This window comes from Bdellovibrio sp. (genome assembly GCF_036384735.1).
GTDB lineage: Bacteria > Bdellovibrionota > Bdellovibrionia > Bdellovibrionales > Bdellovibrionaceae > Bdellovibrio.
Genome location: NZ_DASVLT010000011.1, coordinates 1 through 57,072 on the forward strand (window position 1 = coordinate 1; position 57,072 = coordinate 57,072).

At 44.6% G+C, this 57,072-nt stretch carries 57 protein-coding genes (1 of these 57 only partly in view); 32 read left to right on the forward strand and 25 right to left on the reverse strand.

What is annotated here, in order from left to right; genetic code table 11:
• The coding region (locus VF412_RS03860) for a YihY/virulence factor BrkB family protein (RefSeq protein ID WP_331337891.1) at positions 1-870 on the forward strand (870 nt) is incomplete at its 5' end.
• Here VF412_RS03860 and VF412_RS03865 read toward each other — a convergent pair.
• The 3 genes from VF412_RS03865 to VF412_RS03875 all read right to left on the reverse strand — a co-directional run bounded on the left by VF412_RS03865 (position 848) and on the right by VF412_RS03875 (position 2,953).
• Positions 848-1,225, reverse strand: coding sequence for a hypothetical protein (locus VF412_RS03865; RefSeq protein WP_331337892.1), 378 nt, complete (start codon positions 1,223-1,225; stop codon positions 848-850). The genes VF412_RS03860 and VF412_RS03865 overlap by 23 nt on opposite strands.
• Before the next feature lie 91 nt (positions 1,226-1,316).
• Complete coding sequence (locus VF412_RS03870) at positions 1,317-2,363, reverse strand: NAD(P)-dependent alcohol dehydrogenase (protein WP_331337893.1); 1,047 nt, start codon at positions 2,361-2,363, stop codon at positions 1,317-1,319.
• A 107-nt stretch (positions 2,364-2,470) separates the two neighbouring features.
• Positions 2,471-2,953, reverse strand: a complete 483-nt coding sequence (locus VF412_RS03875; RefSeq protein WP_331337894.1) for a hypothetical protein — start codon at positions 2,951-2,953, stop codon at positions 2,471-2,473.
• Positions 2,954-3,032: 79 nt separating this feature from the next.
• Between VF412_RS03875 and VF412_RS03880 the strand changes: the two genes are divergently transcribed.
• Positions 3,033-3,344 (forward strand): peptidylprolyl isomerase, encoded by a 312-nt coding sequence (locus tag VF412_RS03880; RefSeq protein WP_331337895.1) that lies wholly within the window; start codon positions 3,033-3,035, stop codon positions 3,342-3,344.
• A gap of 46 nt (positions 3,345-3,390) precedes the next feature.
• Here the strand turns inward: VF412_RS03880 and VF412_RS03885 are convergent, their stop codons facing one another.
• The 5 genes from VF412_RS03885 to VF412_RS03905 all read right to left on the reverse strand — a co-directional run bounded on the left by VF412_RS03885 (position 3,391) and on the right by VF412_RS03905 (position 8,876).
• Positions 3,391-4,263: a DMT family transporter gene (locus VF412_RS03885; protein WP_331337896.1), complete on the reverse strand. Its 873-nt coding sequence runs from the start codon at positions 4,261-4,263 to the stop codon at positions 3,391-3,393.
• 84 nt (positions 4,264-4,347) lie between these two features.
• The gene (locus VF412_RS03890; protein WP_331337897.1) at positions 4,348-6,420 is read right to left on the reverse strand and encodes an MGDG synthase family glycosyltransferase; all 2,073 of its coding nucleotides are present in this window, start codon (positions 6,418-6,420) and stop codon (positions 4,348-4,350) included.
• A 239-nt stretch (positions 6,421-6,659) separates the two neighbouring features.
• A complete protein-coding gene (locus VF412_RS03895) occupies positions 6,660-7,058 on the reverse strand; it encodes a glycine cleavage system protein H (RefSeq protein ID WP_331337898.1) in 399 nt (132 codons plus the stop codon).
• An 18-nt stretch (positions 7,059-7,076) separates the two neighbouring features.
• Entirely contained in the window at positions 7,077-8,492 is a 1,416-nt protein-coding gene (gene glnA, locus VF412_RS03900; RefSeq protein ID WP_331337899.1) for a type I glutamate--ammonia ligase, read from the reverse strand.
• 45 nt (positions 8,493-8,537) lie between these two features.
• Positions 8,538-8,876, reverse strand: coding sequence for a P-II family nitrogen regulator (locus VF412_RS03905; RefSeq protein ID WP_331337900.1), 339 nt, complete (start codon positions 8,874-8,876; stop codon positions 8,538-8,540).
• A 278-nt stretch (positions 8,877-9,154) separates the two neighbouring features.
• On the opposite strand from VF412_RS03905, the gene VF412_RS03910 reads away from it, so the two are divergent.
• Together VF412_RS03910 and VF412_RS03915 are read left to right on the forward strand one after the other, a co-directional pair.
• The gene (locus tag VF412_RS03910; RefSeq protein WP_331337901.1) at positions 9,155-9,757 is read left to right on the forward strand and encodes a gamma-glutamylcyclotransferase family protein; all 603 of its coding nucleotides are present in this window, start codon (positions 9,155-9,157) and stop codon (positions 9,755-9,757) included.
• Positions 9,750-10,229 carry a tRNA (cytidine(34)-2'-O)-methyltransferase gene (locus VF412_RS03915; protein ID WP_331337902.1) on the forward strand — a complete coding sequence of 160 codons (480 nt, stop codon included), beginning with the start codon at positions 9,750-9,752 and terminating at the stop codon, positions 10,227-10,229. The genes VF412_RS03910 and VF412_RS03915 overlap by 8 nt, the downstream gene beginning before the upstream one ends.
• Here VF412_RS03915 and lepB read toward each other — a convergent pair.
• Positions 10,226-10,894 (reverse strand): signal peptidase I, encoded by a 669-nt coding sequence (gene lepB, locus VF412_RS03920; RefSeq protein WP_331337903.1) that lies wholly within the window; start codon positions 10,892-10,894, stop codon positions 10,226-10,228. The two genes, VF412_RS03915 and lepB, sit on opposite strands and share 4 nt — an antisense overlap.
• A gap of 79 nt (positions 10,895-10,973) precedes the next feature.
• On the opposite strand from lepB, the gene VF412_RS03925 reads away from it, so the two are divergent.
• Positions 10,974-11,186, forward strand: coding sequence for a helix-turn-helix transcriptional regulator (locus VF412_RS03925; RefSeq protein ID WP_331337904.1), 213 nt, complete (start codon positions 10,974-10,976; stop codon positions 11,184-11,186).
• Positions 11,183-11,452, forward strand: a complete 270-nt coding sequence (locus VF412_RS03930) for a hypothetical protein (RefSeq protein WP_331337905.1) — start codon at positions 11,183-11,185, stop codon at positions 11,450-11,452. The genes VF412_RS03925 and VF412_RS03930 overlap by 4 nt, the downstream gene beginning before the upstream one ends.
• A 1-nt stretch (position 11,453) precedes the next feature.
• Here VF412_RS03930 and VF412_RS03935 read toward each other — a convergent pair whose 3' ends face one another.
• The gene (locus VF412_RS03935) at positions 11,454-12,587 is read right to left on the reverse strand and encodes a patatin-like phospholipase family protein (RefSeq protein ID WP_331337906.1); all 1,134 of its coding nucleotides are present in this window, start codon (positions 12,585-12,587) and stop codon (positions 11,454-11,456) included.
• A gap of 140 nt (positions 12,588-12,727) precedes the next feature.
• Between VF412_RS03935 and secA the strand changes: the two genes are divergently transcribed.
• The 4 genes from secA to bamE all read left to right on the forward strand — a co-directional run bounded on the left by secA (position 12,728) and on the right by bamE (position 17,459).
• A complete protein-coding gene (secA, locus tag VF412_RS03940) occupies positions 12,728-15,418 on the forward strand; it encodes a preprotein translocase subunit SecA (protein ID WP_331337907.1) in 2,691 nt (896 codons plus the stop codon).
• 120 nt (positions 15,419-15,538) lie between these two features.
• Positions 15,539-16,267: a hypothetical protein gene (locus VF412_RS03945; RefSeq protein WP_331337908.1), complete on the forward strand. Its 729-nt coding sequence runs from the start codon at positions 15,539-15,541 to the stop codon at positions 16,265-16,267.
• Positions 16,248-16,862, forward strand: coding sequence for a hypothetical protein (locus VF412_RS03950; RefSeq protein ID WP_331337909.1), 615 nt, complete (start codon positions 16,248-16,250; stop codon positions 16,860-16,862). Before VF412_RS03945 ends, VF412_RS03950 begins: the two co-directional genes overlap by 20 nt.
• A 150-nt stretch (positions 16,863-17,012) precedes the next feature.
• The gene (bamE, locus tag VF412_RS03955) at positions 17,013-17,459 is read left to right on the forward strand and encodes an outer membrane protein assembly factor BamE domain-containing protein (protein ID WP_331337910.1); all 447 of its coding nucleotides are present in this window, start codon (positions 17,013-17,015) and stop codon (positions 17,457-17,459) included.
• On the opposite strand, the gene VF412_RS03960 is transcribed toward bamE, so the two are convergent.
• A complete protein-coding gene (locus VF412_RS03960; protein ID WP_331337911.1) occupies positions 17,456-18,070 on the reverse strand; it encodes a hypothetical protein in 615 nt (204 codons plus the stop codon). The genes bamE and VF412_RS03960 overlap by 4 nt on opposite strands.
• Positions 18,071-18,253: 183 nt before the next feature.
• Here VF412_RS03960 and VF412_RS03965 point away from each other — a divergent pair, with 183 nt between their 5' ends.
• Positions 18,254-19,075, forward strand: a complete 822-nt coding sequence (locus VF412_RS03965; RefSeq protein WP_331337912.1) for a hypothetical protein — start codon at positions 18,254-18,256, stop codon at positions 19,073-19,075.
• Here VF412_RS03965 and VF412_RS03970 read toward each other — a convergent pair.
• Positions 19,072-20,574, reverse strand: a complete 1,503-nt coding sequence (locus VF412_RS03970) for a long-chain fatty acid--CoA ligase (protein ID WP_331337913.1) — start codon at positions 20,572-20,574, stop codon at positions 19,072-19,074. The two genes, VF412_RS03965 and VF412_RS03970, sit on opposite strands and share 4 nt — an antisense overlap.
• Positions 20,564-21,562: a ketoacyl-ACP synthase III gene (locus VF412_RS03975; protein WP_331337914.1), complete on the reverse strand. Its 999-nt coding sequence runs from the start codon at positions 21,560-21,562 to the stop codon at positions 20,564-20,566. The genes VF412_RS03970 and VF412_RS03975 overlap by 11 nt, the downstream gene beginning before the upstream one ends.
• A 183-nt stretch (positions 21,563-21,745) precedes the next feature.
• Between VF412_RS03975 and fabG the strand changes: the two genes are divergently transcribed.
• From fabG to cyoE, 10 genes are all read left to right on the forward strand, one after another.
• Complete coding sequence (gene fabG / locus VF412_RS03980; RefSeq protein WP_331337915.1) at positions 21,746-22,495, forward strand: 3-oxoacyl-ACP reductase FabG; 750 nt, start codon at positions 21,746-21,748, stop codon at positions 22,493-22,495.
• 68 nt (positions 22,496-22,563) lie between these two features.
• Entirely contained in the window at positions 22,564-23,553 is a 990-nt protein-coding gene (locus VF412_RS03985) for an alpha/beta hydrolase (RefSeq protein ID WP_331337916.1), read from the forward strand.
• On the forward strand, positions 23,553-24,329 hold the full coding sequence (locus VF412_RS03990) for an alpha/beta hydrolase (protein ID WP_331337917.1): 777 nt from the start codon (positions 23,553-23,555) through the stop codon (positions 24,327-24,329). Before VF412_RS03985 ends, VF412_RS03990 begins: the two co-directional genes overlap by 1 nt.
• Positions 24,330-24,474: 145 nt before the next feature.
• Positions 24,475-25,011 carry a cytochrome c gene (locus tag VF412_RS03995; protein ID WP_331337918.1) on the forward strand — a complete coding sequence of 179 codons (537 nt, stop codon included), beginning with the start codon at positions 24,475-24,477 and terminating at the stop codon, positions 25,009-25,011.
• Positions 25,012-25,025: 14 nt separating this feature from the next.
• The gene (locus VF412_RS04000; protein WP_331337919.1) at positions 25,026-25,904 is read left to right on the forward strand and encodes an SCO family protein; all 879 of its coding nucleotides are present in this window, start codon (positions 25,026-25,028) and stop codon (positions 25,902-25,904) included.
• 6 nt (positions 25,905-25,910) lie between these two features.
• Positions 25,911-26,873: a cytochrome c oxidase subunit II gene (gene coxB / locus VF412_RS04005; protein ID WP_331337920.1), complete on the forward strand. Its 963-nt coding sequence runs from the start codon at positions 25,911-25,913 to the stop codon at positions 26,871-26,873.
• A gap of 12 nt (positions 26,874-26,885) precedes the next feature.
• A complete protein-coding gene (gene ctaD, locus VF412_RS04010) occupies positions 26,886-28,496 on the forward strand; it encodes a cytochrome c oxidase subunit I (RefSeq protein ID WP_331337921.1) in 1,611 nt (536 codons plus the stop codon).
• Positions 28,483-29,148: a cytochrome c oxidase subunit 3 family protein gene (locus VF412_RS04015; RefSeq protein WP_331337922.1), complete on the forward strand. Its 666-nt coding sequence runs from the start codon at positions 28,483-28,485 to the stop codon at positions 29,146-29,148. Before ctaD ends, VF412_RS04015 begins: the two co-directional genes overlap by 14 nt.
• Positions 29,149-29,150: 2 nt before the next feature.
• Complete coding sequence (locus tag VF412_RS04020; protein ID WP_331337923.1) at positions 29,151-29,489, forward strand: cytochrome C oxidase subunit IV family protein; 339 nt, start codon at positions 29,151-29,153, stop codon at positions 29,487-29,489.
• 4 nt (positions 29,490-29,493) lie between these two features.
• Complete coding sequence (gene cyoE / locus VF412_RS04025) at positions 29,494-30,372, forward strand: heme o synthase (RefSeq protein ID WP_331337924.1); 879 nt, start codon at positions 29,494-29,496, stop codon at positions 30,370-30,372.
• Positions 30,373-30,389: 17 nt separating this feature from the next.
• Here cyoE and VF412_RS04030 read toward each other — a convergent pair whose 3' ends face one another.
• Both VF412_RS04030 and maiA read right to left on the reverse strand, forming a co-directional pair.
• The gene (locus VF412_RS04030; protein ID WP_331337925.1) at positions 30,390-30,545 is read right to left on the reverse strand and encodes a hypothetical protein; all 156 of its coding nucleotides are present in this window, start codon (positions 30,543-30,545) and stop codon (positions 30,390-30,392) included.
• 57 nt (positions 30,546-30,602) lie between these two features.
• Positions 30,603-31,265, reverse strand: a complete 663-nt coding sequence (gene maiA, locus VF412_RS04035; protein ID WP_331337926.1) for a maleylacetoacetate isomerase — start codon at positions 31,263-31,265, stop codon at positions 30,603-30,605.
• A gap of 153 nt (positions 31,266-31,418) precedes the next feature.
• On the opposite strand from maiA, the gene VF412_RS04040 reads away from it, so the two are divergent.
• The 3 genes from VF412_RS04040 to VF412_RS04050 are packed head-to-tail and all read left to right on the forward strand — an operon-like array spanning position 31,419 to position 33,664.
• Positions 31,419-32,057, forward strand: coding sequence for a hypothetical protein (locus tag VF412_RS04040; RefSeq protein ID WP_331337927.1), 639 nt, complete (start codon positions 31,419-31,421; stop codon positions 32,055-32,057).
• Positions 32,058-32,094: 37 nt separating this feature from the next.
• Positions 32,095-32,670, forward strand: a complete 576-nt coding sequence (locus tag VF412_RS04045; protein ID WP_331337928.1) for an outer membrane beta-barrel protein — start codon at positions 32,095-32,097, stop codon at positions 32,668-32,670.
• 13 nt (positions 32,671-32,683) lie between these two features.
• Entirely contained in the window at positions 32,684-33,664 is a 981-nt protein-coding gene (locus VF412_RS04050) for a fumarylacetoacetate hydrolase family protein (protein WP_331337929.1), read from the forward strand.
• 20 nt (positions 33,665-33,684) lie between these two features.
• Here VF412_RS04050 and VF412_RS04055 read toward each other — a convergent pair whose 3' ends face one another.
• Together VF412_RS04055 and VF412_RS04060 are read right to left on the reverse strand one after the other, a co-directional pair.
• Complete coding sequence (locus VF412_RS04055; protein WP_331337930.1) at positions 33,685-34,236, reverse strand: superoxide dismutase family protein; 552 nt, start codon at positions 34,234-34,236, stop codon at positions 33,685-33,687.
• A gap of 60 nt (positions 34,237-34,296) precedes the next feature.
• A complete protein-coding gene (locus tag VF412_RS04060; RefSeq protein WP_331337931.1) occupies positions 34,297-34,419 on the reverse strand; it encodes a hypothetical protein in 123 nt (40 codons plus the stop codon).
• 249 nt (positions 34,420-34,668) lie between these two features.
• Between VF412_RS04060 and VF412_RS04065 the strand changes: the two genes are divergently transcribed.
• Together VF412_RS04065 and pbpC are read left to right on the forward strand one after the other, a co-directional pair.
• Positions 34,669-40,128, forward strand: a complete 5,460-nt coding sequence (locus tag VF412_RS04065; RefSeq protein ID WP_331337932.1) for an alpha-2-macroglobulin family protein — start codon at positions 34,669-34,671, stop codon at positions 40,126-40,128.
• Positions 40,110-42,143, forward strand: coding sequence for a penicillin-binding protein 1C (pbpC, locus tag VF412_RS04070; RefSeq protein ID WP_331337933.1), 2,034 nt, complete (start codon positions 40,110-40,112; stop codon positions 42,141-42,143). Before VF412_RS04065 ends, pbpC begins: the two co-directional genes overlap by 19 nt.
• A 4-nt stretch (positions 42,144-42,147) precedes the next feature.
• Here pbpC and VF412_RS04075 read toward each other — a convergent pair whose 3' ends face one another.
• From VF412_RS04075 to VF412_RS04090, 4 genes are read right to left on the reverse strand one after another with little or no spacing between them, the layout of a single operon-like run.
• Positions 42,148-42,555 carry an OsmC family protein gene (locus VF412_RS04075; RefSeq protein WP_331337934.1) on the reverse strand — a complete coding sequence of 136 codons (408 nt, stop codon included), beginning with the start codon at positions 42,553-42,555 and terminating at the stop codon, positions 42,148-42,150.
• A gap of 52 nt (positions 42,556-42,607) precedes the next feature.
• A complete protein-coding gene (locus tag VF412_RS04080) occupies positions 42,608-43,117 on the reverse strand; it encodes a response regulator (RefSeq protein WP_331337935.1) in 510 nt (169 codons plus the stop codon).
• A gap of 8 nt (positions 43,118-43,125) precedes the next feature.
• Positions 43,126-46,524 carry an ATP-binding protein gene (locus VF412_RS04085; RefSeq protein WP_331337936.1) on the reverse strand — a complete coding sequence of 1,133 codons (3,399 nt, stop codon included), beginning with the start codon at positions 46,522-46,524 and terminating at the stop codon, positions 43,126-43,128.
• 9 nt (positions 46,525-46,533) lie between these two features.
• On the reverse strand, positions 46,534-46,839 hold the full coding sequence (locus tag VF412_RS04090) for an Hpt domain-containing protein (RefSeq protein ID WP_331337937.1): 306 nt from the start codon (positions 46,837-46,839) through the stop codon (positions 46,534-46,536).
• A gap of 130 nt (positions 46,840-46,969) precedes the next feature.
• Between VF412_RS04090 and VF412_RS04095 the strand changes: the two genes are divergently transcribed.
• The gene (locus VF412_RS04095) at positions 46,970-47,860 is read left to right on the forward strand and encodes a phosphate/phosphite/phosphonate ABC transporter substrate-binding protein (RefSeq protein WP_331337978.1); all 891 of its coding nucleotides are present in this window, start codon (positions 46,970-46,972) and stop codon (positions 47,858-47,860) included.
• Position 47,861: 1 nt separating this feature from the next.
• Here the strand turns inward: VF412_RS04095 and VF412_RS04100 are convergent, their stop codons facing one another.
• On the reverse strand, positions 47,862-48,449 hold the full coding sequence (locus VF412_RS04100) for an outer membrane beta-barrel protein (protein ID WP_331337938.1): 588 nt from the start codon (positions 48,447-48,449) through the stop codon (positions 47,862-47,864).
• An 85-nt stretch (positions 48,450-48,534) separates the two neighbouring features.
• The gene (locus VF412_RS04105) at positions 48,535-50,601 is read right to left on the reverse strand and encodes a S46 family peptidase (RefSeq protein WP_331337939.1); all 2,067 of its coding nucleotides are present in this window, start codon (positions 50,599-50,601) and stop codon (positions 48,535-48,537) included.
• A gap of 91 nt (positions 50,602-50,692) precedes the next feature.
• On the opposite strand from VF412_RS04105, the gene hmgA reads away from it, so the two are divergent.
• Positions 50,693-51,982, forward strand: coding sequence for a homogentisate 1,2-dioxygenase (gene hmgA / locus VF412_RS04110; RefSeq protein ID WP_349258993.1), 1,290 nt, complete (start codon positions 50,693-50,695; stop codon positions 51,980-51,982).
• 38 nt (positions 51,983-52,020) lie between these two features.
• Here hmgA and VF412_RS04115 read toward each other — a convergent pair whose 3' ends face one another.
• Positions 52,021-53,013, reverse strand: a complete 993-nt coding sequence (locus VF412_RS04115; RefSeq protein ID WP_331337941.1) for a hypothetical protein — start codon at positions 53,011-53,013, stop codon at positions 52,021-52,023.
• Positions 53,014-53,029: 16 nt separating this feature from the next.
• On the opposite strand from VF412_RS04115, the gene VF412_RS04120 reads away from it, so the two are divergent.
• Positions 53,030-53,722 (forward strand): hypothetical protein, encoded by a 693-nt coding sequence (locus tag VF412_RS04120; protein ID WP_331337942.1) that lies wholly within the window; start codon positions 53,030-53,032, stop codon positions 53,720-53,722.
• Here VF412_RS04120 and VF412_RS04125 read toward each other — a convergent pair.
• Positions 53,716-54,186, reverse strand: coding sequence for a hypothetical protein (locus VF412_RS04125; protein WP_331337943.1), 471 nt, complete (start codon positions 54,184-54,186; stop codon positions 53,716-53,718). The two genes, VF412_RS04120 and VF412_RS04125, sit on opposite strands and share 7 nt — an antisense overlap.
• A 165-nt stretch (positions 54,187-54,351) precedes the next feature.
• On the opposite strand from VF412_RS04125, the gene VF412_RS04130 reads away from it, so the two are divergent.
• The 3 genes in view from VF412_RS04130 to VF412_RS04140 are tightly spaced (at most 9 nt apart) and all read left to right on the forward strand, a layout consistent with a single transcriptional unit that may run on beyond the window.
• Complete coding sequence (locus tag VF412_RS04130) at positions 54,352-55,125, forward strand: gluconate 2-dehydrogenase subunit 3 family protein (protein WP_331337944.1); 774 nt, start codon at positions 54,352-54,354, stop codon at positions 55,123-55,125.
• Positions 55,126-55,134: 9 nt separating this feature from the next.
• Positions 55,135-56,895: a GMC family oxidoreductase gene (locus tag VF412_RS04135; protein ID WP_331337945.1), complete on the forward strand. Its 1,761-nt coding sequence runs from the start codon at positions 55,135-55,137 to the stop codon at positions 56,893-56,895.
• 1 nt (position 56,896) lies between these two features.
• Positions 56,897-57,072, forward strand: the 5' portion of a protein-coding gene (locus VF412_RS04140; RefSeq protein ID WP_331337946.1) for a c-type cytochrome. Its footprint extends 499 nt past the window's final position; the window shows 176 of its 675 coding nt (coding positions 1-176); its start codon is at positions 56,897-56,899; its stop codon lies off the right edge, out of view.

Here is a 57,072-nt window from a genome sequence, read left to right on the forward strand (position 1 = left end):
AAGATATGGGAAAAAACTAAAAAGATTTTAGGAAAAGACTTCTTATCGAAGCTGGGAAGAGACGACATCTTTGAAATGTCGGCGTCCTTGGCCTATTATACAGCTCTGTCTTTAGCTCCTCTTTTAATTCTGATGCTCACATTTATCTCATTAATTCATCAAGAATTTCGGAATCAACTTTTAGTTCAAATTCGAACTCTTGTGGGCTCTCAGGCGGGGGCTATCATTCAAGATATTGCAAAGAATGTCGATGATCGCGCAGATCTTCGACAATGGGCCGGCCTAATAGGTTTTGTTACCTTGATGTTTTCGGCAGGAGCAATTTTCGGGGAACTTCGAACATCGCTTAATAAGATTTTTGAAGCAAGCGATACGAAGGAAAAGTCAGACGGCGGAGTGATTGGCAGCTCATGGAGCTTTTTAAAGTCGAAGCTTTTCAATATGGGAATGGTCTTAACTTTTGTATTTATCTCGATAGTGTCCTTGATTGTATCGTCGGTGATCTCAATTTCACTGAAAGGGACCGAGGCCCTTGTGGGGCAGACCATTAATTTTTTGGTATCTGTCTTTATTTTTGCGGTGCTATTTGCGGGTATTTACTATTTTTTGCCGCAAACAAAGGTCGTGGGAAAAGTGGCTTTTACTTCTGGAGTGATCACAGCTTTATTGTTCTCGATTGGAAAAAGCTTGATTGGTGCTTATCTTGGGCAAAGTGCGGTAGCTTCTCTATATGGAGCCGCAGGGTCTTTTATTGTTTTATTGATGTGGGTTTATTATTCCGCGGCGGTAATTTTTTTCAGTGCCGAGATTGCTCAACAAATTAATAAAGACGTGCTTGGTTCGATAACTACTGGCGAACAACACATGTAAAATTGTCGTAAGGAAATTGCTCGATAGGAACGCCGGTTTTTGGATCAAGTAAAAGCAAATCAAAGCGTGATCCTTTTTGCTTAATTAAGGCCTGATATTGTGGAAATGGGCTATCAACCAACATCTTCCCATTCATGGCCATCACAGTCTTCCAGCCAAAGTCTTTTGAATTGTTATAACCCACCATTACGATCAGATGGCTGCGATAGATATTGGTCACATTATCGCCGGTGATCTCGTACTTAAAAAGCATATCTTGATCGGGAGCAGATCCGCGGCAGCGCACGCTGACTTCTTCAGCCATGGCTGACTGAAATAAAAAAATGCTGAAAAGTACAGCGACAAGATACTTCATAGGACCTCCAAGAGCCTTATGTTCGCTGATTTAAAATAAAAAAGGGAATGGTTTTTCGCCACTCCCTTTAATTTTTGTTCCTGAAAGGAATTTATGCGTTCAAAGACTGGATATCGATGACGAAGCGGTATTTCACATCACTGCGAATCATACGCTCGTAAGCTTCGTTGATCTTCTGAATTGGAATCATCTCAATGTCAGAAACGATATTGTGTTCAGCACAGAAATCCAACATTTCCTGAGTTTCTTCGATGCCACCGATCAATGACCCTGCTAAACGGCGACGACCCATAATCAAAGCGGCCGCGTGCAGTTCTGGCGGTTTGTCAGGAAGGCCGACAAGAACCATTGTTCCATCACGGTGAAGAAGTGAAAGGAATAAGTCGTAGTCATGAGGTGCTGAAACTGTATCTAAGATGAAATCAAAAGAATTCAGATGCGCTTTCATCTGATCCATATCTTTTGAAATAACAACTTCATGAGCGCCAAGACGTTTTGCATCTTCGACTTTAGAAGCGGAAGTTGTGAACACCACGACGTGGGCTCCCATCGCATTTGCCAGTTTTACACCCATATGTCCAAGACCACCTAAGCCGACAACACCGACTTTTTGTCCTTTAGAAACTTTCCAATGACGAAGTGGAGAATAAGTCGTGATACCCGCGCATAATAGTGGAGCAACCGCAGCCAAGTTTAATTTCGGAGAGATCTTCAAACAGAACTCTTCACGAACGACGATGTTTGAAGAGTATCCGCCAAATGTAGGCGTGCCGTCTTTATTTTTGCCGTTATAAGTTCCAACAAAACCATTTTCACAGAATTGCTCAAGACCTTCTTTGCATGATTTGCAGTCAAGGCATGAGTCCACCATGCAACCTACTCCTGCAAGATCACCAACTTTGAATTTTTTTACTTTGCCACCAACGCCGATAACTTTACCAACAATTTCGTGTCCTGGTACCATGGGAAACATTCCGCGGCCCCATTCATCGCGAGCTTGGTGAACGTCAGAGTGGCAAACTCCGCAGTATTGAATTTCGATGTGCACATCGTTGTCGCGAAGATCGCGTCGTTCAAATGAAAATGGTGCAAGGGGAGCTTTAGGTGCCGGAGCGGCATAACCTTTTGTCTTGAACATAGGAACCTCTCTCTGAAGATTGAGGTTCAAGTATAGACGAGAGTTCGCGTCGGCGAAAATTGCTAATTTACAGAGGACGTGGCGTCAGGACCTTATTTTTTTTCGGACTACTTAGTTTTTTCAAGGACATACTGACGAGATTCAGAATAGTTATCCAGTGAACTGGCTTCCTCGTAATCAGAAGTCATAATGTATTGATTCCCGATTTTTTTCAAAGCGATCTTACCTTGTTGATAAATTGGTTCGTTTGTTGCCGAAAAATTATACGTATAATTCAAAGTATCTTCAGTGAAAGTTGCGGACTCAAGCACTTGTCCTGGATATCCTTGAGAGTCGTCATCGTGTTGAACTGTGCCTTCTGTCATGCAGTGAAGTGAAGCAAAACCATCCCTTTTAATTTCTTTCACACAGAGTTCATCACCGCGAACGTAAATTTCGATGGCGGTGCTCCAGCCTGGATTGCTCGCTGGTTGATCGTTTTCAAAATATTCTACTGAAACCACTTTGTAGCTGCCAATAAAACGACTGTAGTTAGGATTCGCGAAAGCAAATACAGGGGTCAATGTCATCAGAAGTAAAAGTGATTTCATGAATTCTCCTTTAGCGCATGTTTATTCTTCAAAGTTTTCTCGCATTGAGCAAATAAAATCCTGATACTAACAAACACAAGTGGCGAAATTAGATTCCGCCTCGTACACTGTATTTATGAAGACGATCCGCGTTTATCACATCCTCGTAAGTAAAGAATTTGAAGCCCAGGATTTGCTGCGATCATTGAAAGAGGGAAAATCTTTTGAAGAGCTTGCAAAGAAATATTCAACATGTCCTTCTTCGCAAGAAGGCGGCGATCTTGGTGACGTGAATCCGAATCGCTTGGATGATGATTTTGCGGATGCGGCTTTGGCTTTAAAGCCCGGTGAAATTTCCACAAAGCCAGTACGGACACGTTTTGGTTATCACTTAATCAAGAGAATTTCATAAAATCTATTCAGAGACGTGAACTGGGAAAATGGTGAGCGCGTCTACGCTAAGTCGCTTTCTTTTTTAATGTCAGGATATTTCCTAATAGACACAAGACTACGCCAGAGAAAATATATGGCGTCCACTTGAATCCTTCAAAAATACTCGACAATGTTAGAGCGATCACGGGTGATACGACGCTTGTGTAGGCCGCTTTTTCTGCGCCAATGCGACCTGATAATGTTAGGTAGGCGCCGAAGGCAATGACGGACCCAAACAAAGCCAAATAAAGTAAAGCTCCTAAAAATTTAGGGGTCAGTGGAATGGCAAGATTCTGCTTGAATAGAAGTGCGATCAACAAAGTAAAAAAGCTTCCATAGAACATCCCATAGGTGTTTGTCACAACCACCGGAATTCCCTTGCGATAAGTCTTCTGTGAAAGCATATTTCCTAAAGAGGAACCTATTGTAGCCGTAGCACCGATAACGATTCCCCAAATAGTTTTAGCATCGGAATTCAATTTCAAAATTTCATTTAAGAATAAAAGAATGATTCCCAAACCACCTAAGACAGAACCCCATACCACATTTTTAGTGATGGGCTTTCCGAAAAAGAACCACATTCCAAACATGTTGAAATAAACCAAAGAGGTAAAAGCAACAGCTGTCATTCCCGAACTGACCATGGTTTCAGAGATATAGAAAAGCATGTAGTTGATCGAAAACATACAAATGCCCTGGCCCAGAAACAACAAATGATCTTTCTTGTCATATTTCATCGGTTTTTTTGAAGCTAGCGCATAGATCGCTAAAAGAATCGCTCCAAGAAGAAAGCGATAGAAAACAGAGGTGATCGGGGACGCATCTCCAACCTGGAAAGTAATCACTAACCAAGTCGAGCCCCAAATAAGAGTGCATACGGAATACAAGAAAAGATTCATGCATTCAACCTATCACAGAAACAAAAGCCCGCAACCTGTTCGGCAGCGGGCTTGAACTTATTTATCGATTTTTTTGCGAGCTGCCTACATAAACACAGCTTCGCAACGAAGACCTGTCAGAGCTTGAACCGCTTCTTTCGCCGGGCGAACTCTTTCATAGCGAACTTCAGAAGAATCTTTATCTACAGACAGTCTTGCTACGACTTTGTTTTCGATCTTGTCACGACCTTTACGGAACATATCCAAGATCGCGCGTTTGATTTGATAAAAGCTCAATGGAAAACCAGCAGTTTTGTACTCATTCTTAGAGCTTTTCACATAGCCATAGTGGATCAATGAACTTTGCAAGTCACCGCGAGCCTCCGCAGCTTTCACGGCAGCGTCGAAAACATCCAAAGGCAACTTCACTTTACGATTTTCAAGTTTTTGATCGGATACAAGACCTGCGGCGCTTAGAGCCTGCAAAGTCACATCTGCGCAGTTGCAACCTTTCGCATCGTAGTTCATACGACCTTGTGTCCAATCAGCATCAATTTTTGAAAGCTGTGCGATCATCGCTTTTTTGCTTGCGTCACTCAGTCCGTCGATACGAACCGAAATTGTGTCTTTCGCATAAGCCTGACCTTGCATGCCTGTGAACTCTTCATTCTTATAGTATTCTTGAACCGAGTACAGGTATTCATTCAAAGTTGTCTTGTGAATCACGTGAGGCTCAGTGCCACGTTCGGCCATATGGTTGATTGTGTAAACGTCATTGCCAACACGAATCGCGATGTGACCGAATGGATTGCTTTCTTTGCCATCACCAAGATATTTGCCATTTTTAGATTTTGCGTAGCTCAAAAGAACTTCCACATCACCTGGAAAATCTTTATCAAGTTTTGCAAGAGCGGCTTCAGAGCCTTGAACCGCAGCGCCTTCTTTAAGACCAAGATCAAAGCGGATGGACTCTTGAGATTTGGGTTCTGCATTCCATTTTACGATATAATCTAAATTCACAGAGTTGCGATACTCGCGCTGGTGTTCCATCATTTTTTCCATCAAGGCCGGATTTGCCAAAACATCCGCAGCCTTTTGGCCAAGATCTTTTGAAGAGTCTACGACTTCCGCCATTTCAGTCTTTTTAAAGAACACAGCGTTTTCTGCTTCGTGACCGCCATATTCATTGATCAACACCAGAGGGCGCATCAATAACGCACCTTCAGTTGGAGACAAGCCACCTGCTTTTGTTACGTAAAGGTCCGCAACAGAGACAAGATCGATCAACTGTTTGTTCGGGATAAAGCCAAGTGGTTTCAATACAACATTTGAGGGAAGTGTTGCAGCTAGTTTTTCCAAATCTGCCTTTGCTTTTTCGTTTTTACCGCAAATCGCTACGATTTGAATGGGCTCTTTGAATTGATTTGCCAATGATTTGATCGCAGTTGGGTAATCTTTCAAACCTTCAGACCCACCTGACATAACGAATGTCACTGGTTCTGCCTGCAATCCCACGGCTTCAAGAACTGGTTTTCTTTGCGCTTCACCTGGCTCGGGCAAGTTCCGAACTGGAATACCAGTTACCGCAACCTTATCTGGATTTACACCGACATCTTGCCAAGAGTTGGCAAGTTCCGAGTGACCCAGGAATGTTTTATCAAGACGTTGTGAAATGCGTGGGAAGAAATGTTCAATATAATCTGTATGGACCCAAGCGGTTTTGATGCCTGGAAGTTTACCTGACGTTTTCAAATTGCCAAGATTGATAGCTGATCCGTAGTGAGTTGCGATCACAGTATCAGCGTGAGAAGACTTAATATATTCCAACAAAGCTTCTTCGCTATAACCTGTTTTGATTTCGGAAAGGTCGTTCACTTGCAGACCATTTTCCATGGATTTCAAATAGGCTTTATTGAAAGTTTCTGGAAGATTCTTAAAGACAAACCAGTAAAGTTTCTCGTCAATTTTACGAGCGGTTGGACCCATGAAATCACGGATGTTTTTAAGCTCTACTTCGGCATTTGGATTCTGCGCTTTAATGCGTTCCTCGATTGCACGAGAAGCACTCAAATGTCCCATACCTATAGATGAATATAGAATGAGGGTCTTTTGAGCGAAGGCCCAACTTGATATAAATAGGCTTAATAAAAACGTCGCAACTATACGCAGGGATCTCATGGATTCCTCCTGCTCCGTTAATGTTCAAAGAACGGACCGTCGCCGTTAAACTTTGTTAAATTTCCTTTGAACTTTGGATGTCTCAGCGTGAGACGAAATTAGAGGTAAAAAGCTGTTTAACTATTTAGCAGGGTACTGCCGAGGAATGACAGAAATCTCACCGAATCTTGAGCGAAAAATGAAAAACCCGCAGTTTTACTGCGGGTTTTAGAATAAATCCTAGTTTAAGAAGAGAAGAATTAGTCTTCATCATCCTCGTAATCATCGTCTTCATCTTCATCGTCCTCATCATCTTCGTCTTCTTCATCCTCATCGTAGTCTTCATCAGCTTCGATGCGAACAAGCCAACCTTCTTCGTAAGGGTCTTCCATGATGATAGAAGGATCCTCAACAACCTGAGTATTTACTTCGATGATTGTTCCTTCAACCGGAGAATAAATATCCAATGGACCGTCATCAGTTTCGATAGTTCCGATCACAGATTCTGCGTCAACTTTCTCGTGTTCAGCGGGAAGCTCTACAGAGTTGATTGATTCAAAGTCTTCAAGGCCATCTTCGTTGATGCCAATAGTGATGATTCCATCTTCTTGGCGGATCCACATATAGCCCATGAAATTTCTTACGTCATCTGATGCCATTTACTCTCCGTCGTCGTTTTAGCAATCGTAATACAAGTGGAATTCGTAGGGAACAGGTCTTTGTTGAACCGGACGAATCTCTTTGTCGATTTTGTACTGAACCCAAGTTTCAATCAAGTCGTCAGAGAAAACATCGCCTTTTTTCAAGAAACTGCAGTTCGCCATCAGGTTATTCAATGACTCTTCCAAAGTTCCAGGAACAGAAGGAATCGCCGCAGCTTCTTGAGGAGGCAAACCGTAGATATCTTTATCAAGGGGATCACCTGGATGAATCTTGTTGATGATACCATCTAGACCCGCCATCAAGATCGCTGCTTCTGCCAAATAAATATTTGCGCCAGGATCTGGAGTGCGGAATTCAATACGTTTTGCTTTAGGATTTGGTCCAGAGTTTGGAATCCTCATCGCAGCTGAACGATTTTTAAAGCTGTAAGCAAGTTTCGTTGGAGCTTCGAAACCAGGAACCAAACGCTTATATGAGTTTGTCGTCGGATTGATGATGCCGCAAAGAGCCGGTGCATGTTTCAACACACCACCGATATAGTAAAGAGCCATTTCAGAAAGACCCGCATACTTGTTACCCGCGAAAAGGTTTTTGCCATCTTTCCATAGAGACATATGGATGTGCATTCCTGAACCGTTATCGCCGTACAATGGTTTCGGCATGAACGTCGCAGTTTTACCATGACGAGCACACACGTTTTTCACGATGTATTTGAACCACATCATTTTATCGCCCATGTTCAAAGCCGTGTCATATTGGAAATTAATTTCACATTGACCTGCAGAAGCCACTTCGTGGTGATGACGTTCAACGCGCATTCCGCATCTTTCCATCTCAAGGCAGATTTCAGAGCGAATGTCTTGCAAAGTGTCTGTTGGAAGAGCAGGGAAGTAACCTTCCTTAGGACGGATTTTGTAACCAAGATTGTTGTTACCTTCATCGCGACCTGTGTTCCAAGCAGCTTCATTGCTGTCGATCATATAGAAGCCAGAATTTGTTGTTTGTTCATAACGAACATCATCAAAGATAAAGAATTCAGCTTCAGGACCGAAGAAAGCTGTATCAGCGATACCAGTTGATTGCATGTATGCGATGGCTTTTTTCACAACCTGGCGAGGATCACGATTGTAAGCCTGAAGAGTTTCTGGCAAGCACACGTCACAGATCAAAGACAATGTTGGAGTTTCCATGAATGGATCCATCATCGCAGATGCAGGATCTGGCTTAATGATCATGTCTGATTCTTCGATACCTCTCCAGCCGCGGATCGAACTTCCATCGAAACCGAAACCGTTTTCGAAAGAGTCTTCTTCAAGTTGATGAAGAGGAATTGTAAGATGTTGCCAAGTTCCGATCATATCACAGAACTTAAGATCAACCATTTTAGCGCCTTTTTCATGCGCAAACTTCAGGGCTTCTTTAGCGGTCATTTTGCTGTCTCCTTGCAAAACAGAGTTTCCAAAAAATTTAATAAGTTATAAAGCTTCTTCATTTTTTTCGCCGGTACGAATACGCAGCGCTGATTCCACAGGAATCACAAATATTTTTCCGTCGCCGATTTTTCCAGTATGAGCAGTTTTCCGAATAGCTTCCACGGCACTGTCCACGAGGGCTTCAGGCAGAACCACTTCCAATTTAATTTTTGGGAGAAAGTCGACGACGTATTCCGCACCTTTGTAGACTTCTGTACGACCTTTTTGACGACCGAAACCACGAACTTCAGAGACAGTCACTCCCTCTACGCCGACTTCCGCTAGGGCATCGACGACATCATCAAGTTTGAAGGGTTTGATAATCGCCTCAATTTTTTTCATTTGGTCTCATCGTTCTACAAGGTTCTGCTACAGAATGAAATCTCACCAGTGTGCGCTTCTGGAGAGGATAGCAAACACGCTGTAGAAAGCAAAAATTCCCTGAATGAATTTAATTTATTTAATTGCCATTAACGCGAAACAGTAAGTGTCACCAAGTTGGAAAAAATGAAAAATTGCCGCATTTAACTTCACAGAGTAGTTGCTCAGGTGTGTGGCATTTGGTACACACGGGTCCGCTTTAAGGAAAAACCAATATTGTTGTCTGACCGGGGGGGATAATGACTGCAAAACGTTTTTTCATCTATGGCTCGTTGAGCGAGGGGATGATTCATTTCTCAAAGATCCAGAACTTCGTGGAATCACTAGCTTTTGCTAGAATTAAAGCCACAGCCTATCGTTTAAAAGTGGGTTTTCCTGCTTTGACGAAAGGTGGCAGTGACTTGGTTCCGGGACAGCTGATGGAACTCAAAGGTTCCGAACTACTAAAGACTCTTTTGGATGAATTCTATGGATTCAACCCGTTAGATCCAGAGCAAAGTCTTTACTCTAAAGAAGAGGTTGATGTGTATGTCGAAGGCTCCTCAGAGCCTGTGAAGGCCTACACCTACTTTTTGAATCCATTGAAACTTCCTGTGAACGCAGCGTTGATTCCAGGTGGAGATTGGAAAAAATCCATCGAAGATCAGCCGGCACTCACTTCGAAGCTGACAGAAAAGCAAATGACTTATATTCAAAGATTAGGGCGTTCGACAGGCCGAGAGATCGTCCCTATTGACTTGGCTCTTTACCGCGAATTGATGAATCTTGAATTGATCGTGGATAAAGGTCGCCGTCTAGCACTTTCTAAACTTGGCCAAGAGGTTTTCAGACATCTTGCCTAATTCAGAGAAACTTTTCCGCATTGTATTGATCGAGCCCGAAATTCCACAGAATACGGGGAATATCGGGCGCACCTGTGTAGCTACAAACTGCGAGTTGCACCTTGTGGGGAAGATGGGCTTTGAAATCAATGATACCAATCTAAAACGTGCGGGGCTGGATTACTGGCCTCATCTAACATGGCATCGTCATGTGACGTTTGAGGATTGGTGGCAGAAAGTGGAAGACCCTTCCAGGGTATGGTTTTTCACGACGAAGACAAAACGCACTTATTTCGAACCAAAATTTCAACCAGGTGACTGGCTCGTCTTCGGGAAAGAGACCAAAGGCCTTGATCCCGATCTGCTTGCGAAGTTTCCAAATCAAACGGTGACGATTCCAATGGTCGGAGAAGGCGCGCGCAGCTTGAATCTTGCAACCAGCGTTGCGATCGCGGCTTACGAGGGCCTTCGTCAGAATCAGTTTTCTGTCTAATCGAGCTTGTGTAAAATCCTTTGGAAATCCATAGCGGGAACAAGTTTTGTGAAAGTGATATTCCACAAAATCCTTTCTGCTTTTCCTTTGAGGTTTTCCCTTTTCACAAAGCCCCAATAGCGGCTGTCTTCGCTATTGTCGCGGTTGTCTCCCATGAAAAAATAAGAATCTGCGGGAACTGTGATGTCCAGGTCATCGGCATGAGCCCACTCAGGTAGGCGCTGCACACTATAGTGATGATCGGCCAATGTTTCTTGGTAGTGGAATGTTTGATTTGTTTGTGCTTGCAGACCGCGTTCGCCTTCATCAGTGCCTTTAAGGGGCTCGCCATTAATAGTGATAAAGCCATTGTGAACTTGAATGTGATCGCCGGGAACGCCAATCAAACGCTTCACAAAGATTGTCGAGTTGTCGACGGGCCAAATGAAGACCACAACGTCGCCACGTTGTGGCTCGCCTGTTTTTACAAACATGCTTTCGGTGAATGGAACTTTCAAATTGTAAGCAGCTTTGTTTACTGCGATGTGATCACCGATATGGATACTTGGCTCCATAGAGCCAGAAGGCACGCGGTACTGATCCGCAAAGCACCAGCGCAGTGCCATAAGAACTAAGATGCCCGCTATGAAGCCCTTGTTTTTCTTAAGTAAATCGAGAATTTTCATATTATCTCCGACAAGTATGTAAGACATAATGTAAAGTATGCTTTACAAAAAGTAAAGTTAATAGTACACTGAGATCCAGATGAAGTTAGAAAACAAATTGAAGCTCGCCCGGGTTGCTCAGGGTGATCTGACTCAACAAGATTTAGCAGACAAGGTCGGATGTTCACGTCAGACGATTCATTCCATCGAAAGTGGAAAGTTTGTTCCGTCAGTAGAGCTCGCTTTGAAAATTGCTAAAATCTTAAATAGCAAAGTGGAAGATATTTTTTATTTCTCTGGGGAGTTGTCGTGATCAACATTCTCGTCGCACTTTCAATTCTTATCTATCTTGGTTTCAACTTTTGGGATCGTAAGCAAATCAAAGATGAGCGCGCGCAGTTGATTGAACTAAAAGCGTCTGAATTACAAAGCAAAGTGACGCTGATCGCTCTGATGGGTCTTGCAGCTTATTATTATGTGAACCCGGCAATGCCTGCGTGGATTTGTTTGCTGGTGATTAATATCGCCAATTTATACTCTGAAATTGCCGGCAAATTATTTTGGCGCTCACGTTTTTAGTTTACTGTGAAAGAAATTTTTCAATGGCTTCTTTTTCGCGCATGCCATCGGCGAATCCGATTTCAACCAATTGTTCGCAATAAGATTTTTCGAAAAGCAGGTAGCTAATCAGTTCGCTGGATTCTGAAAGTGATCCAGGTCCACTTAGGATGTAGCGAATCAGTCGTGGAAGCTTGTCGCTTTTTTGATAAGCCAGTTTTGAAAAATCTACGGACGGAGCAATCCATAAACACTCTACTTCACGCACAGATAAGGTCTTTTTTTGTTCTTGAGTTAGCAACGCTAAGTGATGATTTGTCTGGGTGATGCGTTCAACATCAGATTCAAGTCCATCCATCATCACCGAGTGAAAAATGACGTTGATTAATCTTGCCATGCTAGGTGACGATCCACTTTCAGAGTGATGATAGGTGTACCAAGTATCCAGCTTGCGACGAACACCAACAGCGATAATCCTTTCTGCACCAAGATAAATCGCAGAGGCACAAGGGGACTGATTGCGAATGCACCCATCACCATAAAAACGATCACCAATTTTCACAGGTGGAAATAAAATTGGAATTGCTGCAGAGGCCATGACGTGATCTACGGTGAGTTGCGCTTTTTCACCGCGATGCATGGGGCGCTCCCAGGTTTTCAAATCGGGTTTGCCTTGGAAAAATGTTTTTGAAGAAATGCTGTCATACTCAAGCGTAGAAATTGAGACGGCGTTCAAAATTCCTTTATCGATTTTTCTTTGAATGTTTTCGAAATGACAGGATTTCGTTAAGAGACCTCTCAGTGGCGTCGTACTGAAAATCGAGCGCAAAGAGGTGCCGTTTTCTTTTTTTCGGAATGAAAAATCTGTAACCCAATCGAAGCTTCCCCGAGACAACGTTAAAAGATCGGCATAAAAGACAGAATCTGTCGAAATCTCGGACCATAGTTGTGTCAGTCGAGTTGCTGACTTCGCGAAATTTCCGGGAAAGCCAGCGACGATGGCCGCATTGATCGAGCCAGCACTCACACCTGTGAGGAGCGGAAATGGATTTTCAAGTCCGTTACGCGTGGCGACCTCAGAGATAGCAGCAAGCACACCTGCCTGATAGGCGCCGCGCGCTCCTCCTCCTGAGAGAACAAGTCCCAGATTGAGCATGAGAATTCTCCTCTGGATTCCATTGTAAGTTTCAATCTCATGCGTCGTGAAGAGGGCCTTTAGTCTAGGTGCGCCTTTTACAGTCTAAAAAGTGTCAAGTGCTTGCAGGCATTATACATTTGAGGCTATTCTCAGGGACTATGGTAACACAGATTCTTACAAAAATTTTTGGTACGAAGCACGACCGTGAAATGAAAAAGCTCCAGCCTCTAGTGGATCAAATCAATGCTCTTGAACCGAGCATGAAGGCACTCACGGATGAACAACTTAAAGCAAAAACGCCGGAATTCCAGGAGCGTCTTAGAAAAGGCGAAACTGTTGATGATATTTTGCCAGAGGCGTTTGCTGTTTGTCGTGAAGCTTCAGTACGTGTTCTTAGCATGCGCCACTATGACGTTCAATTGATCGGTGGTATCGTTCTTAATCGCGGCAGCATTGCCGAGATGAGAACGGGTGAAGGTAAAACTCTGGTTGCCACTCTTCCAGTTTACTTGAATGCACTGACTGGTAAAGGTGTGCATGTAGTAACAGTGAATGACTACTTGGTTCGTCGTGATGCCGAACACATGGGTCGCTTGTACGGATGGTTGGGTCTTACAACGGGTATCATCGTTCACGGCTTGAACGATCAAGAGCGTAAGCAAATGTACGCTTGCGACATCACTTATTGCACGAACAACGAAATTGGTTTCGACTATCTTCGTGACAACATGAAATTCGATTTGAATGATTACGTTCAACGTGGTCACAACTTCGCGATTGTGGATGAGTGTGACTCGATTCTAGTCGACGAAGCTCGTACTCCATTGATCATTTCTGGTCCAGCGGAAGCTTCGACTGAGAAATACCAAATCGTTGATGCGATCGTTCCTCACCTGAAGCGTGATGTGCACTTCACGATGGAGGAGAAATCAAAAACAGCCTCTTTGACTGAAGAAGGCAACGCGAAGGTTGAAGAGTTGTTGGGCGTAGGAAATCTATACGATCCGCAAAACATCGAACTTCTTCACCACGTTTACCAAGCGTTGAAAGCTTATCATCTTTACCGTTTGGATGTGGAATACATGATCAAAGACGGTGAAATCGTGATCGTGGATGAGTTCACTGGCCGTTTGATGCCGGGTCGTCGCTGGAGCGATGGTCTTCACCAAGCGATCGAAGCTAAAGAAAAAGTAGAAGTGAAAAGTGAAAACCAAACTTTGGCGACAATCACTTTCCAAAACTACTTCCTAATGTATTCAAAGCTTTCTGGTATGACGGGTACTGCTGATACAGAAGCTGTCGAGTTCCAGAAGATCTACAAACTTTCTGTCAACGTGATCCCGACAAATAAACCAATTCAGCGTCAAGACCAAGAAGACGTTGTTTACAAATCAGAAAAAGCGAAGTTCAAGGCTATCACTGCTGATATCAAAGAAAGAACTGCGAAAGGCCAGCCAATCCTAGTGGGTACGGCGTCTATCGAAAAGTCTGAAGCTTTGAGCTCGTTCCTTCGTAAAGAGGGAATCAAACATGAAGTCTTGAATGCGAAACACCACGAACGTGAAGCGGAAATCGTAGCGCAAGCGGGTCGTAAAGGTGCGGTAACTATCGCGACAAACATGGCCGGTCGTGGTACCGACATCATGTTGGGTGGTAATGCCGAGATGCTTGCGAAAGCACAAGTAGGTAACGATGACAGCCCTGAATTCCAGGAAGCTTACGCGCAAATCAAACCTCGTGTTGAGGCAGAACGGGCGGAAGTTCGTGCGGCGGGTGGTTTGTATATCATCGGTACGGAACGCCATGAGTCTCGTCGTATCGACAACCAATTGCGTGGTCGTTCGGGTCGTCAAGGTGACCCGGGTGAGTCTCGTTTCTATTTGTCACTTGAAGACAATTTGATGCGAATCTTCAATGGTGAGCGTATTCAAAAAATCATGGAAATGTTGAATATCCCTGAAGATGAACCCATCACAGCAAAAATGGTGACGAACGCAATTGAAGGCGCTCAACGTAAAGTGGAAGGTCACAACTTCGATATTCGTAAAAACTTGATGGAGTACGACTCTGTCATGAATGCGCAAAGAAATGCGATCTATGGAATGCGTCGCCGTGTTCTTGAGGGTCAAGAGATCGAGCGTACTGTTTTAGATATGTTGGGCGATGTTGTTTCTAACATGCTTGATACTTACGTTCCTGAAGACGGTAAAAAAGAAGAATGGAGCATCGAGGGTTTGAACAACTCTTTGGCGCAGACATTCGGCTTTAAATTGGATCTTGAAAATGGTCCGGTTAATGGCGAAACGGTTCTGGAAAAAGTTCGTGAGGGAGTTAAAGCGACTTACGAAAGACAAAAATCTTCAATGGGACCATTCTTTGAACAAGTTCAGAAAATGATCCTGCTTCAATCGATCGACAATCACTGGAAAATGCATTTGGCAGTGATCGATAAATTGAAAGAGGGTATCGGCCTTCGTGGTTATGCTCAAAAAGATCCATTGATCGAGTATAAAAAAGAGGCTTTTGATACTTTCGAGAAGCTAAATAACACAATCAAATCTGATGCGATTGAAAAGATCATGCGCGTTCAATTGGTTGCTCAACAGTCCGAGGCTGACGTTCTAGAAAGCCTTCGTCCTGAAGAGGCTGATTTGGATGATTTGAACTATTCTTCGCCATCTGAAGCGGACATTGGACATTCATTGCCACAAACTGCGGCGGCGTCTTCAGTTTCTGAAGAACCTCCGAAGCGTAAAATGACTTTCCAAAGTGGCCCTGCGCAAGATGACCGAGTGATGAATCGTGAGGAACGTCGTCGCTTGGAGAAAAGCAATAAAGGAAAACGCTAGTTGATTCCTTGTCCGAGTTGCCACAAGCCGGTAGAGATTCTTGATAAGCATTTGGGGACCTTGTTTACTTGTCCCCACTGCGGCGCAGTTTTCTTTGTCAATTTTGATGGTCAACCGGAAATGGCAAACCACGAAGCGGAACCAGAGACTCCTGTTGGGGAGCCCACTGCGTACGGTGCTCCTCCCGTCGAAGCTGATCCTAATCAAGGGTATGGCGAGCAAAATTTCTCTGCACAAAATGATTTCCAAAATCCCGACGTAGACAATTCTGCGGAGGCTTTTGCATCTTCGGAACAAAACTTCGGCAACGAGGCAGAGCAAAATTACGGCGAACAATCGCAACAATACGGTGAGGCTCAGGAATTTAATGGTGGGCAGAGTTTTGATCAAAACTCTGCTGGTTCCACAAATACCGAATTCTCATCGGCCAGCAATGATTTTGAATCTTCGCAAAATGAATATGGCGAAACTCCTTCCGAGGAAGCGCCAGTTGATTTCAGCCAGACTTTGGATCAAGTTCCAGCTCAGGCTCCGGCGCCAATGTCGGTTTCTGACAGTGCTGATTTTTCGGATGTGACTAACTTTGCGAATGCTGACACAACGGCGGGTCCGATTACCTATGTGGTTGTTATTGATGGCATTGAATCAAGCCAGCTCCTCTATCAGTTAAAAGAGGCTATGACAGACTCACGTTTTGGATGGGATGTCGCTGATCTTTTAAATCAAGTGGGGGGTGGACGTTTGGTGCTCCCAGCTTTGAGTCCAGCTAAAGCATCCGTTCTGATCAACCGAATTAAATATCTGCCTTTTAAAATTTCGTGGAGGCAAGATGTTCTCTCAGGTTCTTAAGTTTTTCACTGTTTTCTTGATGGCTTTCGCAGCTTCGTACGCGCATGCGGGTGAGGAAAAGAAGGAAGAGAAAAAAGAAGAGGGCAAGAAAGAAGGCGAAGCCGGCAAGGAAGAAAAGAAGGAAGTGAAGTCTTCCGAAGATAGTTATTCCGTTGTCGCTGCTCGCGTAGCGGCCTTAGAGGCTAAAGTAAAATCAGGCCAAGAAGAAATCGAAAAATTAATCGAAGAAAAGCAATCTACAAAAGATCCTGCTAAAGTCAGCGAAATCGTAAAACAGATGTTGGGCATTCATAAAGAATTGCAGAAAAACGTCAAAGACTACGATCAACAGCGTGCCCTTTTGAAGTATCGTTATCCTGAAAAAGGTCTTACGGGCGAACGTGAATACGAACGCATCGACGTTAAATCCATCGAAGACATGGAGTCGCAAATGAGTCTGACAACGAGTGTGAATCGCACGCTTAAGAAAGTCCGCAGCCAATACGATACTCCGGAAGATGTAAAAGCCCGTGCTGAAAAGTCAGCAGAAGAGGCAAACAAGAAGTCATCGCCATCCACACCTAGTTTGACAGAGCCTGTTGTTCTAAAGAAATAGGCTGTCGAAATTTTCGTCTGACATAATAGTTCGTCTATGAGTTCGCCAGGAAAAAAGCGGATTTATTTTTCTGCATCGTTTTGATACAAGAAAGCGAAGTCCGCTTTCGTGGTTAAGGGTAAACTGATATCTTTTAAAGATGGGGGAACTATGCTTCGACATTTGACGATTCCGTTCGTCGCAGTTACGGTGCTGTTCACATCGGCCTGCCAGACTTCCATGGTAAAGCAATTTGAGGAAGTAAGGCCTGGCATGGAGAAAGCCGAAGTCTTAGCTATTATGGGCAGCCCCCAGCAAACCCAACGCTTCCACGGTAAAGACCGGTGGTTCTATAATTTCTATGACAGCCACATTCACTTCCAGAAAGAAGTGCAGTTCTTTGACGGCAACGCCATTTACGTGGGCGAACATTGGGAGCCAGAAGTCAATCAATCTGCCGCCGCAATCGATGCACGTAATGCAAAACAAGATCAAGAAGTTGCTGATCAATTAGCAAAGGATCAACAGCAACATCGCGGCGATTACGATGCCTATCAATCTAAAACTCGAGGGGAAGATAAAGTTCGCTACGTGCCTACGTTCGAACAGATTCGTTAGTTATTAACGTCTTCGAGGGCTAGCTCTTTACCCAGAACGGCGCGGAAATCCTTCGCGCTGACTTCCAAAGAATCTTTTTTCTCGCCGAGAAGTTTCACATCAGTCACTTCCCATTGAGTGTTTCCAGAACTTTCAAAATTAATCACAGAAGCTTCTATATGACTTTGATCATCACTGATATTGCACGGAGCTTTAATAGTCTTTTGGATATTCTGTGATGATGTCAGTGTAACTTCGATTTCTTGGAAGCGTTCACACACATAAACTTTATTGCCGCTAAGGCCGCGGACATAAAATAATCCCATTGTCACATTCACGGAGTCTTGGAATTTCGTAGCACGGGCATCGCGCAGAATTTGATATTTAAAAGTTTTCTGCAGCTCAGAATTTGAAAGGCCTGAAAGATCGATGCTGGCTTCTTCAGCATTAAATTCGCTCACGGGTTCGTCGGAAACAGAGGCGATCCCGCGTCCACTTGAGGCGGCAGGGGCGAATGGAAGAGAAGCTTTGTCGAAAATAGAGAACATGGCACTTGAAACAGGTGTAAGCACCAGCAGAGCTGCGATGCTTTTTAATTGCCATGAAAGCTTGAGTTTTCGAGCCTCAGTCATTTGGAGCCCCCACACCTGATATTCTACACTAGGGCTAGGGTTCGATGCGAAGAAAACTCGCAGAGGACCTAGACCAAAGTTTCATTTTGAAACGTTTCGTTTCCTCTGGGAGAGCACGTCGGGGACTAGAAGTTCAACAACATTTTGTTTTTACAACAAATTCATGTTTAATTGGGTGATGTTATGTTCGTTGATATTGTATTTTCATTCTTGCTGAGTACTTGGAAAAGTCTGCCTGAGTTGGGTTTTGATCCAAGCTATCGTGGAGTCATTTTATCTGAAGCAGCGACCTTGTGTGGTTTAGAGCGAGCCCATCTGCTGGGTTACGATGGTCAGTGGCACGAAAAGGAATCTTTGAATATTCCCATCGAATGTTCGGATGCCTTGCCGCCTTATTCTTTGACAAAGATAGAAGTGAAGAGTGAGACATTGAACTCGTTATCACAGTCATCCGCATGGGATCAGCGTGTGAGCCTGAAGGTCAACGGTAAGGATTTTTTTACGATCTATCTTCGCCAAGATAAACATTTCGTCGGCGCACACTCGAGTAACGGCTGGTCTATGTGGGTGGAGCGTCGTTCAGGTCAATTTCGATTCGAGTACTTAGACCAAATGCATACAAACCACTTGCGCATGAAGGCTCTAGGAATTCTAAATCCGCTTAAGGGTGGGTTTTCCAGTGTGCAAAATCTGGAAGCTTTATATGTCGAAAACAAAGACGGAAAAGCACAGACTGCGATTACGATTAGTGGTTCCAATGAGGGCGGTCTTCGCACTTTGATTTACAGAGATCAAAGAAACGAATGGATCCAGACCGATGATCAATGCTCATTGAAGCAAGGTTGCAAACACAATTCCACATTTCAGGTGGATCAGGGTATGGCAACAAAGTTTGCAAGTGTTCGTTGTAAGATGGTGGATGATTTTATTAATGGGGGATTGCCTCTGGCATTCACAAGCGTGATGCCTGAAGAGGTGGTCCCCCAAGTAGGAAACTTTCGTTAAGCCATTTCCTGAAGCTTACGCTTTAAAATTTTACCGCTATCGCCTTTAGGCAATGAATCAATAAAGATGAAATGCTTCGGAATTTTGAATTTTGCCAAATTCTGTAGGCAATAATCCATCAATTGTTGCACTTGAAGATTTTCACCTTGGCGCACAACGAAGGCTTTTCCGACTTCGCCCCATTTTTCGTCAGGGACGCCAATCACAGCGACTTCCAAAACCCCTGGGCAGGTACGCAGAACTTGTTCAAGCTCAACAGGGTAAACGTTTTCACCACCTGAAATGAACATCTCTTTTTTGCGACCTACAACATAGTAGTAGCCTTCAGAATCTCGGCGCACAAGATCGCCCGTGTAGAGCCATCCGTCCCGAATTGTCTCTTTCGTGGCTTTTTCATTGTGCCAGTAACCCTGCATGCAGGCGGGACCGCGCAATATCAATTCGCCGATCTCATCAGCACCCAATTCGCGACCGTCGTTATCAACAACTTTCGCTTCAACATAGAAGTTCGGGAATCCGATAGAACCGATCTTGCGAAGTGCATCTTCTTCGTTCAAAGAGAATACACTTGGGCCGAACTCTGTCAGGCCATAACCCTGACGAACTGGAATGCCTTTTTTATCCCAAACTTTAATGAGCTCGATGGGCATTGGTTCGCCGCCAACAATTGCATAACGAATCTTTGAAAGATCGCATTTTGTAAACATCGGCGAGCGAGCCATCATGTCCATTGTTGTCGGCACGCCGAACAGAATTGTCGCATTTTCCTTCGCAGAAAGTTCTAAGATTTGATCTGCGTCGAATTTCTTCAAAATCACGATCTTTGCGCCACGGTGAAGGAATGGATTCGTCAAAACATTCCATCCACCTGTATGGAAGAATGGAAGAAAGCTGACCGTGCAATCATTTTGCGAAATGTTCAGACGGAAAGTTGTATTGATCGAGTTCCAGAAGATCATTTTATGAGTCAGAACCGCACCCTTCGGAGCGCCTGTCGTGCCAGAAGTGTAAAGGATCATCACTGGATCTGCTTCTTCAGGGACAAAGGGATAGATCTCTGAAGAGGATTTCAAAATATTTTCGGCGAAGCTGTTCGGGCCTTGAAGAAGAAGTTTTTCCACTCGGACCGTTGTCGGAAGATGTGCGATAATATTTGCGAAGGCCTCTTGATGCAGAACTAATTTTGGAGCGGAATCCGTGATGATGTGATCCACCTCGCGTTGAGTGAGGCGGAAATTCACTGGGACCATGATGGCGCCCAAACGTTGCAAAGCAAAGAATAAGATCACGTATTCAAGTTCGTTCGTCGCAAGAACCGCAACGCGGTCCCCTTTGCTGACGCCGAACTCACCGCGAAGGTAGTTAGCTCCGCGGTTCGCAAGTTCAAAAAGTTGGGCATAGGAAAACTCACGCCCCGTTTCGCCATCTTTAATAGCGATATTCTGCGGAGAATACAGATTCCATCTTTTTAACCAATCGAGTTCGATATTAGCAGTCATAGCCCCATTCCATTGCAAGAGCGGCCATGCTCATACCACCGCCAGAGCCCAACATAAATACCAAATCACCTTTTTTCATTTTCTTTTGGCGGGCAGCATCTGCGATGGCCATACCAATTGAAGCTGAGCCTGTGTAGCCGAAGCGATCCATAACGTAGTGAGCGCGGTCGCGAGACAAATTCAACTTGTCCAAAGTTTCGTAAATGCTTTGTACGTTAAATTGGGTGATGAAGAAGTGGTTGATCGCAGAAGCTGGTTTTTGCAAACGATCCAAAAGAACGTTCGTCAAACGCGGCCAGTGAATACCGTTAGTTTCAGGTGGAATACGTTTTGGGAAAGCTAGCAAATGCTGCTTATTCTCGATCACACAATGAGTAATCGGCTGAGCTGAGCCGCCAGCATAGATTCCCATATAGTCGTGGTATTGGCCATCTGTGTACATTTGACTGTCGATGAAGCCAGAGTTGTCTTTAGAAGGTTGAATTACAACCGCACCGGCACCGTCAGCAAACAATGATGCAATTTTGTAATCATCAAAATTCAAATATTTGGACATTGCGTAAGCGCCAACGACCAAAACATTTTTGTATTTCGTGTCCGCTGCGATGTACTTGCTGGCCATATCACAACCCACAACGAAGCCAGCGCATGCAGTGTTGATGTCGAATGTGCCTGCGTTCGCTGCTCCCATGCGGTACGCAACGACAGAAGCTGTTGAAGGTGAAAGATAATCAGGAGTATCCGTAGATACGATGATCAAATCCAAATCCTTAGCTGTGATGCCCGCGTTTTTCATCGCTTCTTCAGCCGCAGGAATAATAAGATCAGATGTGCGCTGATCTTCCTTCATCCAGCGACGTTCTTTAATGTTGCGGCTTGATTCCAAGAAAGTGCCGATATCTTTTTTATAAAGATCATTGAAGTATTGATTTGTGATCACACGCTCTGGTGCGTACATTCCAGTTCCAACAATTACTGCGCGTCTCATAGTATTTTCTCCTCGGGTCTGCACTTCAACTTCGTCGAAGTAACTTATATATATGTGCCCATCTACAAGACATTTTCGCTGCTTTTGCAAGCACTAAAAAACAGAGCATTTACTCTATCCTCAGAGCGAAAAAATGCGATTTCCTTTGACGGCGATAGGTAGAGCTGAGGTACGACATTCGACATGAACAACATTACTTTTAATTTCAAAAATAAAAATGCGATCGTTACTGGTGGTGCATCTGGTATCGGTTTTCAAATCACAAAATCTTTTCTAGAAGCAGGCGGCAACGTTTCTGTTTGGGATTTCTCTGAGCAAGGTTTGGCAACTGCCAAAGCAGAATTCGCTCAATACGCTTCTCAAATTCACTTTGCGCAAGTGAACGTTGGCGACCGTGATTCTGTAGCGAAAGCAGCAGCTTCTTTGCCATGGGCTGTAGATATCCTTGTAAATAATGCTGGCATCACTCGCGATAAGTCCTTTGCGAAAATGGGCCCTGAAGAATGGGATGCAGTTATCAACACAAACTTGACTGGTTTGTTTAACGTTACAAAGTCTTTGTTAGAAAAATTTAACGCATCATCTGCTCATAAACGTATTATCAGCATCTCCTCAGTTGTTGGATTGTATGGAAACTTTGGTCAGCTTAACTACGCAGCAGCAAAAGCGGGCGTTATCGGTATGACTAAAACTTGGGGTAAAGAATTGGGTCGTAAAGGCTTTACAGCCAATGCGATCGCTCCAGGCTTCATTGCAACAGCTATGACGAAGGCAATGCCTAAAGAAGTCCTAGAAGGTATGGCAGCTAAAGTTCCTGTTGTGCGCCTAGGCGAAGTTGAAGATATTGCTAATGCTGTTTTGTTCTTGGCAAGTGAACAGGCTTCTTATATCAACGGCGCTACATTGAGCGTCGATGGTGGCATTGTTCTATAGTAGAACGACAGCACTAGTAAAATTGCGACGTCGGTAAGGCAGAAAGCTCTTCTAAAAGGGGGATTTTTATGAAGGCATTTATTTCGGTTCTTACGATCCTGGTTTCTTTCTGTTCCATTGCGAACGCTAGAAATTTCAAAGGCTTCGTCGCAGTCAGCAATCAACGCAGTCTTTACGTAGACTATGTTGAGGCAAAACCTGGAATGCCAACAGTGATCCTTTTAAATGGGCTCACTTATACCACATTGCAGTTTGAGGCGTTTACTCAGCCACTTCTTGCAAAAGGTATCGGCGTTCTTCGTTACGATCCCTACGGAATGGGGCAAACTCTTTTGAAGTATGCTCCCATCCTTGCGGTGATTCCAATCGAAGACCAAGTTAACGATTTGGAAGCACTTCTTCTTACTATGAATATTAAAGGCCCTTATAATTTAGCTGGGCTATCTTACGGCGGCGGCTTGGCTGCGGCTTTTGCCGCCGCTTATCCAGAACAAATGAATAAGATGATTATGATGTCTCCGTTCACGCGTCCCCTGGATAGCCAGGATTCTTGGATTAAGGCGCAAGTGACAGCGACTCGCTGGATGTTCCCTTACAATCAATATTCTGATGACGATTTGTATGATTACTATCTTCATCAAATCGTTTACGCGACTTATCCGTCTGCGGAACCGATCGTGTTGGAAAACCCGTTCAAGCTTGAGGCGGTTTTCCGTTTGGCTCAAGGAATTCGTCATTTTAGCGCTGAAAACGTAACGTCATCTATTCCTGCGGGTGCTTTGCACTTGATGCAAGCTCGCCAGGATCAATATATTCCGCAAAATGTTTTTCAAGACTACTGGGATAAAGTTCCTGCAGCCTCTCGCGCAAGTCGTTTGTTCGTGAATGGTTCTGAGCACAAAATGGTTGAGGCGGTTCCTTTGTTCACGTCAGGCTGGGTTTATGAAATTCTTATGAATAATCCAAAACTTTCCGGCGGTCAGGCTTACGAGGGCTATCCAACTTTGGGTAATGCCGTGAACACGAACGACGGATCTGTAATAAAGGTTGTCGAATAATGATCAACTACGAAGTCGTTGAAGGTGTTGTCCCGGAAGATGTTCTGTTTATTCACGGAAATCTAGCTTCGAATCGTTGGTGGTATCCTGCTGCTGACGTTTGGAAGAAAAATGCTGCTGGGAAGAACCTCAAAGGGGCTTTGATCTTTGCCGAATTCCGCGGTTGCGGAAAAAGCTCAGCACCTAAAGACTCTAGCGAAGTGAATATGCATCTCTTCGCTGACGACTTCATCGCTCTAGCAAAAAAATTGAATCGTGGGCCATTGCATCTAGTTGGTCACTCCACCGGGGGCTTAGTTGCTGCTTTGATGCTTGCTAAAGAGCCGACGCTTTTCAAAAAAGCAGTTTTGCTTGATCCAGTTGGTGCACAAGGGGTGACATTCGACAAATCGATGATCGCCGCCTTTGAGCAAATGAAAGCTGATAAGAATCTTACAGGTATCGTGATCGGATCTACGATTCATAATAATAATCCGAATAGCGACTTCTTTAAAAATGTGCTTGTTGAAGACGCATTCCATTCGGTCAAAGCCGTTGGTCACTGGGTGCTTGAGGCCCTTGATGGGCTTGATGTTCGTGAAGAATTGAAGCATGTGAAAAACGAAGTTTTAGTTCTTCATGGTGAGCACGACAAACTTCTTCCGCAGGAAGATTCCGAAGCTCTGTCTCGACTATTTTCGCGAGGAAAATTTCAAATCGTTGAGGGGCAGGGACATTGTTCTAACGTTGAAGCTCCCGAAAAATTCGTGAACATCACGAGCAATTTCCTTTTCTAAGCCGCCAGTCTTTTGCGCCGCAATAAAAGTATCTCGTCGAGGTGAGGTGTAATTTGTTGCGGTCCCTAGGGTTTTCCGGTAGTTATCGAACATTATTACAATACTGTGACAAAACTATTTTGCATCCCCTTGGGAGTGTTGGCCTATGTCTGAAAATAGAGATTTTTATAATCGCGGTGGTATGCTTGCGTTCGCCTTTTCAATGGTGTTCGTATTCGCATTCTTCTTCTACATCGTTGTGGTAAACAAGGGTGTGGATTTGGGTGAAAACGTTGTTGATCCCAATGCTCAGTCAGCAGTGGCTGCCGGTCCTGCTTTCGACATCAACACTGTGAAAGAACCATGGGTTTCTTCTCCTGAGCTAGTAACATACGGTCATAAATTCTTTAAAACGAACTGTGCTATGTGCCACGGCGACGAAGGTAAAGGCGATGGCCCTGCGGGTATGGCTTTGAATCCTCGTCCTCGTAACTTTGTCGAAGGTAAGTGGACTCAAGGTGAGGGTATCATCGCTCACTTCAAAGTTTTGCAACACGGTATCCCTGGTTCTTCAATGGCGTCTTTCGCACATTTCAAACCAGCTGATCGTTGGGCAGTTCTTCAGTTCATTGAATCGATCACAAATAATAAATCAAAAGACGATCCTGTTAAAGTTGCTGAGTTTGCGAAAACTGCGCAGTAATTAGGAAGTTAGAAATGTTTAAAAACAAACTTGTTTTGAAAACAAAAACAACGGGAACAGCTCTGTTTGCAGCTGTTTTTCTCGTTTTGTTTTCAGGTCAGGTGAGTCGCGCTTACAACGGTCCCGATGCGGGATTATCTGCTGATCAAAAAGCACCCGAGCTTCAAGGCGTTGGCATTGATGAAAAGCTTGGTAAGAAAATCGATTTCAATACTAAGTTCAAAGACGAAAGCGGAAAAGAAGTTACGTTGGGTTCTTACTTTGATGGTAAACATCCGGTGATTATCTCTCCTGTGTATTTTGCTTGTCCTGGTCTTTGCAACTTCCATCTTAACGGTTTGACTGATGCTCTTAAAGCCATGGACAAAGAATGGACTGTGGGCAAGAAGTATAAAGTCTTGTCGGTAAGTTTTGATTCTCGTGAAACTCCGGATCTCGCGGCTCACAAAAAAGATACTTATATCAAATTGTATGGTCGTCCTGAAGCTGCCGACTCTTGGCACTTCTTAACAGGCAATGAAACTGCGGTTAAGGCGATTACTAGTGATCTTGGTTTTAAATTCAGATGGGATGAACAATCTAAAGAATGGGCTCACGCATCGGCTGCGGTGGTGATCTCTCCGGATGGAACGATCTCTCGTTACCTTCCTGGAATTATGTTCAATCCTCAAGATGTTAAGATTGCACTTAACGAAGCGACAGCGGGCAAAATTGGCACGTTCGTCGACACCTTAGTGCTGTATTGTTTTAAGTATGACCCAAAACAGAGCAAGTTTGTGCTCGCTGCCGTTCAAATTATGAAACTGGGTGGCGCATTAGCTGTTCTGTTGATGGTTTTATGGTTATTGCCGATTTACATTCGCTCACGCAGAGCTAAGTCGGCGGGGAGATAAAGGTACATGATGTGGTTTAATTTAGCGAAGGCCCAATCCTTCATGCCAACAGAAGGGACCGAGATTGCCAAGCAGGTGGACAATCTTTACGGTTTCTTGCTGATTACAAGTTTCATCGCCTGCGTGCTCGTTATCGGCGGCATGATTTATTTCGTTTATAAATATAAACGTAAATCAGACAACGATAAGACAGCATACATCTCTCACAATACGGCTTTGGAATTCTTGTGGTCATTCATTCCACTTGTGATCTTCCTCGCAGTATTCGCATGGGGTTGGTACATCTACCACGGCATGAGAACTATGCCGAAAGATGCTCTAGAGATTAACGTTCTTGGTAAACAATGGGCTTGGGAAATCGAATACAAAAACGGTTACAAAGCTGTGAACGAAGTTGTCGTGCCAATTAATACGAATGTTAAACTTCTTCTGACTTCTCAAGACGTTATCCACTCATTCTTCGTACCAAGCTTCCGTATGAAACAAGATGCGGTTCCAGGTCGTTACACGGCTTTGTGGTTCAACGCTACGAAGTTGGGTGAGTTCCACATCTTCTGTGCTGAGTACTGCGGTACTTCTCACTCGGGCATGATCGGAAAGTTGCGTGTTGTGACTCAAGAAGAGTTCAATAAGTACATGGAAGAAGGCCAAGAAGAAGGTCAATTGCCACTAGCTAAACGTGGTGAAAAACTTTTCCAATTGAAGGCTTGTGCATCTTGCCACTCTGTTGACAATCCTGCAGTCAAAGTGGGTCCTTCATTGTTCAAGAAATTCGGAACTGAAGAAACTCTTGAAGGCGGCGTGAAGATCATGGTTGACGAAAACTACGTTCGTGAATCGATTCTTCAACCTAACGCTAAAATTGTGAACGGGTTCCCTCACGGCGTTATGCCGACGTTCCAAGGTCAAATTAACGAAAACGAGCTTAACGCACTTGTCGAGTACGTTAAAAGCTTGAGTGGTAAATAAGGAGAGTAGCTAATGGGAAATCATTCATCAGCTGCCGGCGAAAATTATTTGAATCATGAAAAAGGTTTGTGGTCTTGGTTAACAACTGTCGATCACAAACGTATTGGTCTTATGTACATGATCACCGTGATGACGTTCTTCTTCATCGGCGGTATTATGGCCCTTCTTCTTCGTTTGGAGCTTTTTGCACCAAACACAGTTCAAGGTGTTGGCCAAGTTCTGAAAAGCGGTGACGTATACAACCAAGTGCTGACTTATCACGGTGCGATCATGGTCTTCATGGTTATCGTTCCTGGTATCCCAGCGATCCTTGGTAACTTCTTCCTTCCAATTCACATTGGTGCGAAAGACGTGGCATTCCCTAAGATCAACCTTCTAAGCTGGTACTGCTTCATGGCGGGTGCGGCTTTGGCGATCGCAACGTTCTTCACTCACAAAATTGATACGGGTTGGACGTTCTACACTCCTTACTCAATCCGCACTGGTACATCGACTGTATTGATGGTTCTTGGAGCCTTCATTATGGGTATGTCCTCTGTATTGACAGGTTTGAACTTCATCGTGACTGTTCACAAATTGAGAGCTCCGGGCATGACAATGCATCGTATGCCTTTGTTTGTTTGGGCGCTTTACTCAACAGCGATCCTTCAAATGTTGGCGACTCCAGTTTTGGCGATCACACTTTTGTTGTTGGCTGCAGAGAAAATCTTCGGTGTTGGTATCTTCGATCCTAAACTTGGCGGTGACCCGGTATTGTTCCAGCATTTCTTCTGGTTCTATTCGCATCCTGCGGTTTACATCATGATCCTTCCAGCGATGGGTATCGTTTCTGAACTTTTGACAGCGTTCTCTCGCAAAGTCATCTTCGGTTACACAGCGATTGCTTACTCTTCACTAGGTATCGCAGCGGTTTCCTTCTTCGTTTGGGGTCACCACATGTTCGTATCTGGTCAATCAGCTACGGCAGGTATCATCTTCTCGTTCATCACGATGCTTGTGGGTGTTCCTACTGCGATCAAGATGTTCAACTGGTGTGCGACTCTTTATAAAGGTTCGATTCGTTTTGATTCCCCGATGTTGTTCGCATTGGGCTTCATGTTCTTGTTCGCCATCGGTGGTGTGACGGGTATCATGTTGGCGGTTCTTCCGATCGACGTTCACTTCCATGATACTTACTTCGTGGTGGCTCACTTCCACTATGTGATGGTGGGTGGTACATTGATGGCGTTGATGGGTGGTTTTTACTACTGGTTCCCGAAAATGTTCGGGAAGATGTTTAATGAATCACTAGCTCGCTTGTCTTTCGTCTTCATCTTCATCGGTTTCAACGTGACGTTCTTCCCTCAATTCGTATTGGGTGCGATGGGTATGCCACGTCGTTATTTCGACTACATTCCTGCATACGAAACTTTGAATAAAATTTCGACTGTAGGTTCGTGGTTGATCCTGACTGGATTCTTGATCGGTCTATATACAATCGTTCAAGGTATCAGAAAAGGCGAGAAGGCTCCGATGAACCCTTGGGGTGCTAAAACCCTTGAGTGGCAAACGTCTTCTCCACCTCCTCACTTTAACTTCGATGTTGAACCAGTAGTAACTGCGGGGCCTTATGAGTACAGATAGCACAACAGCACATCCACATTCAGCTCATGTGTCTCATCACTTTAAAGATGCGACACAAGAGTACGACAGCGGTAAGCAAGGTATTTGGTTGTTCATGGTTACCGAGATTCTTATGTTCGGTGCCATCTTGATCGGCTACGGTATCTTCCATCTTATCTATCCAGCGATGTTCGCGGAAGGTGCGAAAGAGCTTGATTGGAGATTGGGTTTCGTCAACACGCTCGTGTTGATCTTCTCTTCTTTCACAATGGCGATTTCAATCCAGTTGATCCAACGTAATAAAACGAAGCAAGCGGCGATCGCGATGGCGACGACGATTCTTTGCGGTGCGATCTTCATGGTTATCAAGTACTTCGAGTGGACACATAAATTCCACTTAGGCTTCTACCCAGGTCGTTACCTTGACGTTGCGCAAACTCACGCAGAACATGCGAACCTTGGTATGTACTTCGGTTTCTATTACTGCATGACAGGTCTTCACGGTCTTCACGTGTTGATCGGTATGGGTTTGATCACTTGGTTGTTGATCAGAACGATTCGCGGTGATTTCCACTCCCAATACTGGATCCCAGTAGAAGGTATTGGTATCTTCTGGCATATCGTCGATTTGATCTGGATCTTCCTATTCCCTCTTCTTTATTTGGTGGGTTAATCATGGCTAGCAATAATCATAAACACGATCCAAACGTTCTTCATCCGCATATTTCTCCAACTTCAATGTACGTGAAGGTGGCAGCGACGTTGTTCGCGTTGACAGTTTTGACGGTTGTCGCTCACCACTTCCACGAAGTATTGGGAGTTTTGGCAGCGCCTATCGCATTCTTGATCGCCGCTATTAAAGCGACGTTCGTATTATTGTACTTCATGCACTTGAAGGACGATAACAATATGAACCGCGTGATCTTTGCGTCTGGTTTCTTCTTCTTACTAGTTCTTCTCTTCTTCAGCGCTATCGATATTTGGACTCGCGTTGTAGAGGTAAGTCCTCTTTAGGCCCGTGCTCAAAGTATACGGTGACCTTACCAAGTTTGGCATAGTCGTGTTCTCGGTCCTTGCGGGCCTTGCCGGCTATGCCACCGGTTTTCAAATCGAGCATTCCTTTGACTGGAAAATCTTTCTTGAAACATTGCTAGGGATTTACTTTCTTAGTTCTGGTTCTTTGGCTTTGAACCAAGTTCAAGACTGGAAGCTCGATGCAAAGATGCCTCGTACGGCAAAACGCCCGATCCCTTCTGGAAAAATCAAACCTGCAGCTGCGGGAATTCTTTCAGTCGCTTTCATTTTTGTGGGCTTGAATTTGCTTTTCGAAATTGAACCTGTTGCGGGTTGGGTAGGGCTTGCTTGTGTGGTTTTCTACAACGGTCCCTACACATTATACCTAAAACGCCAGTGGGCTTACGCTGCGGTTCCGGGTGCACTTCCAGGTGCGTTGCCTGTGACGATTGGTTATGCGGCGGCAAATCCTGATATCTTTAATTCAGAGTCTTTGTATCTGTTCCTGATTATGTTCTTGTGGCAAATGCCGCACTTCTGGGTTTTGGCGATTCGCTATAAGGACGATTACGCTGCGGGTGGAATTCCAACTTTGCCAGTAGCGAAGGGGATTCCAAAAACTCTGTATCAAATCGCCATGTATACATTCGCTTATGTGGGTGTTGCTTTGGCGGCTCCATTGTTCGTGCATGCTAGCTGGCTTTACGTTTTGTTGACGATTCCTTTTGTCTTCAAGGTGATGCAAGAATGTCATCGCTATTACAAATCCAACGGTACTGAGCGATGGATGGCATTCTTTATGTGGTTGAACGTTAGTATGCTTGTCTTCATCGTGATTCCGGTGATCGACAAATGGAACTTCCTTTTCATCTCTAGTAATTAAGGCGACCGGAATGGCTTTTAGGAGGCAGGGCTTTGCAGAAATCCTTGCACTTCGTCGGCGCGCCATCCGGGCTCAGTTGTCGCCGCAGCTTTGCTGCGGTTCGCGCCATCGTGGCGCCGACAAAGGCCGTCTTCGGCAAAGCTTTCTGCAAAGCCCTGCCTCCTACAAGCCATTCCTTACTCCATCTTTTTCGACAAATTCAGAGCTGCATGTTTGATGTGACTGACTGTTTAATCTTTGGCGCGTAGTTCTTCTGGGGTGTCGATTTGGCGGCTGAAGTGGGCTTTCTTGAAGTGCGGGTTCTTGTCGCAGTTTGCGAAGATCTTCATGATTGTTGGGTACGGAGTTAGATCTACCTTGAAGCGTTGGCAGGTGATGATTTGCGGATATAAAAAGATATCGGCCATTGTTACTTGATCGCCTACGCAATAAGTTCCAGCAATTTCCGGCAAGACTTTTTCTAGTGCTGTCAGGCCTTGTCCGATCCAGCGATGGAACCATTCGTTTTTTTGTTCTTCTGAGAATCCGTAATCTTTTGTTAAAGCCTTCGTGATTTTCAAATTGCCATAAGGATGCATCGACGAGTTTACGATCTCGCAGATCTGGCGCATGCGAGCTTTTAAGTAAGCATCTTTTGGTTGCAAAGGGGGCTCTGGACGAATGTCTTCCAAATACCAAAGAATTGCTGCCGAGTCGGGAATGACCTTGCCGTCGTGAACTAGTGTTGGAATTCCCTGCATGGGATTTAGCTTCTGATACTCTTCAGAGTGCTGTTCGTCCTTCAAAAGATTAATGGCTTTGTAGTCGAACTCGATACCTTTGATGTTCAAAGCTACACGGGCACGGAAAGATGTTGAGCTTCGAAAATAGTTGTAAAGTACAAAAGAGGACATATACACTGACTCCTGTTGGTTTGAGCATTTCATTCCCCTTTCCAAACTCAGTCAAAGGACTTTTCTATGCCAAGTAGATTTATCTTTTCACTGCGCTTTTCATCAAAAGTGTTTGTTAAGCTATTGAAGTTATCTTTAGCCATGATTTTCTTCATGAGCTTATTCCGTTTGAATTTGTTTTTCTTGAACGTCTACTATGTGTTGCCAGAATTAAATCCAGGCGAAATCATACAATCGTTTATTGCGGGCATTCGTTTTGACATTTTGATTTTTGGTTTCTTTTTTATTCCGGTTTATTTGCTACTGTTGATTCAAGCAGCCTTTGAGAAATGGCCGCGCAGTTTGTATTTCGTTTACAAAACTTACTTCGGCCTTATCTGGATTTTGATTTGCGCTTTAAATTACGTCGATTTCTTTTTCTTTGTCCATCATGGCAAACGCATGCGTTTTGCAGAGTATGACGGTTGGAATTTTGAAACCTTGATTGAGCAGGCGAAAGCATTGCAGATTCATCAGGTGATTGTATTCACTATAGTGACTGTGGTTTTACTGGTGCTGGGTCACATGTTAATCAAAGCTTTGAATTTTGGTGATTGGAAGGACGAGTATTCTCCGCATCCGGCTCGTCGTGGCGAAGTCGCACTAAGAATCTTACTTCCCTTGGTCCTGATTTTCTTAGCCGCGCGAGGCACAGTAACTCCGCATCATTTGAATTTGGAGCACAGCGAGGTATCAAACAGCAAAGCTCTCAACGAAATGGCCCTGAATCCTATCTGGTGTTTTGATAAATAGTCCAAATTATGACAGACTTTCTCTCATGGAGGACGTTATGAAAAAACTGGTACTATCGGTTTTGTTGGCATTTGGATTTATTTCTTCGGCAGCTTTGGCAGCAGGTGATGCTGATTACGGTCTTGAAGTGGGTATTCGCTCTCAATCAGGCGACGCGAGTGGCGGAACCTCTTCAACAACATCTCAAACGGCAGTTCAATTCGGTGGCGTCGTTCATTTACCTATCTCTGGTAGTTGGTATCTCCGTACCGGAATGCTTTACACACAACGTCCATTGCAGGTGAAAGATGGTTCTGGTGTCGAAGACAAAATATCTATGAACTATCTCGATGTTCCAGTTGCAGTGATGTACAAATTCGAAGATTATGCAGGCGTTTTCGGAGGAGTTTCCTTGGGACTGAACTTGGATAAATCTTGTGATGCCCCAAATTGTGAAGTGAATGATGTAAAAACTCCGATCTTGCCATTCATTTTTGGTGCGAACTTTAAGTTTGCTCCGCAATTGGGTGCGACGATCTACTTCGAAAGTTATGGAGATACATTGGCTACAGTTCCTCCGTACACGATGAAAAACTATCGTGCGGTTGGCGCCAATTTGATGATCACTTTCTAGATAAGGTGTTTTTGTGAAGCTTGGGTCTTTGAAGTCAAAAGAAAGTCTTGATGGGGAGCTTTGTGTTATCAGCCGTGATTTGAAAATGGCTGTGAAGGTTCCACAGATCTCTGCGAATTTGCGTGAAGCTGTTGAAAAGTGGAACGACAAGGAATCGCAACTCAAGAAAGTTTATAACGATTTAAATGAAGGGAAGGCAACAGGTGCTTTCCCCGTGAAAGAGGAAGATTTTCATTCGGCATTACCAAGAACTTGGTTGTTTGCTGATGGTTCAGCCTTTATCTATCACGTAAAACTTGTACGCATGGCGCGTAAGGCTCCACTGCCGGAAACTTTGACGACCGTTCCTTTGATGTATCAAGGTGAATGTGGGCAGTTCCTGGCGCCAACCGAAGATATTCCTCAAAGAGATGTTTCTCATGGAACAGACTTCGAAGGCGAAGTGGGTGTGATCACAGACTTCGTTCCTATGGGTGTGAAGCCAGAAGAGGCACTAAAGCATATCAAACTTTTTGTTTTGATTAATGACGTTTCACTTCGTGGTTTGATTCCAGAAGAACTTGCTTCAGGTTTTGGCTTCTTCCAAAGTAAACCAGCTTCAGCATTGTCGCCGTTCACCGTGACTGAGGACGAATTAGGTTCCGCCTATAAAGAAGGTCGTATCCATTTGCCATTGAATGTTTCTTATAACGGAAAATTCTTTGGAAAAGCAAATGCAGGTGCGATGCACTTCCACTTTGGTCAATTGATTGCTCACGCGGCAAAGACTCGCAACTTAGCTGCGGGAACTGTGATTGGAAGCGGTACTGTTTCCAATGACGATCATTCTATGGGTTCCAGCTGTTTGGCTGAAGTTCGAATGATTGAGACGATCGAGCAGGGTGCGCCTAAAACTCCGTTTATGAAAGCCGGAGATACTGTTGAGATTCAGATGTTCAATGAAAAGGGCGAAAATATTTTCGGGAAGATCTCTCAAAAGGTGAAGGCTGTTTAGGCCTTCACCAATTTTTCTAACTACATAGCCTCGATCACGCCACACAATACGCGCGCGCCAGAGTTGCCAGCAGGTTGAGATTTCAAATCATCTTTACCTTTGTGCACGATAACTGATTTACCAACGATACCGTGAGGACCTGGACCTAGATCCAATCCTTCAGCCGTGATAGTCACAGTTGCCTTACCCTTTTTATCAACCATCAAGTTGCCAAGATCGCCAGCATGATGCTCATGACCAGTTGGACCACCGTGTTTTACGTGTTCAGGATTGAAGTGACCACCAGCTGCAGAGAAATCTTTGCCAGAGCAATCACCATTTTCGTGAATATGGAAGCCGTGAGGACCTGCTTTCAAGCCTTCAACCATAACTTCCATTTGCAATTTTCCACCACCAAGATCTGTGAAGTGGATCATGCCTTTTGCTTTGCCCTTAGCAGGTTTCAAAACTGCTTGAGCTTTTGTTGGAGCTGGCGGTGGAGGTGGAGCTACCGGTGCCGGTGGCGGAGTTGGTTTTTGCGCACAAGCGCCTAGAGCGATACTGACAAGGACTGCGGTTGCAAGTTTCTTCATGTAATCTCCTTCTTGCGTTTTTACATGAAAATTATCTTACTCCCCTAAACAGAGCTGTCACTATTGATTTAACGAGTGACGAAGAATTTCGACTGACAAGAATGTAATGACATAGAACATCAGGACCATGCGGCCGGTTCTAACTTTTTTTGCGAGGACTGCGGTGCTGGCTTGGACTGTCATATAAGCCTCCATTCCATAGTCAGTATCTCACGGCGGAGGACTCGGGGCCTAATCGATATTTTCTAACTCTACTATAGATTATTGTTATCGGGCATTTTCTCATTGGCGTCTCATCTTCTCACTTTGAAATGGTTCTTAAAAGGTTCAAAGACCGGCATCGAATCCCCTTCGTTTCGTCGTCTTGGAGCATTAAGAGATGACACCTTTGAAGGAGGCCGGGGAAGCTTAGATAACCACAAGGAGTTTTTCGTGCTAAGTCTTCTCGCTCTTTTCTTCGTTCTAAATTCTTATGCTCAAGAAAAAGTTCAGGTTCAAAGCTTCTTCCCACAAGGAACAGTGAAGTCCGTCGAGCAGATTCGTATTCAATTTGCGAAGCCCATGGTGAAATTAGGCGAATTCAACTTAGCGGCTCCCGCGCAGAGTTCTTGCTTTAAAGAGGGGCAAGGTCGTTGGATCGACACGCGCAACTGGGTTTTTGACTATACGAAGCCATTGCGCGGCGGAGTTGTCTGCGATGTGAAAGTACACGGACAAAGCTTTAGCTTTAATACGGGCGGGCCGCATATTTTGAATACTTTTCCTCGTGTGTATCAGCCCATCGATGGCGCGCAAAATTTTGTTCTTATTCTTGATGCCCCTGTGAAGAAGGAAAGTTTGGCGTCCGGGTACTTTGTGATTGAAGGCGTTGGCGATCAAATTCCTGTGAACATTGTTGAAGGGGCCGATTCCAAAAAAATTATCGAAGCGGCAAAAGAACAATACAAATATGAAAAAGATGCCTTCGAGGGTGAAGCGATCGTTATCAAGGCACAAAGAAATTTTCCCCCAGGTTCGAAGGTGACTTTGGTGTGGGGCAAAGGTGTGCAAAGTGTCTCTGGAAGCGCCTCGAAAGAGGATGAAACCTTCGAGTTCACAGTTGAACAGGCTTTCAAGGCGGAATTCAGCTGTGATCGTGAGGGTCCGACAAAGCCTTGCGTGCCTCTTTTGCCTCTGCATTTAACTTTTACCGCTCCGGTCGCGACATCGGATCTTCGCAAGATCGTGCTGGAATTGCCTAATGGGAAAAAGATCGCGCCGACAATGCGCGATTCTGATAGTGACCAGGATTTTAAAACATATGTTGAGTTCAAAGGTCCGTTTCCGGAAAACACCCAAATGAAGATCACGCTTCCTTCATCCATCAAAGACGACGGAGGACGCGAGCTGAGCAATAAATCTCAATTTCCGCTGCTGGTGAGAACGGGTGAAAACCCCGCTTTGCTAAAATTTGCCGCGAATTTTGGAATTATCGAAGCGGAGCCCAATGCCGCTATGGCCGTGACTTTGCGTCGTGTGGAAAAAAGTGTTGATACCAAGTTTGTGGGTTGGACTGGCAAATGGAATGCCGAAAAATTCGGCGAGCTTCTAAATGCTCTGAATGAAATTGAAAACAATCCAACAGGCGAGAAACCTTTTGCATCTTGGGGCACATCTCCACAAAAGAAGATTCAAATTCAAAAGCCTCTAGCACCTGCACAGACTGAAGTGATTGGAATTCCACTGAAAGAGACGGGCTTTTATGTAATCGAGATGGCAAGCCCTCTGTTAGGCCAAAGCCTTCTTGATAAAAAAGCGCCGTACTATGTTCGCACTGCAGCTCTTGTGACTAAGATGGCTGTGCATGTTAAATACAACGAGAATCAAGTGTGGGCTTGGGTCACAGATTTAAAGACGACGGCGCCAGTTGCCAATGCCAAAGTCAGTTTGTACGATGTGTTTGGACATAAACTTGTTGAAGGTATCACTGATCAGCAAGGTCTTATCAGTTTGAAAATTTCCACAAATATCGAGAAGCTTCCGCATCGCGAGTCATCATACTCTTCTTATGGCAGTGGGTTCTTTGCCGTGGCTGAAAAAGGCGATGACTTCACCTTTACGCATTCTATGTGGGATCGCGGAATAGAAAGTTGGCGCTATCAACTTTCTATTGGTGGCAGAGCAGAGCGTTTGATTGGACATGCCATTCTAGATCGCACTCTTCTAAAGCCAGAAGAGACAATGTCAGCGAAGATTCTTCTGCGCAAGCCTGACGCTCGTGGACTTGTGCTGCCAGCGGCAAATGATTGGCCGACGGATTTGGTTGTAACTCATGAGTCTGGAATGCAGTCCTTTAAGTTTCCCCTAAAGTGGGACAAAAAGGATGGAACAGCTCTGGTAAAATGGGAAATCCCGGCAGGCGTAAAGTTGGGACGTTGGACTTTACAATTGCAACGCAAAGAACCCGCAACATATCTCGACGTAGGAGATGTTCGAGTCGAGAATTTCCGTGTACCTCTTGTGCAAGTGCGTTTGCAGGCCGCTTCACCACAATTTGTTCAGCAAAGTACAGTGCCAGTGCAGATCAGCGGAAATTATTTCTCCGGAGGACCTGCAAGTCAGCTGTCTATGAAGGTTCGATGGAGTGTTGAGCCTGACTCGTTCTATGCCCAAGATGACGATCTTCAAGAGTATTCGTTTGCTAACGGGGGAGTGAAAGAGGGTCTCTTCCGGTCAGGCGAAGATGAAGTTGCTCGACATATCCCTCAATCCGGTGTGAAAGATGTAACTCTCGATAAAACCGGCGCTGTGAAAATTGATTTAGAAAAAATCAAGTATGCCCTGGGACCCCAGCGTCTTCGTGTTGAGGCAGAGTATAAAGATCCAAATGGAGAAATTCAAAGTGCGGTTCGCTCATTTGGATTATGGCCGTCTTCTCTGGTCTTAGGCATCAAAGCCAAAGGTTGGTCTGCCACAAAAGAGAAAGTTGAGTTCCAAGTCGCGGCGTTGGATCTACAGCAGAAGCCTGTGAAAAACCAAGATGTGGCGGTGAATTTATATACAAGTCGCTATTACTCTCATCGTAAACGCTTGGTCGGTGGATTTTATTCTTATGACTCTTTCGAAGAAGTGAAAAAAATTGGCGAGCTTTGCCATGGCACCACTGACAGTCACGGGGAGTTCAACTGCATAGGAAAATCTTCTTACGCCGGTTCTGTGATAGCTGTCGTTTCTGCAAAAGACTCTAAGGGCAATCAAAGCTTTGCAAACGTTCATCAATGGATTATCGCACCTGGTGAAAACCAATGGTTTGGATCGGATGATAATGATCGTACTGATTTGATTCCGTTTAAAAAGAATTATGAGCCCGGCGAAACGGCAGAGCTGCAGTTGCGCACGCCGTTCCCTGAATCGAGAGTTCTGGTCACGGTAGAGCGTGAATCCGTTTTGCATACGGAGGTTATCGAAGTGAAAAGCGATAAACCCGTGATTAAGATTCCGATTAAAAAAGAATATGCTCCCAATGTGGTGATTTCTGCCTTCGCAATTCGTGGTCGCTTAGGACAACCTCAGCCAACGGCCTTAGTGGATTTGGGAAAGCCTGCCTTCAAGCTTGGTATGACCGAGATCAAAGTCGGCTGGAGAGAAAACACCCTGAAGGTTCATGTTGTCAGTGACAAGAAAGTTTACAAAGCGAGAGAGACTGCAAAGGTTCAAGTGAATGTCGTGGATTCATCCGGGAAGCCAGCATCCTCGGGCGAAGTGGCCCTGGTTGCCGTAGATGAGGGACTGCTCGAGCTTCGTGACAACAGTTCTTGGGATTTGCTGTCGGCGATGATGCAACTTCATCCCTTCAATATTCGCACAGCAACGGCACAGACACTTATTGTCGGAAAAAGACATTTCGGATTGAAGGCCTTGCCAATAGGCGGAGATGGACGTGGAGGATTGACCCGCGAGTTGTTTGACACCCTTCTTTACTGGAATCCTCGAGTGAAACTCGACAAGCAAGGCAAAGCGAATATTGAGTTTAAGTTAAACGATTCAACAACAAGCTTCCGAATCGTAGCCATCGCTCAACAGCGCGCCGATCAATTTGGAACGGGATGGACGTCCATTCAATCAACACAAGATCTTATGATCTTGCCGGGAATTGCAAGTGTCGCTCGTGAGGGCGATGAGTTTAGTGCTGGCTTCACCGTTCGCAACTCGACAAGTGAATCCAAGGAAGTAAATGTGACATTGTCGACGAATCTTCCGGGTCAGAGCTTTGAACCACAGAAGATTAAACTTGAAGGCGGAGCTTCAAAAGAAATCTCGTGGAAAATAAAATCGACAGGTGTTTCGAATATTGAATACCTGCTAACAGCCAGGGACTCTCAAGGACACAGACTGGATGAGATCAAAAAATCTCAAAAAGTTTTATCTTTGCGTGAAGCCCGTATTTATCAAAGTGAGTTCGGTCAGTGGCCAACATTTAAAGAGGTCGCCGTTAAAGAGCCGGTAGGATCCGAGAAGGGGAAAAGTTTTATTCTTGTAGAAGCTGCGGCCTCTTTGGGAGATTCCTCCAGCGGTATTAAAGATTTCTGGCAGAACTATCAGTACAACTGTCTTGAACAGCAAGTGTCTCGAGCCGTCAGCCTTCACGATGCGGCTTTATGGAGTAAGATCGAAGGAAAGCTAGGAACGTACATGGATGATCGTGGTCTTCTGCGTTTCTTCCCAGAGGGTGGTCAGGGAAGCATCTCGTTGACATCATATATTGTCAGTATCGCCAACGAGGCGGGTTTCTCGTTGAGCGAAGAACACGAAGCGAAATTGCTGGAAGCTCTGTCGTCCTATGCTGAGGGTCGCCTGAAAGAGCCATCTGAGTCAGGACGTGTTGACGAAGTTCTTAAGAAAATCTCGGTCTTTGAGGCGCTATCTCGCCATCGTCGTCTGAATATAGATTTATTAACGACCATCAACTTTCAAGGAAATCAGTGGCCTTTAAGCACTCTGGTGGAATGGTACGAGATTTTGATGTGGGAAAAGAATATTCCGCAAAGAGCTCAAAAGCTGGCCCAGACAGAGACTCTCTTGAGAAATAAATTTTATTTCTCTGCCAGAAAGCTTCAATTGAAGGAAGAAAGTTTAGACATGATGTCGTGGCTTATGCGGGATGCTGATGGTGCGACTTTGCGCTTATTGCTTGCGACAATGAAAGAGCCATCTTGGAAATCCGATGCGCCTCGAATGATGCAAGGGGCGTTGGCTCGCCAGCATGAAGGCTCATGGTTATTAACTACATCGAATGCTTGGGGACGATTGGCACTGGAACGTTTCGATGAAACATTCCAAAAAGAAAAAGTGACCGGTCAGTTCCAGGCCTCCCTGGATAAGCAAGAGCAGAAAGGCCACTGGACATCATCGAAGGCGATCTCCTTTACCTTCCCTTGGAATCATGAAGAGAAAAAAATCGCGATGATTCAAGAGGGAACAGGTAAGCCTTGGATTACGGTTTCCGCAAAGGCAGCTATTCCTGTAGTAAAACCTATCTTCGCTGGATTTAGCGTCGAAAAAACAATCGCTCCTGTTGAGCAAAAAGAGAAAGGTCACTGGCATGTCGGTGACACAGCGAAAGTACAGTTAAAAGTAAAAGGTCAATCGGCGCAAACATGGGTTGTCGTCGAAGATCCAATTCCCGCGGGATCAACTGTCGTGACCGCCACTTATGCAACCGCCGTGGAAAGAAAAGCGGAGCTTGTTCGTTTTTATCAAGATTGGTTTCCACAGGGTGAACAGATTTTCGAATACACCGTAAGATTTAACCAAGCGGGCACGTTCAAGCTTCCGTCATCGCGTATTGAAGCAATGTACAGTCCAGATACTTTTGCAGAACTTCCTGAAAGCACATGGCAGGTTCAGCAATGAAGAAGCACATTCTGAGCGCTTTGATTGCAATCGCATTGGCTAGTGGCAGCTTTCTAGTTGCCACGACGCCTTCTATTCCGAACTTCGAGGTAATAAAATCAGCTCATCAAAGTTCAGATCTTATTTTATTGGATCGAAATGGACAGCTTTTACATCAATGGCGTCAGGATAAAAAAACACGCACCTTTGCGTGGGTTTCTCTGAAAGAAATCTCGTCGACGTTTGTTCCGGCCTTACTTAAATCTGAAGACAAAAATTTCTTTAGACATTCGGGTGTTGATGTACGCGCGATCTTGGCGTCTTTGTACCAGAGACTCTTTAAAAATTCATCTCGTGGCGCTAGTACAATATCAATGCAGGTTGTGAAGTTATCCATGCCGGATACAAAATGGCGTGGAGTCATTGGAAAGATTCGACAGGTCATTGCCGCTGTAAAAATGGAGCGCGATTGGACCAAAGAGGAAATCCTTGAAAGCTATGTAAACTTGGCCCCTTTTCGAGGGGAGTATCGCGGATTGTCTGCAGCATCGTGGGCTTTATTTGGAAAATCTCCGTGGGGATTGACGCAAAAGGAATCAACTTTGCTGGCGGTGCTTTTAAGGTCTCCGAATGCGGCAGAAAAGGAATGGGCAGCTAGAGCTTGTTGGCAAGAACCGTCTTTGTGCAAAGACTTTGCTCGTTTGATCGCCCAATCGACAATGAATCTGGGATTGTTTCCTCAAGAGGGCCGGAGTGCTTTGCATCTGGCTCAGCGGCTCTCGCAGAGTCATAGGGTCGGACCTTTGCAAACGACAATTGATCTAAATTTGCAAAAATATATTCAGCAAACGGTCAACGGACAGATTCAAGGGTTGATAGATCAAAATGTTCACGATGCGGCAGTGATTGTTCTGGAAAATAAAACAGGGCAAGTATGGGCTTATGTTGGTGGTAGCGGCGGGGCACTTTCCAGTGCTCCATACGTTGATGGAATTCAGTCGTACCGTCAGGCGGGATCTACCCTAAAACCCTTTTTATATGCGACAGCTTTCGAGAAAAATATTTTAAAACCAGATTCGTGGATTGAAGACTCTGCGGTAGATATAGTATTTGATCGCGGCGTTTATAAACCACAAAATCACGATCATACGTTTTATGGTTGGGTTCGTGCGAAAACGGCGTTGGCTTCTTCGTTGAACGTACCTGCAGTCAAGGTTTTTAAACTTCTGAATGATACGTCATTTTGGAACAAGTTGCAGGGCTTGCATTTTAAAAATCTTCAAGAGCCTGACTTCTATGGACCCGCTTTAACATTAGGTGTTGCCGATGTGACGTTGGAAGATCTGACCCAAGCTTATCGTACTTTGGCTCGGGGGGGAGTGTGGTCGCCTTTGCAGTTTACTCAAAAAAAATCAGAGGTTTCTGATGAGAGAATATTTAGTGAAGAGGTGAGCCAAGAAATCACTTCTATTCTTTCGTCTAAGGAAAATCGTGCTTTGGGTTTTGGTATGGACTCTACCTTGTCGTTGTCGAGTGATGCCGCAGTGAAGACCGGTACTAGCAAAGATATGCGTGATAATTGGTGTGTGGGGTATAATGATCGCTTCACAGTGGGTGTATGGGTTGGCAACTTTAGCGGCCAGCCTATGTGGAATGTGATGGGAATCACAGGGGCAGGCCCGATTTGGAGTCAGGTGATGACGTGGCTTCAAGATCATTATCCCTCGCCAGGATTTAACTTGAATCTTGCCAGAACAAATAAAAATTCCAGTCCGAAAGCTTATCCTCAGGTAAGAATTTTATATCCACAAGATGGGATGGTCTTGGCTGTGGATCCTGCGATTCCTCTAAGCAATCAGAAAATGCCGCTACTTGCTGAAGGGGAAAAAAAGGAAAAATTCTCGTGGAGAATTAATGGAAAGAAATTGGTATCTGCAAAGGATCCCTATCTATGGACACCAACTCCTGGACATCACATCTTCGAACTTCTGAGCGGAAAGATTGCCACCCAGAAAGTCGAAGTGATCGTTAAGTGACCGATTACATATCGTAGTGGAAAGCCACTGGCATTTGCACGTCATCGCGAAGACTTGCCTTCACCGGACAGTTCAAAGCGAAACCTTCTAATTTCTTTCTATAATCATGAGGAATATTTTGCGGCAGATGAATGACGATGTTCAATTTTGCAATACGACGTGGATTTGCAGACATTTCTTTTTCAACAGTAACGCGCGAGCCTTTAATGCTGACACCTTCTTTTTCACAGTTGATCGCCATCGTTGTCAGCATGCAGGTACCAGCGGCAACACCCACTAGATCTGTTGGGGAAAATGCTTCACCTTTACCATTATTATCTTTTGGGGCATCCGTTACGATATGAGAGTTCGAAGGTTCGTGAGTAGCTTCGCAGTGCTTTTCGCCTTGATAGATTGCGGACATTTTGACCATGAGGACCTCCTAGAGAATTGCATGCTCTAAGTTACCCCAAATACGGATGAGGTCAATTATTTGAGGACATGTCTTCGATGATTTTACGAAGACGCAGCTCTGAAGACTTAGACATGTCTGCATAAAGCTTACGAAGATGATTCGAGCGAACTGCATCGTTTTTAGAAGCTTTCATTTCGCGACCGATTTTCAGAGCAGAGCACACGCTTTCAATCACAAATTTCTTTTTGGAATCCTTAGTGATGAAGTCAAAAGCACCTAGAGACAGAGCTTCCAAGGCGCGGGCATGATCGCCATGAGCTGTCAAAACCACGAACGGAGTCATATGACCCAATGAGCGAACATAAGCCAAAAACTTAAGACCGTTCATCTGAGGCATTTCGATATCAGAAAGAATTGTGTCGAATTCTTGTTCCTTTACGTACTTCAGAGCGGCCGCTCCATTTTCTGCTTCGACGATTTCATCCACGAACTCTTTCATGAAATGCTTGAGCAATTCACGAATGTCCGAGTCGTCTTCGACGATCAGAAGTCTGGTTTTTTCTTCAGGGGCCGCGGCCATAACGCTCCTTAGTGTGAATACCGATCGATAACATCTAGCAGAGTATTTTTCTTAAACGGCTTTGTGATGTGATCGTCACATCCCGCACGCAAAGATTTTTCTCTGTCATCAGAAAGGGCATGGGCTGTTAAGGCGATGATAGGAATGTGGGCGTGATGCACGCTTTTTTCCCACTCGCGGATTTGCTCCGTCGCCGCGTAACCGTCCATTTCTGGCATTTGCACGTCCATAAAGACGACATCAAACTCATCTGACTTTATCTTATTTACCGCCTCAAGTCCATTCTCGGCTTCAACAATTTCAAAAGGTCCATTTTTCAAATAACGAGTGAATAGAATGCGGTTATCTTCTGTATCATCGGCAAGCAAGATACGAACTTTTTTATTTGGATCGCGTGACTTTTCAATTTCAGAGGGTTTGAAATCAAGAGCTGGAGTCTGCATAGGGACGGGTTTTTGCGTCAGAACGCTGTAAATTTGTTCTCGCTGTGGAACGGTGAAAAAGAAAGTAGTTCCCACGCCCTCGCGACTTTTAAACCAAATTTGCCCGCCCATCAACTCAACTAAGCTTTTGGAGATCGCCAAACCGAGGCCAGTTCCACCGTATTTGCGTGTAATCGAACTATCAGCCTGCGAAAATTTTTGGAAAATCAGATGTTGCTTGGAGGGGGCAATACCTACACCCGAATCGCTTACGCTGATCATCAAGCTGTCTTTTTTTGTCGGATTTTTTGAAACCATCACTCGAATTTGTCCACGATCCGTGAACTTAATCGAGTTGCTGACAAGATTGATTAGAACCTGACGAAGTTTATTGGGGTCACCCATCAACTGAGGGTTGATACCCTTTGCAATCTCATAGGAGTAGCCGAGGCCTTTTTCCAAGGCTCGAGGTTTCATCATATCTTGGATATCCGTCATCATTTTTACCAAATCAAACGGGATATTTTCGATGGAAACTTCACCGGCTTCGATTTTCGAAAGATCTAAAATATCATTAATCAAGGCCATTAAAACTTCACCAGCCTTGCAGAAGATCTTTATGTAATATTCCTGGTCATCGGTAAGCTTTGTCTCACGCAGAAGCTCGGCCATACCCATGATAGCGTTCATAGGAGTACGAATCTCGTGGCTCATGTGTGCTAAGAATTCTGATTTTGCCTGAGAAGATTTCAAGGCTTCGTCTTTTGCAGAGATCAATGCAAGCTCGGTGCGTTTTAAGTCTGTCACATCTTGCATGACTCCCGAAGTAAGAGCGGGAAGTCCGTACTGATCGTATTCAATCTGACCGATGGCACGAAGCCACGCCAATTCGTGAGTGTCAGCGCGACGAATACGGAAATCAACTTTGTAAGGCTTGAGAGTGTTTTGAGCCTCTTGATAAGCGTTCTCTAGCAAAGGAAGATCTTCTGTAAAAATCAAAGACTTTAATAAATTGTCAGATGCTTCGGCCTTTTGTGGATTAAGTCCTAAAATTTTATAAAGCTGATCTGTCCAAAAAGCTTTGCCAGTCTTTGGCTCCCAACGAAAGATGCCGGTATTAGCTAATGACTGTGAATCACGCAAAAGATTTTCTTTATCCAACAGCTGTCTTTCGACTTCCTTTTGCTGGCTGATATCTGAGGCAATTAGCAAAAACTCTTTGGCTGTTGACGAAGATAAGTTGGCTTTGCCCAGGGAAATCATCAACGGGATTTTCTCGCCGGAAATGCGTTTCAGCGTTCCTTCGAAAGGTGTAACGTCAGGAATTTCAGACTGAATTTCCCTCAGTACTTTTTCAAAATTCGTATCAATCCAAAGCTTTAAATCTGAATTGACCAGAGAAACCTTAGGAACACCCGTTAAGGCTCCGGCCGTTGCGTTGGCAGTGCGAACGATGAACTGATGGCGGTCTTCTTCTGTGATCAGCTCGACCGTTAACAGGAGCTCGCCCAAAGTATCAAGAATCGCTTCTAATGCTTCTTTAGCCTCGGTGGTTTGTTCTAAATTTTCTGCGAGTTGATTGTAATTTTCAAAAACCTTTGCGTACTCATCTTTTTGGTCGTAGTGAAGTCGTTGCTTCCAATCATGATGCATGAGACGTGACATCGCAACTTCCAAGGAACGAAGGGGCGTTGTGAGGCGTCGAGAAAGAATTAGGAAAATGATAATAAACGTTGCAAGCAAAACAAAAGTGCCCAACCCGAATAGCACTAGATACTGACTGAGTGGCGCCACGGCTTCATCGCGATCGATCTTGGCTATCAAAACCCAATCGCCTCCACCCGGCAGATGAACTTTACCCGCAGATGCGAGGGACTCTTGACCTAAATAGTCTTTGTCGGATTCAACAGTTTCATCTGTTCGGAAGTAATGACGGACTTTTTCAATGGGAAGACCCAATTTAAGTGCGGTCGTCTTTGCATCTTCGATAGATTTTGCAACTTGCTCGCTGCCGCCAGCTTTTTTGAATTTATTGAGAAAACCAACTGGATTTTCAAAAAAGAAGCGAGAGTTATTGCGAAAAAGACCTTCAGGTCCGACGGCAAGAACCTCGCCGGTTTCTTTTAGGCCCGATTTCTTCCACTGATGGCTGTCACTTAGGATCTGATCAATGCGATCTAAAGAGATCTGAAAGATCACCGCTCCTAAATATTGAGACTTATCGAAAACGGGACTGACAAAATAAGCAGGAGGTGGTTGATCTGCAAACGTGGCAGGCGTGAAATCAAAAAACTTAAAACTACGAGGTGTTGCATTCAGGGACCAGCGATAGGCGTCCCCTAAAGAGGAGCTTGCAAAAATTCCTGAATTCAAATTCGTGCCGAAATTTAAACCCTTCTGAAGAGTATAGACGATCGTCCCCGTATTATCGACAAGCAGAATGTCATTGATGCCGAAGCGATCAGCATAATCTAGAAAGAACGGATGAACAGATTCATGCAATCGAAAGAACGAAAGACCCGAACGCGTTGGAACGCTAACAACGCTTTTTGTGGGAATATCTTCTATCAGAGATTGCTTAATGAACTGGGCTTGTAAAAATAGGGGGAATTTATGCAGATGGTGAATAGCTTTCGCAAGATCAGAGTCTTCAGAAGGACTATAGGCCCGGATTAGTTGATCCCGCCATTCCTCCTGATTGGAATTTTTTGTCAGCCAACGAAATGTTTGGTTCTCGGTGTGAAGGAAGTCGCGAAGTGAATCTCGCGTACGACTTAATTCCGCGGTGATAAGTAAAGATTTGCCGATATTTTCGAATTCAGATTGGAGAGCAGCGGCTTTAGTTTGGCGCGCTTGAGCCAGTCGTTCGCTGAAGCTGGTTTCTAGCGACGAACCTCCCATTCGATAGCCAATCATTCCGGCCGCCGCCATGGCGCCCAAAACCAGGACGATCGTGAAAAGAAGCAGGCGGGAACGGGTGGTCATATTTTTCTACTACATTTCAACAAAATGTATTTCGATATTTTCGAAGTGAGTTTTCATGTTGGAGACAATGCCGGAAAGAGGATTTACGTCGCTAGCTTTGGCAGCTATTTCTATTTCAGCGGCCATCGAGCTCAGGTCTGCGAAACCGTACCCTGCAGCGGCCCCTTTGATTTTGTGAGCAAGGGCTGCAATCGCCACGAGATCTTTTTGATCAATGAGGGCCTGCAGAGATGCGATATCTTTTTTACGATTTTCCAGGAATTGCGGAATCAAATCCTGTAGATCAGCATCAATTTCAATTTTTGTCTTAGCCATTGCCATGGACTCCTTATCTCGTGAAAGCCAATGATGTTTCAATCCCTTTATGTTTAGAATACAGTTTATTGCATACATTTAATAACAAGAGTAGATTGGCACGAAAGTATTCATAAGGAACGCTCTCGTGATGAAGAAAATTCTGATTTTTTTAGCTCTTGTGGCATCCGTTTCTTGCACTCAAAAAAAAGAATTGGGAAGTGAAAGTCGACCCATCCAATTTGCATTGGTTCCCGGGCAAGATTCCGCTGTCCTCATGGAGAACGGGAAAATTCTAGAAAAATGGATTCACGATCAGACGGGGCTCTACGTCAAAATGCAAGTTCCAGTGAGTTTTATTGCAGTTGTGGAAGGATTGGGTTCGCAGCGAGTCGACATCGCCATTGTGAATACCTTTGGTTACATTATGGCTCACGAAAAATACCAAGCCTCGGCCCGCCTGATTGGGGTGAATTTGGGGCATTCAGAGTATTGGGGCCAAATCATCACGGCGAATCCTAAGATCCAAAGTTTGAAAGATCTGAATGGGAAGAAGTTTGCCTTTGTCGATCCAGCGTCTACATCGGGATATCTATTAGCTGCAAAATTGATGAAGGATGAAAACATCAAACCCTCTGAGGTGATGTTTGCAGGCAAGCACGACAGTGTTGTCACAATGGTTTATCAAGGTCGCATTGATGCTGGCGCTACATACAATACGCCAGCTGAAAATGGTGTTCCTCAGGACGCGCGTCGCCTGGTGGTTCAACAATTTCCAGATGTGTATGAGAAAGTTCGTATCTTGAAACTCACGGGACCGATTCCAAGTGATCCAGTGGTGGTTCGAAAAAATCTTCCTCCCGAAATTGAAGCAAAGCTGATAAGCGCGCTCAAAAGTTTTGGTTCAACTCCGGAAGGAGCTAAAGCCCTTAAGAATTTATATCACTTAACGGGCTTTAAGGACTGCACAGATAAAGACTACGATTCTGTTCGTAAACTTCTCCTAGACATGGGTAAGAGCGTCCAAGATTTCGTGAAGTAAACTACAGTGCAAGAGGAAAGCTCAAGCTGACCACGCCCACCTTGTTTTCAAGCTTATTATCGAAACTCATATTGGCAGGCTTTTCGATATAAGATTTGTCGTATTTCAAATCCATATATTCGACATTGATACTGACGAAGAAGATTTTAAAGCCCACACCGACTTTCAAACCTTTTGGATCTTCGAATTTTACATCATAGCCGCCATCTTCATCTGGATCTAATGTGCCGCCGAAAACATAGCCACCCCAGGCACGCAATCCCAAGACAGGGAATTGCCCACCGATCACGGCACCATATGTTGTTGATGTCGCATCGGCGCTATAATTCGTCGCGGAGTTTTCAAATTTTACCTTCGAATAAGTTCCGTCAAGTGCCAAGAACACCACAGAGTTCCAGTGCAAACCTAATTTCAGGTCGACACCAAATCCTTTTGTTGTTCCCGTTGAAGAACTTAATGGAGAAGGCCAATCAATATTGTTATCGCCTTTTTCATAGAATACGCCAGGTTCAAGGAACAAGCCTACGGCCATGGATTTGACTGAGAATAGTAAGAGGGCGGATGTTAAAAGGATCTTTAGTGTTTTCATTGGCTCTCCTCCTGTTAATAAGGGCAGTGTAAGCTGCCCTTATATTGAGGAAAACCCGTGTGTAATTGTCTCTGTGGATAATCAATTAAGGAGTTGTTCCTTTGATGTCCTGAACAATTCTTTCGGCTTTATAAACTTTCTGAAGAAGCTCCAAGACTGAAGCACTGTGTACCGCTACAGCGCGATTCACCGTGCCGTCGTAACCGTAGTCACCTCCAAGTGATTGAATATTCCCGTCGAAGATAAGACCGACAATCTCGGCTTCTTTGTTGATCACTGGTGAGCCCGAATTTCCACCGATGATATCGTTTGTCGTGCAGAAATTTAAATCAGTTTCTTTATTCACGGATTCTTTGGCTTTCAGCCAAGACTCAGGCAATGCAAAGGGATCGCTACCGGTTGCGCGCTCATAAGCACCGCCGATAGTTGTATAGGGCTTTACCCATTTTCCGTTTTCGCTATAACCCTTCATCTGACCATAGGAGATGCGCAAAGTGAAAGTTGCGTCTGGATAAGTTTTTGAACCAAAAACTGCGAATTGTGCTTGTGCGACCTTTTCGCTCGCACGACGTAGACGTGGCTCAATATCATCTTCGAATTTCTGGCGGATAGCACGTGCCTCTGAATCAAGAGCCACAAGAAGTTTAATCAGTGGGTCTTTTGAAGCCTCAATAGCCTTTTGTCCGCCATTCAAAAGTTCTTCACGAACTTTGATGTCTTTCAGGTGCGTATTTTTCACAAGCTCTGTTGCTAACTCTGCAGGAGATTTGTTACCCAAAACTTTGCGAACAAAGGGATCATCTGCTGTGAGTTGTTCGCGCATTTTTGTTAGATTGAACGTCAAGTTTGTAATTTCAAGATCGTCGTAAATCGGGGCTGTGCTAAGCAAACGTTGTTTCATTTGCGGTAAAGCTGAATCAGCAAATTCTCTATAGCGTTTCTCATTCGGCTTAGGAAGCTCGCTGGCTGCACGCACTAAAGTTTTCGCAATGCCAAAAAGGCGAGAGCCATACCAGCTGTCTTCTTTCCACTGAAGTTGGGTGTGAATGTTCTTAAGATCGTGTTCGGCCAAAGCCATTTCGTCCCAAGCTGTGCCATAAGCTTTTTTCCAGGTTGGATTGCCATTTACTTTTGCACGGAATGCGTTCTCATCAGCAACTTTTTTGGCAAAGAATTTCTTGTCCGTCAAAGTGAAGAAGCGACCCTTAAGGCCTTTCAAACTGTTTTCAACACCGAAAAGTTGTGAGTTGGCGATACGCTTCTGCTCTGCCCCTTTTGTTTGGAACTCTGTCAGAATTCCGCGAAGCTCAGAAAGATACATCAGGTATTCAGGTGCACGTACGTCGCGAATATATTCAAGCTCGCTGACAGTCAATAAACGTGACGTGCTTCCTGGGTGGCCCGTCACAAACGTCAACTCATTTTCATGAGCGCCTGCAGGTGACCACTTGAAGTAATCTTGCGTCTTTAGCGGCTGATTGTTTTCATAAACTCTTAGGAAAGAGATATCAAAATCATAGCGTGGGAACATAAAGTTGTCAGGATCACCACCGAAGAATGCGATTGCGAACTCTGGAGCAAACACCAAGCGCACATCCTGATAACGCTTGTATTTATAAAGGTTGTATTGACCGCCGTGATACAAAGTCACGGTGTCGCAACGAAGTTGATCATTTCCCTGTGAACATTCCTTTTCAAGAGTGGACATTTCCGCTTTCAGGGCTTCGTTGTACTCTTTGCCCTGTAAGCCTTTTACCTTCCTCTGAATACGAGCTGTGACATCTGTGATTTCCACAAGTTTATTCACCTCGATTTCAGGACAACGAACTTCGTCAGCTTGTGTTTTCGCGTAGAAGCCGCTTTCAACGAAATCTTTTTTTGCTGTGGAAAGTTGTTCAATACAAGAGTGAGCACAGTGATGATTTGTCATTACCAGCCCGTTAGATGACACAAAACTTGCAGAACATCCGCCAGCAAGGCGAGCAGATGACAAACGCACGTGATCTAGCCATGGGCCTGTGGCTTTGAATTTGTATTTTTCTTCAACCGTCTTTGTTGGGAAGTTATTTAGTGTCCACATGCCTTCGTCGGCAAGGGCATGGTTTGCTGCGAACAAAAAGCTTGAGACCAGAAGCATAAGTCTAAGATTCATGATGTACTCCTTCGGCGGAGTTTATTGAAACCTGGGTGGACGAAATGAGCAAGTCTTGACTTTAGAGCGTGAACTCTGTTTAGCTGGGCGTATGGAAAAACAATATCTGTCCGGATTCGGAAATCACTTTTCTTCTGAAGCGCGTCCTAACACATTGCCTCTTGATCAAAATTCTCCACAGAAAGCACCGAAAGGTCTTTATGCAGAGCAATTGAGTGGTACGGCCTTCACAGTTCCACGAGCGCACAATCTGTATTCTTGGCTTTATCGCATTCGCCCTTCGGTGATGCATAAGGCATTCACTCCGATGAAAGAACTGACAGAAAAAACATTTATGAAACCAAAGTATACGAATCCCAACCAAATGCGTTGGAATCCGTATCCAGTGGCGCCATCGAAACAAAATTTTCTGGAAAGCATTCGCACAGTTTGTGGAACTGGGAACAGCCATGAACAGCGCGGTTTGCATATTCATCTGTATTCATTTAGTGAGCCTATGGGAAATCGCTACATGATGAATGCCGATGGTGATTTCTTGTTCGTGCCTCAGGCGGGCAACATGCAAATCAAGACGGAGCTTGGCTTTTTGGAGGTAGAAGCGGGTGAGATTGCCTTGGTTCCGCGCGGAATGAAATTCCAAGTGAATCCGTTAAAAGGCTCTATGTGCAATGGCTATATCGGTGAAAACTTTGGCGCTCCTTTTCATTTGCCAGAGTTGGGGCCGATCGGCGCGAATGGTCTCGCCCATCGTAGGCACTTCATGGTGCCCGTGGCAGCCTTCGAAGACCTTGAAGGAAGCTTTGAACTTGTTGGAAAATTTGCGGGCGAACTTTGGGTGGCACCGATGAATCACTCACCGCTGGATGTGGTGGCGTGGCATGGGAACTATGCTCCCTATAAATATGATCTTCGCAAGTTCAATACTATCAACACAGTCAGTTTCGATCATCCAGATCCTTCGATCTTCACAGTCCTGACTTCGCCAAGTGATTCACCGGGAACTGCGAATGTGGACTTTGTGATTTTCCCTCCACGTTGGATGGTTGCCGAAAATACATTCCGTCCTCCATATTTCCATCGCAACTGCATGAGTGAATACATGGGTTTGATCTATGGCGTTTACGATGCGAAAACAAGTGGTGGCTTTATTCCCGGCGGCGGAAGTTTGCATAACTTCTATTCGGCTCACGGTCCTGATGCGGGATCTTTTGAAAAGGCTAGCGAGGCCGAATTGAAGCCACACAAAATCGATCAGACAATGGCTTTCATGTTCGAGTGCCGTGTGCCTTACATGCTAACGGACTTTGCAATTCAAAAAGGTTTCTTGCAAGATGACTATCAAGATTGCTGGCAGGGTTTTAAAAAACTTTTTAAAGATTAAGAATAAAAGAAAGCCTTCGCAAGACCCGAAGGCTTTTTTTATCTCAGTCCTTGGGTTAGAACACCTTGGCCTAGCGAGACTTTTGCAGTTTCAATCTTCTTAATGCCCAAAGCTTTCATGTATCCAAGAACCAAAGCCAAGTTGCTTACTTGTGTTGTTCTGTAATCGCTGTCGATTTGATCATCAGTCAGCGTCGAACTCTTTTCTAACGTCTTTTCCAATTCCTCTTGTGTGAAGCCATGACCTTTTGAGTTTACTTGATCCTGAATTGATGCGGATAAAACTCCACCGACGCCGATCCAGCGGGACTTTTTTGCTGCTTGCTTGAAATAGGCAGGAACATTTAGATAAGCGTGATTTTTTGCAAGTTGGATAGCGGCCTCGCGACTGCGGCCCAGCGGATTTGGAGAAGACGCTGACTTCACGTCCTTAAATTGCAGAACCTCTAGAATTTTATTTTTAAAAGTGACTGACGCTAAATTTCCTTCGAACAAATGACTCTTACGTCCTGTCATGGAATACATTTGCATGGACCCGCCACCAATATCCCAAACGATGAGGTTTTCTTTCGATGAAACCTCTTTCTGACTTAAGGCCGATAGATATCCTAAGTGAGCTTCTTGCTCTTGAGAGATCACAGTTACTGGGAGGTGCAAGGCCCTTGTCAGTTTTGCTGAGGCCTCGGTGCCGTTGTGAGCAATACGGAATACGGAGGTCGCGACTGCGCGAATGCTTGTGGGTTTGAACGCCTGCATACGATTTACGAGTGATTGCATGAGCGGGATCGCGGCTTCCACCGCCGATTCAGGCAAAGTTTGATTTCCAGATTTTTCAAGAGCCTCATTGAAAGCAATGGCGATATGATTTTCGAAAAGAACTTTTACGATCTTTTTCTCGCATGTGTCCACTTCGGCCACGAGACCTTTTGTCGTTCCAGAGCCAATGTCCAAGGCGCCACGATTTTCGTGGCAGTCAGCAGCAAAAACAAAATGCGAAAAAAACACAATTAAAAGTGACGTGGCGATTTTCATGAACCTAGAATAGGTTATGAAATTCACTCCAGCAAGTCTGCCGTCACTTATAGCCTTTGGATTGGTTCTTCTTTTTGAAGTCGGAATGTTCCTTGCGGCTATCTACTATGCGAGTCGAAGACTTTTAGAAAAGCCATGGACGAATACTTTGCTAATGGCTTTCCTGCTTGTGTTGTGGCTTTCAATGGCGACAACAATCGTGCAAAGCGGAATTCTGCAAGCTTACCCAGTTCCTACGGTTCCTTTGTTTCATTTGTCTCTTTTGTCAGTGGCCGTCCTTTTTGGATTTTCTCATTGGGGAGCAAAGATTGCTTTGTCGATTCCTTTGGTATTCATCGTTGCTTTTCATGTCTATCGGCTGCCGCTTGAATTAGTAATGGCCAGTTGGGCCGAACAGGGAACAATTCCTTCGACCATGACGGTGGCTGGAAAAAACTTTGATGTACTCACGGGACTTTTCGCATTGACGATTGCGCCTCTGGCGGGGACCTATCGGAAACTCACTTGGATCTTTAATATTGCCGGTATGATTTCATTAGCGAATGCCATATATGTTTCTGTGATGTCGTCGCCATTTAAATTTACTTGGGGAGTGCAGCCACCGTTGCAACTGGTATTTCACATGCCCTATGCTTTCATAGGCCCCGTCTGCATTGGCGGAGCCCTTGCTGGCCATATCATTCTAACCCGTGCTCTTCTTTATCATTGAAGAGCTGTGTTCACGCCTTTTAGGCATGCAACTTCGACTTTCTCTGGATCGATCAACAGCTGAACGTTGTGAGGATTGTGTCCCATGTTTACAACGCTGATGCAGTGATCAATCAAATCATTGATAGTTTGTGCATAAGCTGCTTTACATTGGGCATCTGTGGGATTTGGATTTCCCGGAATAACCTCTTTGCAAATGCGCCAATTGCCCGTGCGAAGCTGATCCGCACGGTTTTTGATTGATAGCTGTAAGGCGGATCTTTGCACATCTAAATTACAAAGTTGAATTGCATAAGGGCGTAATTGATCGTCAGTCCAATCCGCGACTGCGCGAAGTTTTGGAATATAAATGGAATTGATCACACTTGTTGTACAAGTTAGGGACGGCTGAACCTCTATGGCCCTAACTTTCAGTGTGGTAAGGCAAATAATTAAAAATGCAGAAAACAGAAAGAGGTGTTTCATAAAGACTCCTTTGTACCTTATTGTCCACTGTTTTTAAAAATCATTAAGGCCAAATCTCGAACATCCAGAATGATCCTTAGCACGAATGTTCATGTTTGTTTGTCTCATAAATATTCCTCGCAGATTCTAATTCTCATCTAAAGAGCATTTCAAAAAGGGGGATCTGTGAGTGACGATTCATCAGAGAAACTAAAAGTTTCTCGACGTGAGGCTATTAAAATTGCAGCGACGGGATTGTTAGCAACACTTCCGATTACAGCTGCAGCAGAAAAAGCTGAGGCCGCCATTAGTAAGGGCAAGGCAGCCTTGTCACATAAGAACTCTCCAGGTAAAACCACATATATATTTTTAAATAAATGGGAAGCATCATTTGTCGAAGCCGCGACCGCCCGCTTGATTCCACCTGACGAAAAGTGGGGAGGCGCCATCGAAGCCGGTGTGCCGAATTACATCGATAAGCAATTGGGGGGCAGTTGGGGAGCCGGCGAAAGACTTTATCGAAGCGGTCCATGGCAGCAAGGAACAAAAACACAGGGCTATCAATTACCCTATACTCCGGCTGAACTTTTTAGAACAGCTTTTAAGGCCTTGCAAAAGACAATGAAAACTCCATTAGCAAAGATGTCAGCTACTGAGCAGGACAATTTCTTAAAGGATCTTGAGAAGGGTGGGGCAGATCTTGGCGGAGTCCCTTCGCAAATATTCTTCTCGTCACTTTTACAAATGACAATGGAGGGATTTTTTTCGGATCCCGTTTACGGAGGCAACTATGACATGCTTTCCTGGCGCATGATTGGATTCCCTGGTGCTTATGGAAGTTATTACGACGTTGTCGATAAACATGGAATTAAGATTGATCGTGCTCCAACGAGTCTTGCGGAAGATTCAATGGGAATGGTTCATCAACATCCAAATATTCCAGCTCATCTAGGCCGTTAAGGAGTAATTATGGCAACAAAATTGAAGCACGTTGATGTATTAACGATTGGTGTAGGAATGACCGGCGCTATTCTGGGGAAAGAATTGGCGGCGCTAGGTTTGAAAGTTGTGGGGCTAGAACGCGGTCCGCATATCGATACGGTTCCAGATTTTCAATCGACGAATATGCACGATGAACTTCGCTATGCAGTTCGTAAGGGATTGATGCAAGACAATACCAAAGAGGCCATTACAGTTCGCAACAGTTTAGATCAAACAGCTTTGCCAATTCGACGCTGGGATAGCTTTCTTCCTGGCACGGGACTTGGTGGAGCGATGGTTCACTGGAACGGACAAACATATCGTTTTCAAGTGGCGGATTTTATTTACAAGACGCACATTGAGCAGCGCTATGGAAAAAACTTTTTAGATAAAGATCTGCAAATTCAAGATTGGGGTGTGACCTACGACGAACTTGAACCTCACTATGATAAGTTCGAATATTTATGTGGCACCAGTGGCACCGCAGGGAACGTGAAAGGAAAAATTAAGCCTGGGGGAAATCCATTTGAAGGTTGGCGTTCGCGCGAATATCCAACGAAGGCTATGAAAGAACATCATGCGGGTGCTATTTTTGGAAAGGCAACCACAAGTCTTGGTTATCATCCTTTCCCCCAACCTTCTTCCAACTTAAGCGAGCCTTACACTAACTTCGAGGGGCAGACTTTACAAACATGTTCGTTCTGTGGTTTTTGCGAGCGTTTTGGCTGCGAGCATTTTGCTAAAGCAAGCCCGCAGACAATAATTTTGCCGGTGGCGTTAGCCAATAAAAACTATGAACTGCGCAATGGCTGTCAGGTTTTAAGAATTAATCTAGATAGTACAAAGAAAAAGGCGACAGGTGTTACTTACATTGACAGCGCAGGCCGGGAATTTGAGCAAACCGCAGATCTTGTTCTGCTAACGGCGTTCTCACTCAACAATGTGCGCATGATGCTGCTGTCGGGAATTGGAGCTCCGTATGATCCCAAAACTGGCAAGGGTGTCATTGGTCGCAATTATGCTTATCAAACGATGAGCTCTGGACAAGTCTTCTTTGGCGAAGACGTGAACATCAACCCATTCATGGCATCGGGATCCTCAGGCACTTTGATTGATGATTTTTCTGGCGATAACTTTGACCATGGACCTTTGAAATTCATTGGTGGTGCTTACATTGGCGCGATTAATACAAATGGTCGTCCTATCGAATATCGGCCAACTCCTCCCGGGACGCCGAAGTGGGGTGTCGAGTGGAAAAAGGCAGTGGCTCGTCACTACAATCACACCTTGAATTTAAATATTCACGGAAGTTCGACAGCGGCTCGTCAGAATTATTTGGATCTTGATCCAACTTATAAGGATGCCTGGGGATTACCGCTTTTAAGAATGACGTTTGACTTTCCAGATAATGACATCCGCATGGCCCAGTTCGTGACTTCCAAGGCGAAACAAATTGGCGATGCGATGGGTGGTAAGCAGGTGGCTGTTCAAGCTCGTCAGAAATCTTGGGATACGACAGTTTATCAAACAACTCACAACACAGGCGGAGTTGTGATGGGAACTGATCCAAGTACAAGTGCTGTGAATAGGTATTTGCAAAGCTGGGATGTTTCAAATTTATTTGTCGTCGGCGCATCCGCATTTCCACAAAATGCTTGTTACAATCCCACAGGAACAGTTGGTGCATTGACTTACTGGGCGGCAGAGGCATTAAAAAAATATGTGAAATCTCCAGGATCGTTGGTGTGATATGAAAAATAAAAATATTCTTATTACGGCCTTGATTTTGTGTATCGCAGGATCAGTTCGCGCAGCCGATAATGTGTCTGCTTTAAAAGCCGGCGAGGTGATCGCAAGAAATGGGACACAAGCGGGAGCCACCGCTTGCATCGCATGTCATGGAACTCGCGAGGAAGAGCCAAAGAC

What these genes read in the sequence shown, in the direction of transcription:
- VF412_RS03865 (WP_331337892.1), bottom strand. Translation starts at nt 1,225, where the DNA reads ATGAAGTATCTTGTCGCTGTACTTTTCAGCATTTTTTTATTTCAGTCA.
- VF412_RS03870 (WP_331337893.1), bottom strand. Translation starts at nt 2,363, where the DNA reads ATGTTCAAGACAAAAGGTTATGCCGCTCCGGCACCTAAAGCTCCCCTT.
- VF412_RS03875 (WP_331337894.1), bottom strand. Translation starts at nt 2,953, where the DNA reads ATGAAATCACTTTTACTTCTGATGACATTGACCCCTGTATTTGCTTTC.
- VF412_RS03885 (WP_331337896.1), bottom strand. Translation starts at nt 4,263, where the DNA reads ATGAATCTTTTCTTGTATTCCGTATGCACTCTTATTTGGGGCTCGACT.
- VF412_RS03890 (WP_331337897.1), bottom strand. Translation starts at nt 6,420, where the DNA reads ATGAGATCCCTGCGTATAGTTGCGACGTTTTTATTAAGCCTATTTATA.
- VF412_RS03895 (WP_331337898.1), bottom strand. Translation starts at nt 7,058, where the DNA reads ATGGCATCAGATGACGTAAGAAATTTCATGGGCTATATGTGGATCCGC.
- glnA (WP_331337899.1), bottom strand. Translation starts at nt 8,492, where the DNA reads ATGACCGCTAAAGAAGCCCTGAAGTTTGCGCATGAAAAAGGCGCTAAA.
- VF412_RS03905 (WP_331337900.1), bottom strand. Translation starts at nt 8,876, where the DNA reads ATGAAAAAAATTGAGGCGATTATCAAACCCTTCAAACTTGATGATGTC.
- VF412_RS03910 (WP_331337901.1), top strand. Translation starts at nt 9,155, where the DNA reads ATGACTGCAAAACGTTTTTTCATCTATGGCTCGTTGAGCGAGGGGATG.
- lepB (WP_331337903.1), bottom strand. Translation starts at nt 10,894, where the DNA reads ATGAAAATTCTCGATTTACTTAAGAAAAACAAGGGCTTCATAGCGGGC.
- VF412_RS03925 (WP_331337904.1), top strand. Translation starts at nt 10,974, where the DNA reads ATGAAGTTAGAAAACAAATTGAAGCTCGCCCGGGTTGCTCAGGGTGAT.
- VF412_RS03935 (WP_331337906.1), bottom strand. Translation starts at nt 12,587, where the DNA reads ATGCTCAATCTGGGACTTGTTCTCTCAGGAGGAGGAGCGCGCGGCGCC.
- secA (WP_331337907.1), top strand. Translation starts at nt 12,728, where the DNA reads ATGGTAACACAGATTCTTACAAAAATTTTTGGTACGAAGCACGACCGT.
- VF412_RS03945 (WP_331337908.1), top strand. Translation starts at nt 15,539, where the DNA reads ATGGCAAACCACGAAGCGGAACCAGAGACTCCTGTTGGGGAGCCCACT.
- VF412_RS03950 (WP_331337909.1), top strand. Translation starts at nt 16,248, where the DNA reads ATGTTCTCTCAGGTTCTTAAGTTTTTCACTGTTTTCTTGATGGCTTTC.
- bamE (WP_331337910.1), top strand. Translation starts at nt 17,013, where the DNA reads ATGCTTCGACATTTGACGATTCCGTTCGTCGCAGTTACGGTGCTGTTC.
- VF412_RS03960 (WP_331337911.1), bottom strand. Translation starts at nt 18,070, where the DNA reads ATGACTGAGGCTCGAAAACTCAAGCTTTCATGGCAATTAAAAAGCATC.
- VF412_RS03965 (WP_331337912.1), top strand. Translation starts at nt 18,254, where the DNA reads ATGTTCGTTGATATTGTATTTTCATTCTTGCTGAGTACTTGGAAAAGT.
- VF412_RS03970 (WP_331337913.1), bottom strand. Translation starts at nt 20,574, where the DNA reads ATGACTGCTAATATCGAACTCGATTGGTTAAAAAGATGGAATCTGTAT.
- VF412_RS03975 (WP_331337914.1), bottom strand. Translation starts at nt 21,562, where the DNA reads ATGAGACGCGCAGTAATTGTTGGAACTGGAATGTACGCACCAGAGCGT.
- fabG (WP_331337915.1), top strand. Translation starts at nt 21,746, where the DNA reads ATGAACAACATTACTTTTAATTTCAAAAATAAAAATGCGATCGTTACT.
- VF412_RS03985 (WP_331337916.1), top strand. Translation starts at nt 22,564, where the DNA reads ATGAAGGCATTTATTTCGGTTCTTACGATCCTGGTTTCTTTCTGTTCC.
- VF412_RS03990 (WP_331337917.1), top strand. Translation starts at nt 23,553, where the DNA reads ATGATCAACTACGAAGTCGTTGAAGGTGTTGTCCCGGAAGATGTTCTG.
- VF412_RS03995 (WP_331337918.1), top strand. Translation starts at nt 24,475, where the DNA reads ATGTCTGAAAATAGAGATTTTTATAATCGCGGTGGTATGCTTGCGTTC.
- VF412_RS04000 (WP_331337919.1), top strand. Translation starts at nt 25,026, where the DNA reads ATGTTTAAAAACAAACTTGTTTTGAAAACAAAAACAACGGGAACAGCT.
- coxB (WP_331337920.1), top strand. Translation starts at nt 25,911, where the DNA reads ATGATGTGGTTTAATTTAGCGAAGGCCCAATCCTTCATGCCAACAGAA.
- ctaD (WP_331337921.1), top strand. Translation starts at nt 26,886, where the DNA reads ATGGGAAATCATTCATCAGCTGCCGGCGAAAATTATTTGAATCATGAA.
- VF412_RS04015 (WP_331337922.1), top strand. Translation starts at nt 28,483, where the DNA reads ATGAGTACAGATAGCACAACAGCACATCCACATTCAGCTCATGTGTCT.
- VF412_RS04020 (WP_331337923.1), top strand. Translation starts at nt 29,151, where the DNA reads ATGGCTAGCAATAATCATAAACACGATCCAAACGTTCTTCATCCGCAT.
- VF412_RS04030 (WP_331337925.1), bottom strand. Translation starts at nt 30,545, where the DNA reads ATGGCTTGTAGGAGGCAGGGCTTTGCAGAAAGCTTTGCCGAAGACGGC.
- maiA (WP_331337926.1), bottom strand. Translation starts at nt 31,265, where the DNA reads ATGTCCTCTTTTGTACTTTACAACTATTTTCGAAGCTCAACATCTTTC.
- VF412_RS04040 (WP_331337927.1), top strand. Translation starts at nt 31,419, where the DNA reads ATGAGCTTATTCCGTTTGAATTTGTTTTTCTTGAACGTCTACTATGTG.
- VF412_RS04045 (WP_331337928.1), top strand. Translation starts at nt 32,095, where the DNA reads ATGAAAAAACTGGTACTATCGGTTTTGTTGGCATTTGGATTTATTTCT.
- VF412_RS04055 (WP_331337930.1), bottom strand. Translation starts at nt 34,236, where the DNA reads ATGAAGAAACTTGCAACCGCAGTCCTTGTCAGTATCGCTCTAGGCGCT.
- VF412_RS04060 (WP_331337931.1), bottom strand. Translation starts at nt 34,419, where the DNA reads ATGACAGTCCAAGCCAGCACCGCAGTCCTCGCAAAAAAAGTTAGAACC.
- pbpC (WP_331337933.1), top strand. Translation starts at nt 40,110, where the DNA reads ATGGCAGGTTCAGCAATGAAGAAGCACATTCTGAGCGCTTTGATTGCA.
- VF412_RS04075 (WP_331337934.1), bottom strand. Translation starts at nt 42,555, where the DNA reads ATGGTCAAAATGTCCGCAATCTATCAAGGCGAAAAGCACTGCGAAGCT.
- VF412_RS04080 (WP_331337935.1), bottom strand. Translation starts at nt 43,117, where the DNA reads ATGGCCGCGGCCCCTGAAGAAAAAACCAGACTTCTGATCGTCGAAGAC.
- VF412_RS04085 (WP_331337936.1), bottom strand. Translation starts at nt 46,524, where the DNA reads ATGACCACCCGTTCCCGCCTGCTTCTTTTCACGATCGTCCTGGTTTTG.
- VF412_RS04090 (WP_331337937.1), bottom strand. Translation starts at nt 46,839, where the DNA reads ATGGCTAAGACAAAAATTGAAATTGATGCTGATCTACAGGATTTGATT.
- VF412_RS04095 (WP_331337978.1), top strand. Translation starts at nt 46,970, where the DNA reads ATGAAGAAAATTCTGATTTTTTTAGCTCTTGTGGCATCCGTTTCTTGC.
- VF412_RS04100 (WP_331337938.1), bottom strand. Translation starts at nt 48,449, where the DNA reads ATGAAAACACTAAAGATCCTTTTAACATCCGCCCTCTTACTATTCTCA.
- VF412_RS04105 (WP_331337939.1), bottom strand. Translation starts at nt 50,601, where the DNA reads ATGAATCTTAGACTTATGCTTCTGGTCTCAAGCTTTTTGTTCGCAGCA.
- hmgA (WP_349258993.1), top strand. Translation starts at nt 50,693, where the DNA reads ATGGAAAAACAATATCTGTCCGGATTCGGAAATCACTTTTCTTCTGAA.
- VF412_RS04115 (WP_331337941.1), bottom strand. Translation starts at nt 53,013, where the DNA reads ATGAAAATCGCCACGTCACTTTTAATTGTGTTTTTTTCGCATTTTGTT.
- VF412_RS04120 (WP_331337942.1), top strand. Translation starts at nt 53,030, where the DNA reads ATGAAATTCACTCCAGCAAGTCTGCCGTCACTTATAGCCTTTGGATTG.
- VF412_RS04125 (WP_331337943.1), bottom strand. Translation starts at nt 54,186, where the DNA reads ATGAAACACCTCTTTCTGTTTTCTGCATTTTTAATTATTTGCCTTACC.
- VF412_RS04135 (WP_331337945.1), top strand. Translation starts at nt 55,135, where the DNA reads ATGGCAACAAAATTGAAGCACGTTGATGTATTAACGATTGGTGTAGGA.